This is a genomic window from Sphingopyxis sp. USTB-05 (assembly GCF_023822045.1).
Classification (GTDB): domain Bacteria; phylum Pseudomonadota; class Alphaproteobacteria; order Sphingomonadales; family Sphingomonadaceae; genus Sphingopyxis.
On sequence record NZ_CP084712.1, the window covers coordinates 1,766,976 to 1,823,979 of the forward strand.

Genomic DNA, 57,004 nt, shown 5'->3' on the forward strand with positions numbered 1-57,004 from the left:
GCGCCGCGGCGACCGGGCGCGGCGCGACAGGCGCAGCGGGGCGTGATGCGGCAACCGGTGCTACTGGTTTCGGTGCGGCGGGTGCAGCGGGCTTCGCCGGCTTTGCGACCTTTTCGGTTGCCTTCACGGGTGAAGGACGCGATTTCAGGCCAAGACGATGCGCCTTGCCGATTACTGCGTTGCGGCTGACCCCGCCAAGTTCGTCGGCGATCTGGCTGGCGGTCAGACCTTTTTCCCACATGCTGCGCAGCTGTTCGATGCGCTCGTCAGTCCATGACATGCTTTATATTCCTCATCATTCCACGCAGCAGGCAGCGATACAGTCTCTCAATCGGTCCTTGCGGAACGGTGTTTCGACGGCCCAGCTTGCGGTAAGATCGGGGAGGCGATAGGCGAGAACGCCATGAACGACCAGCCCCAAATTTCGAACCCCGACTCAGCAAATATCCGTGCGGTTCCGGCTTTCGCCGAACCCGGCGTCCCGCACATCCACACGCTGAACGTGCCGGGCATGCAGGCCCTATATGTCAAGGAGGTGCGGCGGTTTTTCAAGGTCCAGCTCCAAACAATCTGGGCTCCGGCAATCACCACCCTCCTTTTCCTCGTCATTTTCACCGTCGCACTGGGCGGCGCGGGGCGTACCGTGATCGGCGTGCCCTTCGCCGATTTCATCGCGCCGGGGCTCATAATGATGGCGATGCTGCAAAACAGCTTCGCCAATTCGAGCTTTTCGCTGCTCGTCGGCAAGATCCAGGGAACCATCGTCGACTATCTGATGCCTCCGCTCGCGGTCGGCGAACTCATCATCGCGCTCGTCGGCGCGGCGATTACCCGTGCGCTGCTCGTCGGGTTGGCGTTGTGGCTCGCGATGCTGCTCTGGCCGGGCGTGCATGTCATGCCCGACCATCTCTGGGCAGTCGCCGTCTTCGGCGTGCTCGGGGCCTCGATGCTTGCCTTCCTTGGCCTCATCACGTCGATCTGGGCCGAGAAATTCGACCATGCCGCCGCCGTAACCAATTTCGTCGTCACGCCGCTCGCCTTGCTTTCAGGCACTTTCTATTCGGTCGACAAGCTGGCGCCCTGGTTCCAGACGATCGCGCACGGCAACCCCGTCTATTATGCGATCATGGGCTTTCGGTACGGCTTTATCGGTACGGTCGATTCGACGATCGCGAATCCGGTACTGACCGCTGCGCTGTTCCTTGTGGCCGTGAATGTCGTGCTCGGGCTGATAACCTATCGCTTGCTGCGGTCGGGCTGGAAGCTGAAAGCCTGACCTGCGTTTAGTGGCGATGGATGGCGCGGACGCGGTAGCGTCCGTGGTCGAGCCCTTCGAACATAGCGTCGATCTGCGGATGGTCGATCGGTCCAGCGTCGCCGTCAGCGACCAGATTCTGCTGGCTGACATAAGCGATGTAGGACGAATCGCCGTTTTCGGCGAGCAGATGATAATAGGGCTGCTCCTTCGCCGGACGAATATCCTCGGGGATCGCTTCATACCATTCGTCGCTGTTCGCGAAGACGGGATCGATGTCAAAGACGACGCCGCGAAAGTCGAACATGCGATGGCGCACGATATCGCCCGGCGCAAAACGTGCGCGGCCGATGAGCGGCGCAGTAACGGCCGCGGGAAGTTCGGATGAAGAGTCGGGGGTCATATGGTCAATCTATGGCAGTTTACGCGCGTTTCAAGTCCGTTACATTCCTATCCGGCTGTGGTTTGCCGATTCGGGCTGTGATCAGCGTTACAGATGCATTGGCGATGCGGGCTAAATAGGCCCTCCGGCTTTTGCATATCCCGTTCGGGTTGTGGGCCGCACGATCAGGGGAGACGCATTATGACGGACCTACCACCCAATATCTCCGGCCCGGCTTCGGGCATCATCCAGCGCGCCAAGGACATCCTTCTCAAGCCGAAGGAGACATGGCCCATCATCGCGGCCGAGCCGGCGACGGTGCAATCGATCTATCTGCCCTATGTGTTGATACTGGCGGTGATCGGCCCGATCGCCGGACTGGTCGGTGGGCAGGTTTTCGGGTTCACCATGTTCGGCGTAACATATCACCCGCCGCTGGTGGGTGCGCTGGTCTCGGCGATCGTGTCCTACGGCCTTTCGCTGGCAACGATCTTCATCCTCGCATTGGTCATCGATGCCCTCGCGCCGAATTTCGGCGGACAAAAAGATCAGGTCCAGGCCCTGAAGGTCGCGGCCTATTCGGCGACCGCCGGATGGGTGGGCGCGATTTTCGGGATCATCCCCGCGCTTTCGGTCATCGGCCTTCTGTTCGCGCTTTACGGGCTTTATCTTTTGTACCTGGGCCTTCCGGTGCTGATGAAGGCGCCGCAGGACAAGGCGCTTGGTTACACGGTGGTCGTGATCGTCGTTTATATCGTGCTGTTCCTGGTCGTTGGCGCGATTGTCGGAGCGCTCGCCGCACCATCGCTCGTCACCATAAGGTGACGGCACCCGCGGGTAGCCCCGGTCGTGCGCCGGGGCCGCTTGCTGTGGTCAAATTATAGAAAAATGGAGGAGAGTGAGGGATTCGAACCCTCGGTACCGTTGCCGGCACTTCGCATTTCGAGTGCGACGCTTTCGACCACTCAGCCAACTCTCCTCGCTGAGAGTGGACGCCCCTAGCGGCGGTCCGGACGTCTTGCAACCCTCTCGTCACAAAATTACGGCCCGCCGCTCGATCTGGACGCGGGTTCAGGGCTTGTCGGCTTCCCACCAATAAGGATTGCGTTTGCGGTTGCCCGTCTCGGCCTCGTTCATCGTCAGCGGATCATAGAGCCGTCCGCCGAGCATCACGCGGTGGATCTGTTCGGTACTGCGGATGTTCTCGGTGGGATCTGCATCGAGAATCAGCAGGTCGGCAAGTTTGCCGGCCTCAAGCGACCCGATATCCTTGGCATAGCCGAGCGAGGTTGCAGGCATGATCGTCGCGGCGCGGAGCGCATCGATGTTGCTCCAGCCGCCGCGTACGAACGACCAGATTTCCCAATGCGCGCCAAGACCCGATTGCTGGCCGTGCGCGCCGATCGACACCATACGGCCCGTCGCTGCGATCTTACCAGCCTCGCGCGCCGAATCATCGTCTACATAATCGCTTTCAGGCGCGATCACGCGGCGTTTGTTGTTCGCGGCGAGCTCGGTCGGCGGGGCGTGGCGCGACAGGATCGGATGTTCCCACACATTGGTGTGCGCGCGCCAATAGGGGTCGCCCGCCGGGCCGCCATAGGTCACGACAAGCGTCGGGGTGTAATCGACCTGGGTCTGCCCCCACAGTTGCACCAGATCCTTGTAAAAGACATGGAGCGGAACATTATGTTCGACGGTCGAATTGCCGTCCTGGATCAGCGTCACGTCCTGCGTGAACAGCGAGCCGCCCTCCGGCACGACGGTCATCCCTTCGACCTGTGCTGCTTTCACCACCATCTGGCGCTGGTCGCGGCGCGGCTGGTTATAGTTTTTGACGCTATGCGCACCCTGTGCCTTCAGGCGGCGAACATGCGCAAGCGCGTCGTCATAGCCGTCAATCTCGGCATAGATGCCCGCCGCTTTCGCCCCATAAATGACCTCGCCGGTCGAGAAAATGCGCGGCGCGAGGATCAGACCGGCGCGCTGCATTTCGGAGGAGACAAAGATTTCCGACGCACGCGACGAGGGATTGTGACTGGTGGTCGTCCCCATCGCGAGATTGACGATCTCCGACCAGTTCTGCTGCGGCACCAGTTCGTCGTCGCCGTGCGAGCCGTGCGCGTGGGCGTCGACGAAGCCGGGAACGATCGTCTTGCCGGTCGCATCGACGGTCACCGCGCCAGCAGGAACCGTGATCGCGCCCGCCGCGCCGACCGCGGTGATGCGGTCGCCGTCGATGACGATCGCGCCATTCTCGATGACGCCTCCGTCCTTGTCGGCCATCGTCACGATCTTGGCGCCCGTGATGACGACGACGCCCTTATGCTTTGACGCCGCCTGCGTCATCGACAGCGATACGCCATCGGTCGGCGGGGTGAACTTCGGCGCCTTGTCATCGGCGGGAGCATTGGTGAAGAGGCTGGCGAGGTCGGCGCTGAACAGCGTCGCGCCGCGGCTCCAGTGCAGGCGGCGGCCGCCGTCGGACCAGTGCATATATTCGGCGCCGCTGCCGCTGACGCGCGTGACGGGCAGCGCACCGCTCTTGGTCCCGAGCGACACATCCTGACCGCCGGGCATAAGCGGAGTGACGTAGGCGTCGTAGTTCTGCCGGAACGCCAGTGTCCGGCCATCGGGCGAGATTTCATAGTCGCTGACAAGTTCGCCATTGGCATGGACACGTTTGTCCTGCCCGTGGAGGTCAGTGCTGACGAGCTGGCTTTTGCCGTCGGCGGCGGTGACCATGAAGACGCGGTCGCTGGTGGACGCGAACTGCGGCTTGGCGCCGTCGTTGCTGATCCGTTCGGCGTTGCCGCCGCTCGCGGCGATGCGGTACACGCCGGGGTCTTCGCTCCAGCGCGCCGAGGTCAGTCCGCCGCTACCGCGCCGTTCGAACACGATCGTCTTGCCGTCGGGCGAGAAGCGCGGCTCGGCATAATGGCCGGGTGTCGCGGTGAGCTTGCGCGAGCTGCCGCCGCCCGCACCGATGACGTGGATTTCACCCATGCCGCCATCGGTCCAGCGCACGAAGACGAGCGACTTGCCATCCCGCGACCAGCTTGGCCACAATTCCATTGCGTCGTCCTTCGCGCCGGTCAGTCGCCGCGCGCTGCCGCCGGTAGCGGGTTTGACCCACAGCTTGCCGAGCGTCTCGAACACGACGCTCCGCCCATCGGGCGAAACTTCGGCCCAGCGCGGCATCTTCGTCGCAAAGCTGTCGGGCGCGACCTCGACTACCGGATGCGTCGCATCGACGATGGTGCGGTCGTCGCTGACGCTGAACGGGACGATGCGTGCCTCGCCGCCAGCGCCGCTTACGCGGCGCAGTTTGCCGCCTGCCCAGAAGACGATGTCGCTGCTATCGGGCGTCCATGCCATGTTCGGATAGACGCCCGTCACCGCCCAGGTTTCCTGCACGTCCTGGTCGAGCGCGTCATAGACCTTCTTTTCGGCGCCGGAGGCCAGGTCCTTCACATAAAGTTTCGATTGCGTCCCTTCGCGGCGGACGAAGGCAAGGCGCTTGCCATCGGGCGAGGGGGTCGGGCGGACCGCGCCGCCGGGACCCGATGCCGCGGTACTGATCTCGCCATCTTCCAGGCTGTAGCGTTCGATGTGGAAAAGGTCGGTGTTGCTGTCCTGTGCATATTCGAAGATCGGGCCCGGAGTGACGTTGCGCGTGTAGAACACGCTCTTGCCGTCGGCGGCGAAGATCGGCTCGCCAAGCTCCTTCTGGTGGCGCTCGTTCGGCTTTTTGACCAGCGGCACGCCGGCGCCGCCCGAGACATGATACATCCAAACCTCGCCGGTGCCGAGCGAGCGGCCCGTCGTGAAATGCTTCTTCGCGACGATGAACTGGCCGTCGGGCGACCAACTCGGCTGGTTGAGCAGGCGGAAATCTTCCTTCGAAATCTGCTTCTTGTCGCTGCCGTCGCGGTTCATCAGCCAGATATTGTCGCCGCCCGCGCGGTCGGAGACGAACGCGATGCGTTTGCCGTCGGGCGAGAAGCGCGGTTGATGTTCATAGGCGAGTCCCTCGGCGATGCGCGTCGGCGTCCCGCCCTCGATCGGCATCGTATAGATGTCGCCGAGCAGGTCGAACGCGATCGTGCGGCCGTCGGGCGCGACGTCGACGTTCATCCAGCTACCTTCGTCGACCGAAAGCTGGACCTTGCGGGTTGTCAGGCCTGGAGGGGCGTTGACGTCCCATTTTTCGGGCTTCGCCTCTGCTGTGGGAGCTGGCGGCGCGGTTTGCGCCCAGACCGAGGTCGAACAAGCCAAAGTCGCCGCGAGAGCGAGAGCGAAGCGCGTCATAAACATCCCCTGTTGAAACTTTCGTATACCATATGGCGCAGGCGCGAACATGCAAGCGACAGGTTTCGACGAAGAACTGGCAGCGTCGACGAGTGGCTGCTAGCCCGGACCAAAGAAATCATCGGGAGAGCAAGGCGTGCCGCTAACGGGGATCAGGGTACTCGACTTCGGACGCTATATTGCGGGCCCTTATTGTGCGGCATTGCTTGCGGACTATGGCGCCGACGTCATCCGCATCGAGGCGCCCGGCGGCAATGACGACCGCTATACTGTGCCTGTCGCCGAGGATGGTTCGGGGGCTATGTTCATGCAAATGAACCGCGCCAAGCGCTGCCTGACGCTGAAACCCGGAAGCGCCGAAGGGCGCGAGATTGTTCGCCGCCTTGTCGAAACGGCCGATGTCGTGATTGCCAACCTGCCGCACGACGCGCTGACCAAATTGGGGCTCGACCATGACAGCCTGTCCGCGATCAACCCGCGCATCATTCTGGCGACCGCGTCTGCGTTCGGCAGCGAGGGCCCGCTTGCAAGCCGCGTGGGCTTTGATGCGGTGGGGCAGGCGATGTCGGGAACGGTTCACCTCACCGGTACGCCCGATCAACCGTACCGCGCGCAGGTCAATTATGTCGATTTCGGCACGGCGCTCCACTGTGCCTTTGGTGTGATGCTCGCGCTGCGCGAGCGCGAGGTGACGGGGAAGGGGCAATGTGTCTCCGGGTCGTTGCTCGGAACCGCGCTTGCCATGTCGAATGCGCTCACGATCGACCATGCGCTGAATGGTATCGAGCGTCAGCCGATCGGGAATCGCAGCTTCAGTTCGGGACCGACCGACGTGTTCCGAACGCGCGATGGCTGGATTATCACGCAGATCGTCGGCTCGGGGATCTTCGCGCGCTGGGCCGAACTGGTCGGGCGGCCCGAACTGGTCGATGACCCGCTCTATGCCAGCGACATTTTGCGCGGAGACAATGGCGAGGAACTAAGCGCGATCATGCAGCGCTGGTGTATCGAGCGGACGAGCGAAGAGGCGATCGCCGAGCTTGCTGCAGGCCGCGTGCCCGCAGCGCCCGTGCTGCGCGCGGGCGAGGCGCTCGCGCAGCCGCAGGTTACGGCAATGGGATTGGTTGAGCCGGTCGACTATCCAGGCGCGGCGGGCGCGGTGCCGGTTATCCGTGCGCCGATCAATCTTTCGGAAAGTAGCAAAAGTGCCGCGCAGCGTGCGCCGCAAGTCGGCGAGCATAGCGACGCGATCCTTTCGGAACTCGGTTATGATGCCCAAGCCATTTCGGCTTTGCGGGGGGCAAAGATTATTTGAGCGGGGAAGGGTGGACAAACGACGATCGCCAATTAAATTACCGATCAGTATAAAAATCAGCCCAGGAGTTCTCCATGACCGACAATAACGAATATGTGCCCCCGAAAGTCTGGACCTGGGACAAGGAGAGCGGTGGGCGCTTCGCCAATATCAACCGCCCGATCGCGGGGCCGACCCATGACAAGGAGCTGCCGATCGGCAAGCATCCGCTCCAGCTTTATTCGCTCGGCACGCCCAATGGCGTGAAGGTGACGGTGATGCTCGAGGAATTGCTCGAGGCGGGGCACAGCGGCGCCGAATATGACGCCTGGCTGATCAAGATCGGCGACGGCGACCAGTTTTCGAGCGGCTTCGTCGACGCCAATCCGAACAGCAAGATTCCCGCGCTCGTTGATCGCAGCGGCGCCGAACCGATCCGCGTCTTTGAATCGGGCGCGATCCTGATCCATTTGGCTGAGAAATTTGGCGCCTTCCTGCCGACCGAGACCGCCAAGCGCGCCGAAGTCCTGTCGTGGCTTATGTGGCAGATGGGTAGCACGCCGTTCCTCGGCGGCGGCTTTGGCCATTTCTATGCCTATGCCCCGACGAAGCAGGAATATCCGATCAATCGCTATGCGATGGAAGTGAAGCGGCAACTGGACGTACTCGACCGGCGCCTTGCGGAGAGCGAATATCTGGGCGGCGGCGACTATTCGATCGCCGACATGGCGGTATGGCCCTGGTACGGCGCACTGGCGAAGGGGCTGGTCTATGAAGCGGGCGAGTTTCTCGAAGTCGAGAGCTACAAAAATGTCCAGCGCTGGACCGACCAGATCGCGACACGGCCCGCGGTAAAGCGCGGGCGAATGGTCAACCGCGTGATGGGCGATCCCGCAAGCCAACTTCACGAACGCCATGACGCATCGGATTTCGAACTGCGCACGCAGGACAAGTTGCAGGACGCCGAATAGACTGAAGTCCCGACGGAATAGACAGGACGGCGCCGGGTTTTCCCGGCGCCGTTTTCATTTGGGGCGGGCGCCGCGCGGCGCGCCCGCATAAGCTGGACAAGCCGCGCCGTTCGGCGCAATCATCGGGATAAGGCCAGTTGCAAGTCGCAACTTGCCGTTTACGTAAAGGTGAGCGCCCATTATAAGGTCGCCATTGCCCAATGGGAGATTCGTGATGGACATGGAATTCAGCCCCGAAGATCTCGCCTTCCAACAGGAAGTGCGCGACTTCATCGCCGAAAATTACCCCGCCGAACTGCGCGGGAAGCAGGATGAAGGCGAGGAGCTGTCCAAGGAAGACTTCCTCGTCTGGCACAAGATTTTGCACAAGAAGGGCTGGATCGCGCCCGCTTGGCCGGTCGAATATGGCGGCACCGGCTGGACGCCGACGCAGCGTTTCATTTGGTCCGAAGAAACCGCGCGCGCCGACTGTATCCGCTTGATGCCCTTCGGCCTCGCGATGGTCGGCCCCGTGATCTACACCTTTGGCACGCCCGAACAGAAAGCCCATTTCCTGCCCCGCATCCTGTCGGGTGAGGATTGGTGGTGTCAGGGCTATTCGGAACCCGGTTCGGGCTCCGACCTTGCGAGCCTTCGCACCGCTGCGGTGCCTGACGGCGACGACTATATCGTCAACGGGCAAAAGACCTGGACGACGTTGGCGCAGCACGCCGACTGGGGCTTTTTCCTTGTCCGCACCGACAAGGAAGCGAAGCAGCAGGAAGGCATCAGCTTTCTTCTCATCGACATGAAATCGCCCGGCATCACTGTGCGCCCGATCATCACGCTGGGTGGCGAGCATGAAGTCAACGAAGTCTGGCTCGAAGATGTCCGCGTACCGCAGTCGCAGCGCGTCTATGAGGAAAACAAGGGCTGGACCTGCGCCAAATTCCTCCTCGCGCACGAACGCACCGGCATCGCCGGTGTCGCGGCGTCGAAGCGCGGGATCGAAAAGGTGAAGGCGATCGCCCGCACCGAACTCGACGGTGACAAGCCCTTGCTCGCCAACGCCTTCTTCAAGCGCAAGGTCGCCGATCTCGAAGTCGATCTCGCCGCGCTCGAATTCACCGAATTGCGCAGCCTTGCGGGTCCGAACGCCAATCGCGGACCGGGACCGGAATCGAGCCTGCTCAAGATCAAGGGTTCGGAAATCCAGCAGCGTCTTACCGAACTCACGTTGGAAGCCGTCGGCCATTATGGCGCGCCTTACTTCCGCGGCTTTGGTGAGGGTGACAATGAGCATCCGATCGGGCCGGACTATGCGCACCGCGCCGCGCCGACCTATTTCAACACGCGCAAGACGACGATCTATGGCGGGTCGAACGAGATTCAGCGCAACATCATCGCAAAGATGGTTCTGGGGCTTTGAATGCGTCGCCCCCGCGAAAGCGGGGGCCGCAGTCGGCCGGACTCAGCTCCGCAATATAAACCTACAGCGGCCCCTGCCTATGCGGGGGCGACGGGGATAAAAAATGGATTTCACCTACACCGAAACGCAGGACATGATCCGCGACACGCTCGCCCGTTTCCTTGGCGATACCTATGATTTCGAAACGCGCCAGAAGTTCATCAACAGCGATAGCGGGCGTGACCCGGCAATCTGGACCGCGCTTGCGCAGGAACTGGGAATGCTCGGCGCATCCTTTGCCGAAGACCATGGCGGCCTTGGCGGCGGCGCGCTCGAAAATGCGATCATCATGGAAGAATTGGGCAAGGTCATCGCGATCGAGCCCTATCTTCCGACCGTCGTCATCGCGGGCGGCGCGCTCAAGGCTGTTGGCGGCGCGCAGGCCGATGCGGTCATCCCCGAGATTATCGCAGGCAACGCGATCATCGCCTTTGCCTACGCCGAACCGCAGGGCCGGTATGACCTCGCGAACCTGCGCACCACCGCAAAGAAGGACGGCGCGGGCTATGTGCTGAACGGTCACAAGGGCGTCGTCTATGCGGCACCCTGGGCGACGCATCTGCTTGTCACCGCACGCACCGGCGGCAACGCCCGCGACCGCGACGGCGTTTCGCTGTTCCTGATCGACGCCAATCTTCCCGGCATCGTGCGCCGCGACTATCCGACCGTCGACGGTAGCCGCGCGTCAGAAATCTATTTCGAGAATGTCGCGATTCCGGGCGATGCCTTACTGGGCGGCGAGGGCACCGGCCTGTCGTTGATCGAACAGGTCGTTGACGAAGCCACGGTCGCCGTTTGCGCCGAGGCCACCGGCGTGATGCAGAAGCTGCACGAAGGCACGCTGGAATATACGCAGCAGCGTAAGCAGTTCGGCGTGCCGATCGCGAAGTTCCAGGTACTGCAGCATCGCATGGTCGACATGTTCATGGAGGTCGAACAGGCGCGCTCTATGACGATCATGGGTACGTTGAAGCTGGGCCTGCCTGCGAACGAGCGGATGGCGGCGGTATCGGCAGCGAAAGCCAAGGTTGCGCGCGGCGCCAATTTCGTCGGGCAAAATGCGATCCAGACGCATGGCGGCATCGGCATCACGCAGGAATTGGCGATCGGCCATTATTTCAAGCGCGCGACGATGATCGAAAGCCAGTTCGGCACCGTCGATCACCATATGGATCGTTACGAACGGATCGCGCTGTCGGACTGACGCGGCAACCTTTCTGAAGCGGTTGCGACGAGTGTGACCGGTCGATGGAGGCTTTCGACCGGTTGCGGACCTCCCCATCATCGTCACCCCGGACTTGATCCGGGGTCCCGCTTGAAGTCGAAGTCGGTGAGCGCGTCAAAAAAGCGGGATCCCGGATCAAGTCCGGGATGACGAAAGGCGGGTGACTGAACGACAACTTCCCACGCCAAAGCAGACATGGCCTTCAAATAGGTCTTTCCTACATTATCCGGCTGTGTCAGCCTTCGTCCGGCTCTTTCATTCGGTGAACAAAAAGGGTGGTCGCTGCCTGCTTACGGGTACGACCACGATCGGACGTGCCGCGCACATCCGGCACTCCGCGACTTGCAAATCGGGGCGCTCATAGGACTGAACTTTCCTGAACTTTGGAATATTGCGCGGCCCTTGCGCCGATCCGATCCGGATCCAGCCGGGCGATGTCCAAAGAGGGTAACGGCAGCTCCCACCCAAGTGCGGACGTACGCTAATAAGCGACGTCAATCGCGATCCGGAGGGTGCGTGGGCGTAGGGGGGTGAGGAAGCCCTCATTCCCCTCGACGAAGGGCGTTCCAAGCGAGAAGCGATTCCCGCGCGAATCGAACAAATTGGTCAGCGTCAGCGATAGGCCCCGGCGTGCGTTGCCGACGCGCATCGCAAGGCCGGTGTCGATATAGTCGCCCTGGCTTTCGCCCAATATCGGCCCGATACCCAGCCGCGACGGGCCGATATAATTGGCCCACCCGTTCACACGGAAATCCTCGTCGCCGATCACCGTGGCATAGTTGACCGATCCGCGTACCGCATGGCTTGCGACATTGGGAATGCGGCCGAGGCGCGCAGGCGCAGCATCGAATACCGGCAGAATCTGGGGCGAAAAATTGTCGACGCGGCTGTGGTTATAGACCGCGCCGAGTTCGAAGGTCAGCGCCCTGGTAGGCCGCATCGCGACCGCGCCCGACAGGCTGGTGATGCGGCCGTCGCCGATATTTGCAGTGGTCGGAAAGTTGTTGCTGTCGATGAAGTCGGCCTGGATGTTGCGCCAGCGGCTGTGCGAGATCGAAATGCTGGCGTCGAGCAGGCTCTGTCCTTTATCGCCGAAACGCATGCCGGCTTCCCACGTACGAACCTGGTCGTTGAGGAAGCGGCGGACGAAATTGCCGTCGACCGCAAGCCCGCCCGGGCGAAATCCTTCCTGATAGCGCGCATAGAGCCGGACATTGCGCAGGGGCGTCGCAAGCAGCGAGAAGGACGGAAGCAGGTCTGTCTCGTTGCGCGACGCGGTCGTGGCGCGATTCGCCTGTGCCAACGCAAAGGACACGCCCTCGGCCTCGCCGCCCAGCCGCGCGTGCGACAGGCGAAGGCCGCCCGACGCGATCAGGTCGGGCATGACTTGCACTGTCGCTTCGGCATAGCCCGTGAATTCGGTGACCCTGTTGGTGACACCGGGGACGGCCGTGCGGAGCGGGCCATAGGCAAATTCGCGATCCTGCCGCGCGCGATTGTCGATAAAGCTCGCGCCGACGACCCAGCCAAGCCCTTCATTGTAAGGCCGCGAGAGACGGTTTTCGCTGACGAACATGCGTGTCGCATTATGCTGGTCGAGCACGCGCGGCACATTATTGAGCGGGATGACCTGAATCGGCGCGAACAGGCGTTCGACATCGACCGTACCGACCGATGGAGGGGCGGGCACGCCCCCGTGCGACGCGTCGGTTCCTTGCCGTGCCTCGGGGAGGCTGGCGTCAAAGCGTTCGAACAACCGGTGGTTGATATAGGCGTTCGACGACTGGAAATGCAGGTCGTCCCAATCCTTCATAACGACGATCGTGCCCATGCCGTACCGCGCGGTCGCATTTTGCTCGACCATCGAGGCGCGTGTCAGCGGCGGGCCATTCTTGTCGGCATATTGGGCATCGTCGGATGTGATCGCCTGATAGACGCCCCCCAGATCGATCGTCCAATCGTCGCCCGCTTCGATACGAAAGGTGCCGCGCCCGCCGCGTACATGGACGCGGTTGACGTCATTCTGTTCGCGAAGCGGATTGTCGATATAGCCGCCGTCGGAGATCATATAGCCGACGAGGCGCAGGGCATGGCCATTCTCGCTGACTGGGATATTGGCGATCGCGGCGATGTCGCCGCCGGGGTCGCCGTGCTGGGTGATCGATACGCCTGCAATCGCCTGCACCGTCATCTCGCGCGGATCGGGTGCCTTTGGCACGACGCGGATGATGCCGCCGAGCGATCCGGCGCCATAGAGCGTGCCCTGCGGTCCTTCGAGGATCTCGACATTGTCGATGTCGTAAAGGCGAAGATCCGGATCGGGTGCGTTATAACTGAGGCGGATGTCTCCGAGATACTGGCCGACGGTCGACTGCGTCGGTCCGGTGAAGCTCGAATCGGCGATGCCGCGAATGAACAGCTTGTTGCGCCCCGAACCCAAATGGGTCGAAGAGACGGTTGCGGTGCGCGAGAGGATCGAATCCATCCCGCGTTCGCCGCCAAACGCCAAATCGCCGCCATCCAATTTGGTGACAACGCCGGCGAAATGCGTAAGGGGCAGGTCGGTCTTTGACGCGGTGACGATGATTTCGTCCCGCGCCGCCGCAACCACGTCTTGAGAGGGCTCGCGCGCCCGCGGCTGCAGCGCTTGTCGCGGTGCCGGAGCAACCCTCGCGGTGCGGGTCGGGGCCGGGCGCCGTTCGATGCGCCAACTTGTCGCGCTGACCCGAACGGCGCGCGCATCGGAGCCGTCGAGCAGGCGCTGGATCGCCTTTTCGACGCTCATCCGCCCGCGCACCGGCTTGACGCGCGCCTGCCAGAGCTTCGCATCCACGACGCTGATGCTGACCCCGGCCTGCCGGCTGATCACCGGAAGGACGGTCGACAAGCTTCCCTTGGGGACGTCGAACGCGCGCTCCTCCGCCCCCAGCGCCTGCGCGGGCAGGCACAGCGCAATCGCTGCTGCGGCAAGGGAAAGGCGCGGATGCATGGTCAGCGGGTCAATATCCAGCCTTCGCCCTGCCGCTCGGCCCGTGTACCTGACAAAGCGGCGAGGTCGGCGATCGTGCGGCTCCGGTTCTTGTCGATGATCAGCGCGCCGCGGAACGACAGGTCGGCCGCCTCGGGTGCGATGCTCACCCGCATGCCGGCGGTGCGTTTCAGATCTTCGGCGACGACCGCGAGCGGGGTGCCATTGTAAACGAGCAGCCCGCTGCGCCAACCGCCGATGCTGGCGACATCGACATCCTGAACAACCGGCGGCTGGCGGTCGCCGTCGCGCGCCTCGATACCCTTGCCAGCGACCAGCCGGACCTTGTCGCGATCGGGGTTATAGAGGACGATGCCTTCGGACACCGCGACCGATGTCTGACGATCGCGCCGCACGACGTTGAAGGCGGTCCCGAGGTCGACGATCCGGGCATCACCCGTTTCGACCACGAACGGATCATTGTCGCGGTGGACCACATGGAACATGGCTTCGCCCGATTCCAGCCGGGCAAAGCGCGGGCGATCCTTGTCGATCTCGACCACCGATGCGCCATTGATCTCGATCTTTGAACCGTCGTCTAGTGCGATCGTGCGATGTTCGCCCGCCGCAGTCTCGATCCGGTTCTCATTCCCGAACGGATTGAGGCTCGACAGGCTGACCGCGCCGACGAGTGCTGCCGCCATCGCGCCGCCGAACCAGGCACGCCGCGACGGACGACGCGGCGCGTCGGGTACGATCACGACCGAAGCCGGGGGCGCAGCGGGCAGGGCGTCGAGATCGCGGTCGAGGCTTGCGATGCTATCGTAGATCGCATTGTGCGCGGGATTTTCGGCAAGCCAGTCGGCAAAGCCGTCCCAGTCATCGAACAGGGGGTCGCGTTGGCGGATCAGCCATTCGATCGCGCGTGCTTCGGCGTTCGTGTCAGCTTGCATCGAACTGCCTCCGTATTACGGCAAGCGCCGCATAGACCTTACGCAGATCGGCTTCGACGGTGCTCAGGCTGACCCCCATTTCACTGGCGATGTCGCGTTGATTATGGCCGTCGACGCGGAAACGGCGGAAGATGCGGGCGGGGCGATCGCCGGTGGCGGTGATGGCCGCCTCGACGAGCGTGAGCTGCTCGCGCGAGATCAGCGACGCCTCGGTCGAGGGACTTTGCACGGCGGAAGCCTCTCCCCAGGCCTTGTCGCGCAGGTCGCTCTGACGCGCCGAGCGATATCGGTCGAGCATCAGATTGTTCGCGGCGCGCATGACATAGGGCAGGGGGTCGGCGATGGGCCCGGTTTTCCGGTCGGTGAGCCGCATCCACAGATCCTGAAACAGGTCCTCGGCGCCGTCACCGGCACCGCGAAGTTCCAGAAAGCGGACGATCCTGTCCCGGTTGGCGAGCAATACGCCTTCGATGCCCTGGACGGCGTCGGTTCGGTCACGCGGCTCGGTCATTTCGGATTGCTTGCTTTGGAACGCCATCTTCTGTCGGTAAGCGCCATTCTGCCCTGCGCCATACGTCCCCCTGATGACCGTGTCATATAGCGTCCATGATCCGCCGCGCAACTGCGGTGCCTGGAAAGAGAGGGCGGATTGTACAAGCATCTGTTTCTTTGTTTCTTTTTCCCATGGCAAGGGGGAAGCGTGGGTAGGGGTTACGCTTCCCCCTTGCGGGCGGGGCCGGCCGGGGGGCTAGAGGCCGACCCGCAGACTCGCACGGAACGCCCAGCCGATATGGCTTTGCTGTTCTTCCGCGGACACTTCGCCAGCGACCTGAAAGGCCGAATTGCCGGCGATGCCACGGAACCGGCCGACCCAGCCGCTCGTGCGATCATCAGGAGTGAGTGTGAAGGGCGTGCCGTCCTTGAACGACGCCGTCGTCGCGCCCAGCGTGCCGCTGACGATCTGGCGGCGGCCGCCTTCGAGTTCGAAGCGCGTCCAGCCGTCATATTCGTCCGCCCCGCCGAAATCGAGACCGATGGCGACCGTACCCGACACAGCGAGTTCGTCGCTGTCGCGGCCCAAAACCTTAAGGTCGAGCGCGTCGCCGCCGCCGGTTTCCTGATAGCCGTCTTCCTTCAGCTTGAAGTAGTCGACGGCGACCATCGGGCGGAAGCTCAGGCCACCGACGCGGGTGTCATAGGCGACAGAGCCCGAGGCGGACCACAGGGTGGCGTCCCACTTGCCCTTCATCGTCTTTTCGATGTCCTCGGCGCCGGCTTCGGCGCGGAAGATGCGCGTACCTTTCAGGCTGACCGGCGCACCCGAAACGCGGGCGTTCGCCATGAAGCCGTCCGAGCGCAGGCGCCAATGCAGCGCGCCTTCGAACTGGCTGGTGCTGACTTCGTTGGCGTTGCTGCCGTTGCCGTCCTTGCCATTGAGAAACGCGATCGAGCCACCGAAGTTACCCAGATTGGTCTTGATTTCGGCGCCGCCCGAGATGCCCCAGCCGCTGACGTCATAGCTTGCGGTGTTGCCGACGCCCTTCGACGTGCCCCACACCGCCTGGTTGACCCAATAGCCCCATTTGCCTTCGTCCTGGTACGGCGCATTGGGGTCCTGCAGATAGCGCGACAGTGCGCGCGAGCCCGAGGTGACGGTTTCGAAGACGCCGCCTTCATGTTCGGGAAGCATCTGGCCGAGCTGGTTGTGGAACTGCTCACCGTCGGTGATGCCGAGGAAGACGCCTTCGACCTTCTTATCGGCGACCACGGCGTCAAGAACCGCGTCGAACGCGCCGGCTTCGGAGCGATTGAGCCCGAGTTCGGTCGTGCTCTTGCGCGACACGTCGACGATCAACTGCGTGGCGTTCGAGGTCAGCGTACCCTTGTAGAGGAAAGGCATCAGCGTTTGCGATGCGGTCAGATTGCTCGCCCCGGTCAGCGAACCGGCGGTGAGAACAATATGCTGGCCCTCCGCCTTTTCGATGCTCGACAGCTTGAGCGCGAGCTTCGATTCCGCGCCGAAGCTGGCGTTGCCGCTGACCTGAAGGTTGGTGCCTGTCGTACCGGTGTCGAGCATGACGCCGAGCGTACCCTTGTCGGTAATGGCGAGCGACGAAATCGTCGCGGCGCCGCCGACGTCGAAGGTGCCGCCCGCGACCAAAACCGCAAGCCCCTGCGAATTGGCGAGCGTACCGGAGAACATCGAGGTGCCGCCGATTGTGAGCGTATCGGTGCCGCCGCCAAAGTCTGCGAGGCCCGTGAACTTCGAGGTCCCTGCGAGCGTCATCGTATCGTTGCCGGCGCCAAAGCGGGCGTTGCCGGCGTAGGTAGCATCACCCGACAGCGCGAGCTTGTTGTTGCCGGCTCCGAAGAAGCTGTTGCCCTTCACCGAACCGTCGGCGATGTCGAAAACGTCGTTGCCGCTGCCGAAGCGAACGTCGCCAACGATGCTGGGTGCGGCGATACCTGCGGCAACCGCGGTCTGCTTGACGGTCGCGCCATTGTTGTTCGCCGAAAGATCGATTGCGATGTTGCGATCCGACGTGGCGAGCGCACCCGTCGCGCTGATCGTGCCGCTGTTTTCGACCGTGCCAACCTTGCCCGACAGATCGACGATGGCGCGTGCCGTGCCATTGTCGCCGCCGGTCTTCGCCGTGATCGAACCGCTATTTCGGATCAGCGGAACGTCGCCGCCGGCCTCGACCAGAACTGCGGTTGCGACCGCGCCCGCCGCATTGCCGCCGGTCGTGGCTTCGATCTTGCCCGCGTTGCGGATTTCGGGCGTCGTCGCGCCGCTACCGATGCGGATCGCGGTTGCAGCGGTGTCCTTCGACAGCGCGGTGACGCTGCCGGTGGAGCCGATACCGATGCCGCCCGCGATCGTCACCGCGCCGCCGAGGCCGCCGATCTGGATCGCGTTGCCGTCCTTGCCGGCATAGAGACCGTTACCGAGTACTGCGCCGTCGATGATAAAGCCGAGGCCGGTGCCGGTTCCGGGGACCGCGCCGATCGTGACCGCGCGGTCGGCCGAACCGATACGAATTGCGGCGGCCGAGCCGAAGGAGCGCACAACGGCGTTGCCTTCCTTGTCGTCGTCGATGCCGTCCTTGTCCTCGTCCTTGTCGTCCGGCTTTGTGTCCTTCGGTGCGACGGCGAGAATGATGCCGCCCGTCACATTGCCTTCGACCGACAGCGCGTTACCGCCGACGAGCAAATCGTCGGCGTCGAGCTTCGAAGGGTCGGCGGGCGGCGTCGTGAAGCGATAACCGGTCGAGGTAAGATTGCCCTGGACGACCAGCGAGCCGGTGACATTGCCGGCAAGCCGGGCGCCGATCGCGTCGACGCCCTGTACGCCGATCGTGCCGGCGAGGCGGACATTGCCGGTAACGTCTTGCAGGCCCACGCCAAGCGCGCGGTCGCCGACAACGGCGATCGTGCCGTCGTTGATGAAATTGCCCGTCAGCGGACCGCCTAGGCGAATACCGGCGGAATTATTGCCCTCGATCGAGATGGCGCCGGAGTTGACGATATTGCCCGAAAAGGCACCGGCGGTCGCGATGCCGACGCGGTTGCTGCCGATCGCGAAAGCACCGTCAAGGTCGCCGTCATTGTCGATGTCGGTCGGGGCATAGGTCTCGCCGATGGTGATCTTGCCGCTCGCGCTGTTGGTGATGCCGCCCGTCGTACCGGCGTTCGCCAGAATGCCCGTGGCGCCATCGACGTTGCTGAACTCGATCGTGCCTTCGTTGACGACCTTGTGGTTGCTGTCGATGGTGACAGCGGGACCGGTAACCGTCGGCTTGATCGAGCCTGCCGCGACGATCTTGATGTCGTCGGCCGCACCCGACTTGATCGTCGACGTCCGCACCGGTGCCGTGGTGGCGGTGCTGATCGTCGTTTCGGCATGGGCGGCGGTCGAAAGAAGGGTGGCCAGGCAGGTGGAGGCCAGCAGGGTCTTGCGCATCGGGTTCCTCTTGTGATCGGGGGCCGGAATGTCTTCCCGGCGACAACCACAAGACGGAACGGTGTCGGCGCAGCCTTGGAAAAAAATGCTCTGACGGCTGGCCTTCAGTTATGCGCGGTCACGATCCACGCGGCGCCATCGATTTGAACCGATGTTTCGCCAGGACGTTTGGCGAAGGCCGCGCGGACGGCATCCGCCGCGCGGGCGCGAATGTCGTCGGGCTGATCGGCCAGCGCGCGCAACAACGGACCGACCTGAAACGCCATGTCGAGCGCATCGTCGATCGCGCCCTCGCGCGTCGCGCCGCGGCCATAGGCAAGGGTTGTGTCGAATGGCGCAACATCGATCGCGGCAAAGCCTGCCGCTGCCAGGATATCGGCGACCCTCTGCCGGTCGCCAAAGGCAAAGGGACCGGGGGCATTCGGGTCGGTCGGCGCGGGTTCCACGATGTCGCGGATCGCCGCCATCGGCAGGCGCACCCAGTCATTCTCCTGCGCACCGCGCCAGCAGACGAAGGCGAGCCTTCCGCCCGGTTTCAGCGCGCCTCGCATATGTGTGAACGCTGCGACAGGATCGTCGAAGAACATCACGCCGAAGCGCGAGAAGAGGAGGTCGAAACCTGCTGCGGGCAACGGCGCGGTGGCGGCGTCGGCGCAGCGAAATTCGACGGGTGCTCCCGCAGGAGACGCGGCGCGTGCTATCTCGACAAGCCGCTGCGAGATGTCGACGCCGAGGACATGCCCGTCGGTTCCTGCTTTTTCCGCCAGCGGAAAGGTCGATGTGCCCGAACCGCAGCCGATGTCGAGAATATGTTCGCCGGGTTGCGCATTCGCAGCAGCAAGCGCGGCATTGCCGAAATCTTCCAGCATCAGATCGAGGCGCGCCAGATTTGCGGCCCAGCGCATTCCGCTATCGCCGTTCCAGTCGTGCGTCGGGACGGGCAGGGTGTCGGGCATCGGAAGACCTCTTTATTGCGAATGAATCGCAACTGCACGCGCGAAGCGGAAAGGGCAAGGGCGCGCGCATAGCTATGCCTTGTTGCATCGCTCCCGCCCATGCGACATTCCAAGGTGTGGACCGGCATGCTGGACCGGCAAGGGAGAGTCATGAGCGAACAGATCGTCACGGTAGACATCGGCGGCACGCATGCGCGCTTTGCGATTGCCGAGATCGAAGGCGGCCGTGTCCTGTCGCTTGGAGAGGCCACGACGCTGCACACCAAGGATCATGCGAGCTTTCAGACCGCCTGGCAGGATTTCGGGCGTCAGCAGGGCGGCGTTCTGCCGCGCGCGGTGGCCATCGCAATTGCCGGGCCGACGCGCGGCGACATCATACGCTTCACCAACAACCCGTGGATCATCCGCCCCGCGCTGGTGAACGAGAAGCTGGACGTCGATCGCTACGTCTTGGTCAATGATTTCGAGGCGGTGGGGCATGCGGTCGCACAAGCCGATGCGCGCTATTTTGAACGCCTGACGGGCCCCGACGAACCCTTGCCCGATAGCGGCACGATCAGCGTCATCGGCCCAGGGACTGGCCTAGGCGTCGCACACATCTGGCGTGATGGCGCGAGTTACCGGGTTCAGGCCACCGAGGGCGGGCATATCGACTTCGCGCCGCTCGACAGCATCGAGGACGCGATCCTTGCGCGGCTGCGCAAACGCCATCGCCGCGTGTCGATCGAGCGGATCGTGTCGGGGCCCGGCATCGTCGATATCTATGAAACGCTCGCCGCGCTCGAAGGCCGCGCGATCCCGCGGCTCGACGACAAAGCGATCTGGACCAATGCGCTGAGCGGCGATGATAGCCTTGCCGCCGCGGCGGTCGATCGTTTCTGCCTGTCGCTGGGCAGCGTATCGGGCGATCTTGCGTTGGCACAGGGCGCGAGCGGCGTCGTTATCGCGGGCGGCCTTGGCCTGCGCATTCGCGACAGCCTGGTGCGTTCGGGTTTTCCGGAACGCTTTATCGAAAAGGGGCGGTTTGAGGGCTTTATGTCGGCGCTGCCGGTCAAGTTGATCACGCATCCGCAGCCCGGTCTGTTCGGCGCGGCTGCGGCTTTTGCCCGTCAGCACGGCTGACGCAAATATCGCTGGCATCCAGCCGAGAAAATCGGCAGCAAGGAATCATCGCTTCCTGAAGGATTCCGCGCCAAGTGTCCGCCCGTCCCGTCCTCGGCATCATTGCCTGCAACCGGCAGGTCGGCGCCGAATATGCGCAGGCGGTAATGAACCGCTATGCCAAGGCGGCGATGCGCCATGCCGACTGCGCCGCGCTGCTGATCCCTTCGCTGCCCGATTATATGCGCGCCGATGAAATCGTCGGGCGGCTGGACGGCGTTTTGCTCACCGGGTCGCCTTCGAACGTCGAACCGGCGCGTTATGGCGAGGAGGATGCGGGCGAAGGGCCGTTCGATCCTGATCGCGACCGCATGATGCGTGATCTGGTCGAAGCGGTCATCGCGGCACAGCGCCCGCTGTTCGGCATCTGCCGCGGGTTTCAGGATATCAATGTCGCGCTCGGCGGGACGCTGCGCCGCGACACGGCGACGAACGGCGAATTGCTGCGGCATCATACGCCCGACGGCACGCTGTTCGACGCGATGTTCGATCATCGCCATCATGTCGACCTTGTCGAGGGCGGAATGCTCGCGTCGGCCTATGGTGCGGCGTCGCTCGACGTGAATTCGGTGCACTATCAGGGCGTCGGTCGCCTCGCGGACGGTCTGTCCATCGAGGCGCGCGCGCCTGACGGCCTGGTCGAGGCGTTCAGCGCGCGGCCGAACGGCGCGCCCCTGCTTGCCGTTCAATGGCATCCCGAATGGGCGGTCGACGGCAATGAACAAAGCCAGACCTATTTTCGCCTGCTCGGTCAGGCATTGCGGGGCGCGCTGTGAACCGCCGCGTCACCCGTTACGACCGCTATCTCGCGCGGCTCTGCTTTTCGCCCTGATTCTCCGGATCCGGTTTCGTTCCGTTTCCAGACAATCAGGAGTTTCATAATGCCCCGCAATCACGACATCGCCGAACTGCGCCGCCTCGACGTCGCGCACCATTTGCCCGCTCAGGCCGACTGGGCCGAAATTGAAAAGCTTGGTGGCAGCCGCATCATCACCCATGCCGAGGGCTGCTATATCCACGACGGCGACGGCCACCGCATCCTTGACGGCATGGCGGGCCTCTGGTGCGTCAACATAGGCTATGGCCGCGAGGAACTCGTCGAGGCAGCGGCAGCGCAGATGCGCGAGCTGCCTTTTTACAACACCTTCTTCAAGACCGCGACGCCGCCGACGGTGACTCTCGCGGCGAAGATCGCCTCGCTCACCGGCAACCGTCTGCCGCATATCTTCTTCAACGCGTCTGGCAGTGAAGCCAATGATACGGTGTTCCGCATGGTGCGCCACTATTGGAAGCTGAAGGGCGAACCCAATCGTACCGTCTTCATCAGCCGCTGGAATGCCTATCATGGCTCGACCGTCGCGGGCGTGTCGCTTGGGGGCATGAAGGCGATGCACGCGCAGGGTGATTTGCCGATCCCCGGCGTCGAACATGTGCGCCAGCCCTATAGCTTCGGCGAAGGGCAGGGGATGACCGAGGAGGAGTTCTGCGACGCCTGCGTTCAGGCGATCGAGGACAAGATCCTTGAGGTCGGGCCGGAAAATTGTGCCGCCTTTATCGGCGAGCCGGTTCAGGGTGCTGGAGGTGTCATCATCCCGCCCAAGGGCTATTGGCCCAAGGTTGAGGCGGTTGCGCGGAAATATGGCCTGCTCGTTGTCGCCGACGAGGTGATTTGCGGGTTCGGGCGCACCGGCAAGATGTGGGGCCACGAGACAATGGGCTTCACTCCCGACCTAATGCCGATGGCGAAGGGGCTGTCGTCGGGTTATCTCCCGATTTCGGCGACCGCGGTTGCGGCGCATGTCGTGGAAGTGCTCAAGACCGGCGGCGATTTCGTCCATGGCTTCACCTATTCGGGCCACCCCGTCGCGGCTGCGGTCGCGCTCAAGAATATCGAGATCATCGAACGCGAAGGGCTGGTCGAACGCACCGGCAGCATCACCGGCCCGCATCTCGCCAAGGCTTTGGCGACGCTGAACGATCATCCGCTCGTCGGTGAGACGCGCTCGGTCGGACTGCTCGGCGCGGTCGAGATCGTCGCTGACAAGGAAACGCGTGCACGCTTCGGCGGTGCGGAAGGGACGGCAGGACCGATGGCGCGTGATGCGTGCATCGCGAACGGCCTGATGGTGCGTGGCATCCGCGATAGCCTGGTTATGTGCCCGCCGCTAATCATCACCACCGAACAGATTGACGAGATGGTTGCCATCATCCGCAAATCGCTCGATGAGGTGATGCCAAAGCTCCAAGCGCTCTAAACAGGAAAGACCAAACCCCTATGCCCTCCGGCCTTTTTGCCCTGCTCGACGATATTGCGACGATCGCCAAGGTCGCCGCCGCGAGCATCGACGATATCGGCGCCGCAGCGTCGAAGGCCGGGGTCAAGGCGGCGGGGGTCGTCGTCGACGATACCGCCGTGACGCCGCGCTATGTCACCGGCTTTACCCCGGATCGCGAATTGCCGATCATCTGGCGGATCACCAAGGGGTCGATCTTCAACAAGCTGGTGCTGATTCTGCCCGCTCTTTTGCTGCTATCGGCGGTTGCACAATGGGCGATCACACCGCTGCTGATGATCGGCGGCGCCTATCTTTGCTTCGAGGGCGCCGAGAAGGTGCTGCATTCGCTGCAGAAGGACAAGACGAGCCTTGAGGAAGATGCCGAGATCGTCGCGGACAAGGATCATGAAGAGGCGATGGTGAAGGGAGCGGTGCGCACCGACTTCATCTTGTCCGCCGAAATCATGGTGATCGCGCTCAACGAAGTGCTCGACGAGCATTTTGCGATGCGCGCCGCGACGCTCGCGGTCGTCGCCGTCGCGATCACCATTGCGGTTTACGGCGTCGTCGGACTGATCGTGAAGATGGACGACATCGGGCTGCACATGGCGAAGGAGGGCAACAGCGCCCGCCGCGCGGTCGGACGCGGACTGGTTGCGTTCATGCCAAAGCTGTTGTCGGCGCTGGCACTGATCGGGACCGCTGCGATGCTGTGGGTCGGCGGACAGATTTTCCTTCACGGGCTCGACGAATATCATATCGGCAATATCGGGCACGGACTGCATGATTTCGCGCATAGCGTCGCTGGCGGCCTGCCGGGCGCGGGTGTGTGGGAGTGGCTGATCAATGCCGGCGGCGCGGGCGTGTTCGGATTGTTGCTCGGCGGCGTGATCGTCGGTGTGCTGCACCTGCTGCCGGGGAAGAAGGCGGCCCATTAATCTCGTCATTGCGAGCGAAGCGAAGCAATCCAGAGCGGCGTAATCCGTACTGGATTGCTTCGCTTCGCTCGCAATGCCTGCTTGGGGAGGTTACCCCAGCAGCACCACCGGGCTATCGGCGCGCCAGTGCATGCTGACCTTGTCGTCCCAGGTGAAATCTTCCTGATCGTGGCGCGACAGATTGGGGCGCGAGACGCGGATGCGAGCGCCGGTTTCCAGCTCGATCTCGAACAGGGTGATATCGCCGAGATAGGACATGCCCTTGATCTTGCCGCGCGCAAAATTGTATCCGTCGGGGGCATCCTGCGCCGCCGCCTTGACCGCCTTGCCTTCGCCCGGGACGTGAAGATAGATTTTCTCGGGGCGCAGCGCGACCCAGACATCGGCGCCATGTGGGCCGGTGACGCCGTGGTTGAGATATACCTTGCCAAGGCCCGGGCAATCGACCGCCGCCTTGTCGGGCTGATCGAGGGTTAGTTTGCCTTCGAAGATATTTACCGATCCCACGAAATCGGCGACGAAGCGGTTTGCAGGATATTCGTAGAGGTCGGACGGCGTCGCGAGTTGCGACACCTCACCCTTGTTGATCACCGCGATGCGGCACGCCATCGATAGCGCCTCGTCCTGATCGTGCGTCACCGTGACAAAGGTGATGCCAACCTTTTCCTGCAATTCGCTGAGCTCGAACTGCATCTGTGCGCGCAGCTTTGCGTCGAGGGCCGACAGCGGTTCGTCGAGCAGCAATACCTTGGGCCGCATCACAAGGCTGCGCGCGAGCGCGACACGTTGCCTTTGTCCGCCCGACATCTGGTCAGGCATGCGCGTCTCAAAGCCGCCGAGCTTGACCAGTTCGAGCGCCTCAGCGACGCGGTCCTTGATCTCGCCGCCCTTTACCCCCGCGATCTTGAGACCATAAGCAACGTTGTCGGCAACACTCATGTGCGGAAAGACGGCGTAGCTCTGGAACACCATGTTCACCGGGCGCTTGTTCGGTGGGATGCCCGCCATGTCCTGTCCATCGATCAGGATGCGCCCTTCGGTCGGCAGCTCGAACCCGGCGATCATGCGGAGCAGCGTCGTCTTGCCGCAGCCCGAAGGGCCGAGGAGTACGAAAAATTCGCCCGCATTGATGTCTAGACTGACATTGTCGACCGCGGTCACCTTGCCGAAGCGTTTCGAGACATTCTGGATCTGAATGATGGGGCGTGCGGTTTCGGTCATGGTCAGTGGGTTTCCGCAATGGCTTTCACGCCCTGGAGCTTGAGCGCGATGAATGTCAGGGCGACGGTCAGGATGATGAGCAGGGTCGAGGCCGCGTTGACCTCTGGCGTCACCGAGAAGCGGACCATCGAATAGACTTTCACCGGGAAGGTGATCGTGTCGGGACCGCTGGTGAAATAGGTGATGACGAAATCGTCGAGGCTGAGCGTGAAGGAGAGGAGCGCGCCCGCGACAAGTGCGGGTTTGATGTGCGGGATCAGCACGTCGCGGAACACTTGCCACTCGCTGGCGCCCAGATCCTTCGCCGCTTCCTCCTGCTCACGGTTGAAGGTTGCGAGGCGCGAGCGCACGACCATCGTCACGAAGGGAAAGCAGAAGGTGATATGTGCGATCGTGATCGCGCCGAGGTTGAACGGCCAGATCAAGTCCGTCGGCCAGTTGACCGCGGCGAAGAACATCAGGAAAGCGACGCCGAGGCAGATTTCGGGAACGATGATCGGGAGCGAGATCGTGCCGTCGATCGCGCCTTTCAACGGGAAACGGAAGCGCCAAAGCATAACCGCTGCGACCGCGCCGAGCACAAGGCTGACGATCGTAGCGAGCGCCGCGATCGTCAGCGAATTGACCAGCGCCTCGACCAGTTGGTCGTTGCCAAGCGCTTTCTCATAATATTTGGTGGTAAAACCACGCCACACGACGTTGCGCTTGCTGTCGTTGAAGCTGAAGATCATCAGCACGACGAGCGGCGCGTAAAGGAAGACCATTACCGCGCCGACCCACAAGCGCATCCAGAGGGTCCGGCTATATTCGAGCGGCGCTATGGGCGTGCGGGCAAAAAGAGCCATCAGCGGACCTCCGGCACTTTTCTGCGCATCGACTGGATCGCGATCAGCGCGAACATCGCATAGATGAGCAGGAAGGAGAGGGCGGCGCCGAAGGGCCAGTCATTCGCTTTCTTGAACTGCCGCTCGATGACATTGGCGATCATCTGGCTGTCGGTCCCGCCCATGAGGTCGGGGGTGAGATAGGCGCCGAGCGCGGGGATCAGCGTGATCATTACCCCGGCGATGATGCCCGGTGCCGCGAGCGGAACGACGATGCGCATGATCGTGCGAAAATGCCCGGCACCAAGATCGAGGCTCGCCTCGATCAGGCTGCGGTCGAGGCGGTCGAGCGCCGCGTAAAGCGGGAGCACCATGAAAGGCAGGTGGACATAGACGAGTCCGAAGACGACCGCGAAATTATTGAAGAGCAGTTGCACCGGTTCCCATGTCGGGAGCGGTTGCAGCCCGACGAGCGTCTTGATCCAGCTCGTTCCCTCCCACAGCGCGCCGAGGCCCTTGTTCGCGAAGCCCTGAGTGCCGAGCAGCATCATCAGCGCATAGGTGCGGATGAGGAGGTTGGTCCAGAAGGGCAGCATGATGCCGAGCAGCAGCCACGGTCGCCATTTCTCGCTGGCAAAGGTGATCGCCATCGCGACGGGGAAGCCGATGATCAGGCAGATCAACGTGACGAGCGCCGCGACGGCGAAGCTTTTGCCGAAAATGGTGAGGTAGAGCCATTCGGTCGCGCGCTTGTAATTTTCGAGCGTGCCCGAAAATTCAATCTCGGTGAGGCCCTTGTTCTCGCCGAAGCTGTAAAGCCAGACGATCGCCATGGGGACCAGGAAGAAGACGATGACCCAGAAGAGCGTCGGCAGCGATACCGCTGCAAAAACCCTCTTGTTCGTTTTCCAATCCTGTTCGGCCACCCCCCGATGCCCCCTTCAGACCCTTAGGCCGCCCGCACCCGTGTGAAGGCTTCTTCGTACAGCGGCTGCAACTCGGGATTGAAGCGCGCATATTCGCATTTCGCCAGCACCTCGGCGGGCGGGAAGATGACCGGGTTATTCTTGTAGCTGTCCGGCATCAGCGCCTTCGCCGCCGCGTTGGGCGTCGGATAGAGAATCGTCTCGGTGATTTCCTTGTCGACGTTGGCATCGAGGATATAGTTGATGAAGGCGTGGGCATTTTTCGGGTGCGGTGCGCCCTTGGGGATGCACAGATTATCCGAATTGAGCTGGCTGCCTTCCTTCGGCACGACGAAGTCGATGTCGTTGTCCTCGGTCATCGCCTGCGCGATGTCGCCATTATATTCGAGCACCACGTCGACGTCGCCCTTCAGCAACAGGTCCTGCCCGTCATCCTCGTGGAATTTCTTCACATTGGGCTTTTGCTTGATCATCATCTTTTCGATCGTCGCGATGTCCGCGGGGGTCAGCGCGTTGACCGATTTGCCCAGATATTTGCCGTAAAGGCGGAACATGTCGCCGGCCTCCGACAGCCAGGCGATGCGGCCCGCATATTCGGGGCTGTCGAACAGGACTTTCCAACTATCGGGCCGCGCCGACACTTTCGATTTGCGAAAGCCGATGCCGAGCGCGAGCCAGGTATAGGGCATCGAAAACTTGCGCTGCAGGTCATATTCGACGTTGATATAGGCCGGGTCGATATTCTTCTTGTTCGGAATTTGCGCATGGTCGAGCGGCATCAACATGCCGGCCTTGCTCATCCGCTCGACAAAGTCGTTCGACGGCACAATCACGTCGTAGCCGGGATTGCCGGCCTTGAACTTCGCAAACAGCACGTCGTTGCTGTCGAACAGGTCCATCGTAACGTCGACGCCCGTCGTTTCCTTGAAATTGTCGAGCGTATTCTCGCCGATATAGGTGTCCCAATTGTAGAAGTTCAGCTTGGCTTCCTCGCCGTTCGCGAGCTTCTTGCCTTCGCCCTTGCTGCATGCGGCGAGCCCGCCGAAACTGATCCCGATGGCCGCGACCCCCATCGCCTGGAGCAGCGAACGGCGTCCCCGGGTTTGCTTGATCAGTTCAATCGGATCCATGTGCAGCCTCCCTGTTTGTGACGTCAAGCTGACTCAATAAAGTCGGCTTGGAAAGAGCTTTTTTGCGCTGCACCAGGAATATTTGAAACTTTCATGCGTTGCGCAGGTACCAGTCGTAATCAAGCGTCGGAACGACGCTGAAATAATTGTCCTGTTCGACCCGCTTGACGATGCTGAACATGTCGACGAAGCGGTCGCCGAGATAGGCGCGCATCAGCTTCGATGCGTGGAAGCGGTCGACCGCAGCGAACCAGTTGGAGGGCGGCTTGTCGTCGCCCGAATTGTCGCGATCATAACCGTTGCCGACGACCGCCGCGCCCGGATCGGTCTTGTTCGTCATGCCATGATGCATGCCCGCTAGGACGGCGGCGACCGCAAGATAGGGATTGGCGTCGGCACCGCACGCGCGATGCTCGACATGCCGGCTCGGCGGCGGCCCGGCGGGGATGCGGAACGAGACCGTGCGGTTGTTCACGCCCCAGGTCGGTGCGACGGGGGCATAGCTGTTCGCCTTGAAACGGCGATAGCTGTTCGCATGCGGTGCAAATAGCGCGAAACCATCGCCGACGCTGCCGATCATCCCGCCGATCGCGTGGCGTAATGTGGGGGTGCCCTCGGGATCTTCGCTCGCAAAGATGTTTGCGCCCCTGTCGTCGTTGACCGAGACGTGAATGTGCATGCCGCTGCCCGCCTGATCGGCGAAGGGCTTGGCCATGAAGGTCGCCTCTAGTCCCTGCTGCTGCGCGATCGCCTTGACGAGGCGCTTGTACATGATTGCGTCGTCGCAGGCGCGCAGCGCATCGGGCTTGTGGCGCAACGTTAGTTCGAACTGGCCGGGCGCGAATTCGGATATGGCGCTTTCGAGCGGCAGGTCCTGAATGTCGGTCGCGGCATAAAGTGCGTCGAAGAAAGGCCGGAAATCGTCGAGTTCGCGGAGACCATAAACCTCGACATTGCGCGGCGTGTCGCGGCTGTAGGCCGGGCGGGCAGGGCGAACCTTGCCGTCGCGCGCGCGGCGCGGGTCGACGAGATAAAATTCGAGCTCGACCGCAAGAACCGGAGTCAGCCCGTCGGCGGTGAAACGGTCGATCACACCGCCCAGCACATGGCGCGGGTCGAGATCGTGCGGCGTCCCATCGAGTTCGTAGAAATCGACGAGGAATTGCGCGGCATGGTCGCCGCCCCACGGCGTGCGGACGAGCGTGCCGGGGATCGGCTTCATCGATCGGTCGGCGTCGCCATCTTCCCAGACGAGGCCCGTTTCGACCGTGTCCTGACCGGTAATGTCGACGACGGTAATCGAGCCGGGGAACATGCGGCCGCTTTCATAGACGGCCAGCACCTCATGCTGGCGGAGCCGCTTGCCGCGAGGCACGCCGCCGAAGTCGGTGTAGATCATCTCGATCGAATCAACGTCGGGATGGGCCTTGAAAAAGGCTTCGGCTTCCGACCGTGGCGCGATCACGCCCGATGACTTCGACATCGCCCCGTTACTCCTTCAATGCTCGCACACAGTCGGCGAAGGCGCCGACCAACCGGTCGATCTGATCGTCGCCGGTAACCGGGCTCACCAACATCATATTGTGAAACGGCGCCAGCAAAATCCCGCGATTGGCGAGAAAGAGGTGGGTCGCCGCCTCCAACTCGGGATGCATGGCCGTCTTTGCTTCGCTGCCATTGTGGGGTGGGGTGAGGCAGGTCAGGAATTCGACGCGGGCGCCGACCTGTGTGACATGCCAGTCAAGGTCAGCGGCGGCGATTTCCTGTTCGAGCCCGGCGACGAGGCGTGCGGCGCCACGCAGCATCTGGTCGTAGGCGGTGGGCGTGATGACGTCCGACAGCATCGCATCCATCGCGGTAATGGCGAGCGCGTTGGCGGATAGGGTGGTGCCGATACCGCTGTGCCCGGCGGGTCTCGCGGCGTTGAGCGCCGCCATGCGTTCGGCGACCTCAGCCGAAAATCCATAGACCGCGCACGGCACGCCGCCGCCGATCGACTTGCCGACGACCATCAAGTCGGGTTTTGGACCATGCACGGTGCCATGGCCACCATAGCCCGACGAAATCGTGTGCGTTTCGTCGAATATGAGCAACGTGCCCGTTTCATCGCACAATTTACGCAGAGTTGAGAGAAAGCCCGGCGCGTCGCGCACCATGCCCACATTGGTCATCACCGGTTCGGCGAGGACACAGGCGATGTCTCCGCCGCGAAGAGCCGACGCAAGCGCTTGTTCGTCGTTGAATTCGATCACGGTCGTCGTGTCGCGAAGGTCGTGGACCTGTCCGATCAGGCTGGCACGCATCATCGGCGTTCCGGCCTTCAGATCGACGAAGGCATCGTCAACCGCGCCATGATAGGCCCCGTTGAAGGTCAGGATCTTGCGCCGCCCGCTGATCCCGCGGCACCAGCGGATCACCGCACGGTTTGCTTCGCTGGCGGTCGTAGTGACCTGCCATTGCGGTAGACCGAACATCGCGGCGAGCTTTTCGGACAGTGCTGCCCCCCGCTCCGTCGGGAGCATGTAGCTTAGCCCTTCGGTAGCCTGCCTGATCAGTGCGGCCGCGAGAGCAGGCGGTGAATGACCGAAAAGGCTGGCCGTGTCGCCGAGGCAGAAGTCGTCGTAGTCCTGTCCGTCGATGCTGGTGAGCGTAGCATGTTTTGCCGATGCGGCGACGATCGGCACCGGACTCGGCCAATCCTTCATCCAGTGGAAGGGAACCGATTGGAACCATCCCGTGGCCGCGGCATGGTGCGCGAAAGTGCGCGGGTTGGCAGCGCGGAAGCGTTCGGCCTCGATTGCCGCGACGCGGGCTATGGCCGCGTCGGCGATCACCCGAGCTTGTCCTTCATGGCGTAATAGAGCAGCCCGAGCGTCGCGAGCGGGCGGCGCAGCCACTTGCCGCCGGGAAAGGGCTGCGATGGCAGATTTGCGAGAATGTCGAAGCGTTCGGCGGTGCCTGCCACAGCCTCGGCAACCAGCTCGCCCGCGATGGTTGTCACCAATGCTCCATGACCCGAAAAGCCGTGCGCGTGGAAGATGTTCCCGCGCCGTCCGATATGCGGCAGCCGGTTCAGCGTCACCGCGACGACGCCGCCCCAGCCATAGTCGATCTTCGCGTCGGCGATCTGTGGGAACACCTTTGCCATATAAGGTCTTACGAACGCCGCGATGTCGCGCGGCGGCACCTGCGAATAGCTTTCACCGCCGCCAAAGATCAGGCGTTTGTCGGCCGAGAGGCGGAAATAATTGAGCACGAAGCGGCTGTCGGCGACCGCGGCGTCGGTCGGGAGCAGTTCGTCGGCGTTCGGCAGCGGCGCGGTCGCGACGTTATAATTCATGATCGGCACGGTGTAGCGGCCGAGGTCGCGCTCGACTTCGCCGATCCAACTATCGGTCGCATCGATGACGTAGCGCGCGCCGACATGCGCGCGGTCGGTCATCACGCCCGGCCCTTCGGGATTGTCGGTGATCTGGCGAACGCGCTCACCCTCCCAGATGCGGACCCCGGCGGCTTCGGCGGCGCGGGCTAGGCCGATGGCGTAGTTCAGCGGGTGGAAATGACCGCCCTGCGGATCGTGGATGCCGCCATGATAGAGCGGGCTGGCGATATGGTCGCTCATGGCGTGCTTCTCGACGACCGCGCTCCGATAGTCGAAGCGGTTGGCGAGATATTCGGCTTCACGCCGCATCGTAGCGAAATCCTTCGGCGTCCACGCCGCCTCCAGATGACCGGCCTTCAGATCGCAGTCGATGCCATGTTTCGCGATCCGCGATTTTACACGGTTTTCGCGCCAGCACAGGTCGAACAGGGCGTCGGCGCGCTCGCGTCCGAACTCGTCTTCCAGTTCGGAGGCGGTCCAGCGAAGCCCCGGAATGAGCTGCCCGCCGTTACGGCCCGACGCGCCGAAGCCGATATGCTCGCGTTCGATCAGGATCACCGAAAAGCCTCGCTCGGCGCAGGCGAGCGCCGCCGATAGGCCGGTAAAGCCGCCGCCGATCACCGCCACATCGAACGACATATCCCCATCAATTTCATAGGAGGATCGCCACGGATGGACGGTCGCGGCATAATAGCTGTTTGCAAGCGGATCGGTCATGGTCGCAGCGCGGGTCAGACCCGCATCAACAGATGTTCGCGTTCCCAGCTCGATACCACCGACTGATAGTTGAACAGCTCATGATCCTTCACCGCGAAGAAGATTTCGAAGAAATCATCGCCGAGCAAATTGCGCACCTTCTTGCACGAGGCGAAACGGTCGAGCGCAGCCTCCAGCGTGCGGGGAAGGGTGCGTGCGCGGTTGTACGCGCTGCCGGTGATCGGCTTTGCGGGGACCATCCGGTCGACCATCCCGATATAGCCGCAGATCAGCGAGGCAGCGATCGCGAGATAGGGATTGCTGTCGGCGCCCGGCAGGCGGTTTTCGACGCGGCGGTTGTTCTTGTCCGAGATCGGCACGCGGAACCCGCACGACCTGTTGTCCTCGCCCCACTGAACGTTGATCGGCGCTGCGCTGTCGGGGCGCATGCGGCGGAAGCTGTTCACATTGGGTGCCCATAGCGGCGAGATTTGCGGCATATAGCGCACAAGCCCCGCGATATAGCTGCGGAACATCGCGCTATCGCGGCCGTTGGCGGTCGAAAACAGATTCTTGCCCGACCCCGCATCGACCACCGACTGATGAATGTGCATCGCGCTGCCCGGCTGACCCGCCATCGGGTTCGCCATGAAGGTCGCGTAGACGCTGTGCTGTTTCGCAACATTGCGCACGACGCGCTTGAAAAGGAACACTTCGTCGGCGAGCCGCAGCGGGTCGCCATGCTCGAAATTCACCTCGAGTTGCGCGGCGCCCATTTCATGGATCATCGTATCGATATCGAGCCCCATCAGCTCGCAATCGTCATAGATATGATCGATGATATCCTCATATTCGTTCATCGCCTCCAGCCCATAGGGCTGGCTTGCTGTCTCGCTGCGTCCCGACTGGCCGACGGGCGGGGTCAGCGGAAAGTCGGGGTCGGCGTTCTGCGAGACGAGGTAGAATTCGACCTCGGGCGCGATGATCGGTTTCCAGCCCTTTTCGGCATAAAGCCCGAGGACCTTCTTAAGGATCGTCCGCGGCGCGATGTCGACCTCGCTGCCGTCTCCGTTGAACGCGTCGGCGATCACGAAGGCGGTCGGCGAGGTGAAGCCGGGTGCGACGCAGATCGTGCTGGGGTCGGCGATCAATATCTTGTCGGGATCCTTGTCCCAGATATCGTCGATATCCTCGGGATAATGGCCGTCGATCGTGCATATGAAGACACTGCCCGGAATGCGCAGCGACTTGTCCTTGACGGAGGAGAGGAACTTCTTGGCCGGCAGCACCTTGCCGCGCTGAACCCCGTTGATGTCGGGAACGATACATTCGACTTCGTCGATTTTATGGTCGCTGATCCATTGTTCCAGATTGACTGACATGAGCCCCCGATTGGGCCGAGGAGTCGGCCCGTTGTGGAGAGGGTAGCGTATCGCAAGCTTTCCACGAGCGCCAGTGGGGGCAGCTATTCGGCCATTTCCGGCATGATTATATGCCCGATTCTTTGCTTGCGCGAAATGGGCAGGCGGCCATCCTGGTATCACGGGCTTGACCCGGCGTCGGCCTTTTCTCCAAGTAGGACGACGCGCCGACGCTATCCCGTGTGCGCAACAAGGAGACGATGGTGATGAGGGGCGACAATGACCGGCTGGCTTCCTTCTGGATGCCCTTTACCGCCAATCGTTCGTACAAGGCGCACCCGCGCCAGCTCGTCTCTGCGAGCGGGATGTATTACCAGTCGTCGGACGGGCGCGATGTGCTCGACGGAACTTCAGGCCTTTGGTGCAGCAACGCAGGCCATTGCCGACCCGAGATTACCGAGGCGATCGCCAACGCCGCGGCGACCCTCGATTTTGCGCCAACCTTCCAGCTCGGGCATCCGCTTCCGTTCGAACTGGCGGAGCGGCTCGCCGCCCTGATGCCAGCGGGGCTCGACCGCATCTTTTTCACCAACAGCGGGTCGGAGTCGGTCGATACCGCGCTCAAGATTGCGCTCAATATCCAGCGCGCGAAGGGGGAGGGCACGCGGACGCGGCTGATAGGGCGTGAGCGCGGCTATCATGGCACCGGCTTTGGTGGGATCAGCGTTGGCGGCCTCGTGAACAATCGCCGCGCCTTTGGCGGGGGATTGCCCGGCGTCGATCATATCCGCCATACGCACGACATCGAACGCAACGCCTTCACCCGCGGGTTCCCGCACCATGGAGCCGAACTCGCCGACGATCTCCAGCGCCTCGTCGACCTGCACGGCGCCGATACGATCGCGGCAGTGATCGTCGAGCCGATGGCGGGCTCGACCGGCGTGCTCGTCCCGCCCGTCGGCTATCTCCAGCGCCTGCGCGACATTTGTGACCGGCATGGCATCATCCTGATCTTCGACGAGGTGATCACCGCTTTCGGCCGCGTCGGCGGAGCAACGGCGGCAGGACAATGGGGCGTGACTCCCGATATCATCACGATGGCCAAGGGCCTTACCAATGCGGCGGTGCCGATGGGTGCGGTGGCGGTGAAGCGCGAACTTCATGATGCGGTGATCGACAACGTGCCGGGCGGGATCGAGCTGTTTCACGGCTATACCTATTCGGGGCACCCGCTGGCGAGCGCCGCTGGTCTTGCAACGCTCGACCTCTATGCCCGGGACGGGCTGTTCGACCGTGCGGGCGAACTGTCAGGCTATTGGGAAGATGCCGCGCACAACCTGAAGGGTGCGCGCCATGTCATCGACATTCGCACGATCGGTCTTGTCGCCGGGATCGAACTCGAGCCGCGCCCGGGGGCTCCCACCGCACGCGCGATGGAATTGTTCCATGCGTGTTTCGACAATGGCCTGCTGGTACGCGCGACCGGCGACATCATTGCGCTGTCGCCGCCGCTGATCGTCGAAAAAAGCCAGATCGACGAGATGTTCGGGAGGCTGGGCGAGCTGTTGGATGGGATCGCCTAGGATAGTCGATCCGGGGTTAGGTTATTGCGCTGCCAAACAATGCACCGCGCAGCCAGTGATGCAGGCACGCGCTATTGCGATAGACGGCCGACCATCTACGCCTGACCCGCCAGCGGAAATGCCACCGAAACGCGCGTTCCCTTGCCAAGCTCGCTCGCGATATCAAGCTGCCCCTGATGACGCTCGCTGATGTGCTTGACGATCGCGAGGCCGAGGCCGGTGCCGCCGACCGAGCGGCTGCGCGCTTCGTCGACACGATAGAAGCGTTCGGTCAGGCGCGGCAGATGATCAGGCGCGATGCCGTCGCCCTCGTCGCTGACAGACAGCCGGACCCGACGGCCTTCGCGCGCCAGTTCGACCGTCACGGGCGTTCCAGCGTGGCCATATTTCATCGCGTTCGAAATGATATTGTGCGCGAGCTGCCCCAACTGCGCTTCGTCGCCGAACATTGGTTGCGGTTCGTTGCCCAGGCTTGCGACGATGTCTTTCGCGCGCGCCTGTTCGCTGTCGCGCAACTGCGCGATGGTCGTCTTGACGATTGCGGCAAGATCGACCTGTGCGGTGGGGCGGCGAAAACGGTCGGCCTCGACGCGCGAGATCGAGAGCAGGTCGATCACCAATTGTTGCATCCGTCCGGCCTCGCGGTGGATGATCGAAAGGAAGCGGCTTCGGGTCGGCGCATCGGTGTCGCCGTTCATGTCCTGCAAGGTTTCGACATAGCCCAAGATTGCCGCCAGCGGGGTCCTGAGTTCGTGGCTGGCATTGGCGACAAAATCGGATCGCATCCGGTCGGCAGCGTCGATGGCCGAACGGTCGGACAGGAAGATGATATTCTCGCTACCCGACAATGCAGCGATCCGCATCGTCCAGCGTTGGCCGGGGCGCGGAAAGTCGATCAGATTGACAGTTTCGAGCGGAAGGTTCGCGTCGATTTGCGAAAGCCAGTCGGTTGCCGCGGGATGGCGGATCGCGGTGCGGACATCCGCCCCGACAATATGCCGGCCAAGCAACCGGATCGCCGCGTCGTTGGCGATGGTCACAATATTGTCGGCGGTTCCGATCAGGGGCTCTTTTTCCTGATCGACCCAATGGGCAAAATCGGGGTGGCGGAGCAACGAGATCGGCGGGGCGACGGCAGCTACGGCGCCGACGTCCTTCGTGGCTGGCAAGGACATGGGTAGCGCGCTGTAGACCGTCGCCGCGGCGAGAAAACCCGCAAGCACCATGATCGCAATCGACAGCGGATCGCCCCCGGCCAGCGTGGCAAAGATCGCCGCGATGGCGACCAGCGTCAAAGCGATGACCAGGCTGGAAAGGCGATCGAACATCGTCGCTGCGCCTCGCACGAAGCGGGGATCGAGCGCAAGGATGTTTACGGTAATTAACGTCCCTTCGGCGAATGTCCCAAAGCGGGAAGGGCGAGGGGGCGGGCCGTCTTTTGCTTTTCCTTGACGGCTCATTAGGTTATGCGCGCGGCATGGAAAACGGCGACATTCCCGACGAAAATCCCGCAGGGGCGGACGAGGCTATTCCTTCGCGGCGAAGAATGCTGGCGCTCGGCGCGATGGGTGTGTCGGCCGCACTGACGATCCGCCCCGCCTTTGCGCAGACTGCGGTGTCGGTAATGAACTGTGAGATCCCCGTTCCGGGACCGACCGGCGCCGGCAAATATATCGATACGGCGGGCAAGCTGGTTCCGCCGGGCACCAAGGGCGCCTTTCCGGGCTCGCCTCGCCCGTTTACAGGCGAGGAAGTGAAGCGCGCCTTCCGTGGGCAGACGCTGCCGGGCACGACCTACAACCAGTCGCAGGCCTATCTTCAATATATCCGGCGCTTGCAGGCGGGGCAGAGCGGCTTTACCTGTTTCGCATCGATCACGACGACGCGCTGATTTTCGTTCCTTTGAGGCGATGTCGGTTCAGCCGCGCCGCCAGCCAAAGGAATTTCTGTGAAACTAGCTTCGCTCAAACAGGGTCGCGACGGTCGCTTGGTCGTCGTTTCGGACGATCTCGCCTGGTATGCCGATGCGGGCCAGATCGTGCCGACGATGCAGGCGGCGCTGGACAATTGGGCCTATGCCGCACCCCGGCTTGCGGCGCTGGCCGAGGATCTCAACCATGATGCGATCCCGAAGGACCGGTTTCATGAGCATGACGCCGCATCGCCGCTGCCGCGCGCCTATCAATGGGCGGACGGCAGCGCTTATGTGAACCATGTCGCGCTGGTGCGGCAGGCGCGCGGGGCCGAAATGCCCGACAGCTTCTGGCAAGATCCGCTGATGTATCAGGGCGGAAGCGACGCGTTCCTGGGACCTCGCGACCCGATCCCGCTCGGCGATCCGGCCTGGGGCTGCGACATGGAGGCCGAGGTCGTCGTCGTCACCGGCGACGTTCCCAAAGGCATTGACGCGATTGCGGCGCGCGACACGATACTGCTCGTCGGGCTGACCAACGACGTATCGCTCCGTGGGCTGATCCCGGCGGAGCTCGCCAAGGGTTTCGGCTTTTTCCAGTCGAAGCCGTCGAGCGCGATGTCGCCGGTGTTCGTTACGCCTGACGCGCTTGGTGAACGCTGGAAGGATGGCAAGCTGCACGGCACGCTGTCGGTCGACCTCAACGGCCAGCCGCTGGGGCGCGCCGATGCGGGGGTCGACATGACTTTCGATTTTGGGGCGCTCATCGCCCATGCGGCGAAGACACGTGATCTGGGCGCCGGCACGATCATCGGATCGGGCACGGTGTCGAATCGCGACGCCGATGGCGGGCCGGGCAGGCCGATCGCCGCGGGCGGCCTGGGCTATAGCTGCCTGGCCGAAGTGCGGACGGTGGAAACGATCCAGCAGGGCGAGCCGAAGACGCCGTTCATGCAGCAGGGCGACACGGTTCGCATCTGGATGGACGACGACCGCCATCACAGCATCTTCGGCGCGATCGAGCAGCGCGTCGGCTGATAGCAAGAGAGGGCGGAATTGCTTCCGCCCTCTCCCGATCTTACTCGCGCTACCGCTTGTTTAGCCGAAGCTGCCGCCGGACATCGCGTCGCTCAGCGAACATGCTGCTGGGCCGAGAATGACGATGAACAGCACCGGCAGGATGAACAGAATGAGCGGCACGGTCATGATTGCGGGCAAACGAGCTGCCTTTTCCTCAGCGCGCATCATGCGTTCATTCCGGAATTCGGCCGACAGAACGCGAAGCGCGCTCGCAAGCGGCGTGCCGTATTTTTCGGTCTGGATCATCGTCGTGACCACGCCCTTCACCGACTCCAGATTCACGCGGTAAGCGAAGTTTTCGAAGGCCTGACGGCGCTCGGTCAAGAAGCCGAGTTCGATCGACGTCAGAGCGAATTCTTCGCCGAGTTCGGGATAAGCGCGGCCCAGTTCCTTCGAGACGCGGGCGAAGGCGGAGTCGACGGTCAAGCCGGCCTCGGCGCAGATGACGAGTAGATCGAGCGCATCGGGAAGACCTTTACGGATCGCGTCGGTGCGCTTCTGGCGCATATTGTTGACGAACAGATCGGGCGCCTTGTAGCCTATGATCAATGCACCCATGGTGGACATTGAGCGTTTGAACGGCGTCAGATCGGGCCACATGTCGACCCAGTAGATCAGCAAGACGGCGAGCCCACCGAACAGGATCGGGAGGACCATGCGGCCAAAAATTACCGCCACGGCGAGATCCTTTGACCGGATACCGGCCTGCGCCAGCTTTTGCTGGACCTCTTTTATCTGCCCATCCTGCAACACCTGAAGCCTGTCGAGGAAGGTACGCATCCGGTCGGCCGTCTGGTTCTTGCGAACCAGGCGAGCACGACGCTTCGCGGTCGAGGCGGTGATACCCGCCTTCAACTGTTCGCGACGATCGTTGAGGGCCTTGACCCGCTTAGTCATCGGATTGCGAACGGTTAGCGCGTTGTAAATCGCGAAAAGGACCGCAAATACGCCGACGGCCGCGAGCATGGTACCCGCCCATACGACGTCGATGCCCAGAATTTTCGGACCCGCCTGCGCGCCTGAAAAGGCCGAACTAAGTAGGAGGCTGCTGTTCATTTCTATGCCCCCTCAGATTTCAAAGTTGACCATTTTGGCCATGATGCCGGCGCCGATGCTCATCCAGATGAGACCACCCAACCCGGCGATGATGAGGCGCTCTTCGTAGAAGAAGCCTCCCAGATAGCTGGGGTTCATCGACCAGACGACGCCGAAGACGAAGAAGGGCAACGAGCCGACGATATAGGCGGAAGCCTTCGCTTCCGACGACATCGCACGAATTTTGAGCTTCATCTGAGCGCGCTTGCGCAGAACGTCCGACAGATTGGCCAGCGTTTCGGCCAGATTGCCGCCGGTTTCGCGCTGAATCTGGATCGTGATGCAAAAGAACTGGAATTCGGGAGTGCCGAGCATATCGGCCGATTCCTGCAATGCCGCTTCCATCGTGTTGCCGATGCGGATGCGTTCAATGATGCCCTTGAACTCCTCGCCGACGGGGCCGGGTAGCTCGTGGCTGACGACCTGGAAGGTTTCGGTGACCGGCAAACCCGACTTCAGACCGCGTACCAGAAGGTCGATCGCATCAGGAAAGCGGGCGTTGAATTTGGCGATGCGCCGCTTGATCGCCGATCCGACAACAAAATAGGGCAAGCCGAGCGCGAGGAACAAGCCGACCAGCCCGGCCATCAGAATTGGCGCGCGAACGATGAGCATGGCGCCGGTTACCACGACGAACACGATCATCGACGCGAACATATATTGCGTGAGGGTCCAGCTCTTGCCGGTCCTGCGTATCCGCTTCTCCAACTCGTCGCGACGGGGAAGCAGCGCGGTCAGCGATGAATCACCCTTGCGTCCTGACTGAATCGTTTTGCGCATCTGGGCCGCAACTACGGCTTCGGTCGAGTTCGCGTGACGGTCCTTGACCATCGCCAGCCGCCGCGTCTTCGCCTTTCCGGACGACGGTCCGCCGAGCAGGAACATGAGGAGGGCAAAAGCCAGGAAGGCCCCTGCGATGATAAGGATGACTGGCAGATTCATGGTCAGCTGATGCCCGCTTCTATCGCTGGACGTGGCGACGGCCCGGGGGCCGCCATCACGCCGCTTGTTTCACGCCCTTTTTCGTCAGCCCGAGCTTGCCGAGCAGCGAACCGCCCGATTTGCCCTTCGCCGCGACAATCTGCGCTTCCTCGGCTTCGACATCAGCGCCTTCGAGGATGATGCGCATCAGATTATTCCATACCTGCGCCGCCTTCGTGCCTTTGCAGGTTTCAGCATAGGATTTGCCGAGCTTTGCCGACTGGGCGACCAGCTTGGGGTCGAATGGAATGACGATGTCGATCGGACGTTCGATCGAAGATTCAAATTCCTTGCGCGACAGTTCGCCGATGGCGTTCTGAAACTTGTTCGCGACCAAGACGACACGCGCGCCCGGAATATTCTGCTTGAACCAGGACAAGAGCCGGATCGTGTCGCGCGCCGCGGCAAGCGTAACGTCGCTAACGAGCAGGATCGTGCCGGCTTCAGACACAAGGTGCGGGAAGGGGATCAGTACCTGTCGCGGAATGTCGACGATCGTCATCTCGAATGCCGAGCGAAGTTCCTCTTCCAGCTGGAAAAAGGCAGAGCCATCGGTCATCACCGGCTGATGGATCGGCGCTTCCGCCGACAACAGGCTGAGCTTGTCCGATGCGCGCACCATCGCGCGCTCGATGAAAAGCCCGTCGATACGGCTGGGGTTGTCGATCGCATCGATCAGGCCGCGGCCCGGTTCGAGATCGAGCGTCAGTGCGCCCGTGCCGAAATGAACGTCGAGATCGAGCAGCGCGGTCTGACGGCCAGCCTGCTCGCTGATCGCCCACGCAAGCGAAGTCGCGACGAGCGACGCGCCGACACCGCCGCGAACGCCGACAACACCCATCATGTGATGCGGCTTGTCGTCGTGCATATCGGCATGTTTCGGCGCCGACAGCATGGCTTGCGCCATCGTGAGCGATTCGCGGACCTGTTCGAGCGAAAGCGGCTTCAGGAGATAATCCTGGATGCCGCTGGACAGCAGATCGCGGTACAGCCGAACGTCGTTGACCTGACCCGCGGCAATCACGACGGTGCCCGGCTCGCAGACCTCCGCCAGCGCATTGATGTCGTTGATCGGGTCGCCTGATTCAGACATGTCGACAAACAGGATGTTCGGGCTGGCCGACACCGACAGCGATTGCACCGCATTGCGCAGGCCGCCCTTGTTACACTTTTCGATCGGCCAGCCCATGTCGTTGGCCGCGGCGCGGATCAGCTCGAGCGTATCGTCATCGCAGACGAAGGCATTAAACGGATCGCGCAATCCTGCTGATTTGAAAGGAGCGTTCACTGGCTGCCTCCGCTGGTGGGTGCCTTGGTCAGTTCGCCGGCACCGGTCTGGGGTTTGGTACGATAGGTCTGGATCGCGCGCGTTGCCGCGGCCGGGTCGCTGCCGGTATTGCTGGCGCCCTTGATCAGGTCGTTCGGATCGGCGACCATCGCAGCAAGATTGCTGTTCGTCGCGCAGCCATAGTTCGACGATGTCGAATTGGTCGGATTGATCGACGACTTGCTCTCCCAGTTGGGACAGCCAGGTACCGATGCCGATGCCCGCGTCACGACGATGCGCATGTGGCCGTCGGGCACGGCTCCGGTCGTGACCGGAACGTCGGTGCTGAGCAGCAATCCGCGGCGCTCGACCATCGCACGGACCGTCGCCTGTGCAGCGCTTGAACCATAGAGCGACGGGTCCTCAAGTGCGACGCGGTCGCCGTAGCGAACTCCCATCGCGTCGAGCCAGCCCTGCAGGCGACCCTGTTCGCTCGGAGGCAGTTCGCCGTTGGCCGCCGCAACATCAAACTGATAGATGCTGTTGCGCACGACCGGCTGGTGCACCGAGTCCAGACTGTGGTTGCTATTGGCGGCACCGGTACAGCCGGCGAGCGACGTGGCCACAGCCAGAACCGTCCAAGTTGCGATTTTTTTCATCACTTTGCTCCTGAAATCCGGCGCGTCACTTGATGCTGAAACCGGGCGACGCGTCGCCGCTGCCCCGCGGACGATCGGCATCGCCGACGCTGGTATCGAGCCGCGGTTTGGGGCGGTCGCCGCCAGTTACGCCATTGCTGGTCTGGTTGAGCAGGAGGCGCTGAAGATCGTTCGGGTCCTGATAGGCATCGGTGGGAAGCTTGATGTCATTTGCGGACACCGGCTGGACCAGATACGGCGTCACGACGATGACGAGTTCGGTTTCGCCACGGCGGAAGCTGTCCGATTTGAACAGCATGCCGAGCACCGGGACATCGCCGAGGCCGGGAAGCTTGTCGATGGCACCGATAGACCGGTTGTTTAGCAGCCCCGCGATCATGAAACTCTCGCCCGAGCCCAGCTCGACCGTAGTTTCGGCGCGGCGGATCGTGAGAGCCGGAACCTGAAAGCCCTGCATTTCGATCGCGCCCTCGGTCGACAGTTCCGACACTTCGGGGCGGACACGCAGGCTGATCCGGCCGTTGGACAACACCGTCGGCGTATAAGCCAGGCTGACACCATATTTGCGATATTCGATTGTCGTCCCGGCGAAATTGCCCGGGATCGGCACGGGAAACTCGCCGCCTGCCAGGAAGTCAGCGGTTTCGCCCGAAATGGCGGTCAAATTTGGCTGCGCCAGCGTAGCGACCAGACCCGAGCGTTCGCCGATATCGAGCGAAGCGATCAGATCGAGACCGAACAGGCGGCCAGCGCCCGCGAGGCTGCGCGTACCCGTCGGCGTCGTGACCTGATATTGAGTGCCAAGGTACGGCGAATTGATCGGCTGGCCTGTGACGGGATCGTACGGGCGGGGCACGGGGCTACCGGGGAACACCGCCGTCGGCGCAGGGACCGGCGTAATCGTGCCGGGGTTCCGGCCACCGAAGACTCCGGCCAAGAAGCCGCCCGTCGAATCGCGGGTCAGGACGTTGCCGCTGATTTCCTTGACCAGCGAGCGGTTTACTTCGGCGATCCGGACCTGCAGATTGACTTGCAGCGGTGTCGCCGTGCGAAGACGCGATAGAACCTTGGTCTCTTCGCCGACAAAAGCCTGTACCAGCCGTTCGGCTTCGGCGGCATCGTCAGGCGATTTCACCGTTCCCGTGAGCAGCACGAAGCCGTTCATCGGGTTCGCCGAAATACTGGCGTCCGGCATCGCGAGCGAAAGCATCTGATCGATCGTCTCGATGTTGTTGCCGACGCGGGCGACGGTCGAGAAAACGACGCGGCCGCTGGCATCGGTGGCATAGATGCTGGTTTCTCCGGGCTTTTTGCCAAAGATGTAGAGCTGGCGACCCGAACGCACCTGGACGTCGGCGACTTCGTCATTGGCGACAAAGACGTCGGACATCGAGGCGGGAAGGCTGACCAGCCGGCCGCGGCCCACCGATAGTTCGATGCTGCTGCTCGCGTTCTGGACGGCCTGTGCGATAACGGGCGCCGAAGGAGCTGCTGCCAGAGTGGCTGCGACGAGGCCTATCGCCAGGGTGCGGGCCATGGCCGCCGCCTTGAGTTTGGCTGTGCTGTTCATCTTACTTACCCCCGACCGGAACTTCGGTCATCTTGTCGCCGCGGGTCACGCGCACGACCGGACCGGTCGGAACGGACACGGGGCGCCCCCCATAGGATTGCGTGGAACCGCTGTTGTTCGTTGACGCCTGCGGTGCCCGCGGTGCCGTCACACGGCCGCGTACCGGGATCCAGAAGCGCGAGACGTCGCCACCGGTCGTCGCCGACGAGCGGCTCGAGGTCGGACGTGCAGCGGCTTCGGCCAGCATCTTCCGTTCAGCATTAGCGCCGCCAGTGGCCGGAACATTGACTTCGCCCGACGCGATTGCCGCGTCGAGTTCGCCGGCGCTTTCGGCCAGTGGACGCAGCGCGAGCGAAAGTTTGCCCATGTCCTGCGCGACGGCGATCTTTTCGGCGATTTCGGGTGTTGCTTCGAGAGTCACCGAACCGAAGGTGCGGACCGGGGTCTTCCCCGTTTCGTCTTCGGCATCAAAGCGCTGGTCAGTCGCCAGAATACGGACGTTACGGACGATCGTTTCGGCGGTGAACAATTCCTTGTCTGGATAGCTCGAGTTCTCCGAATCGACCGAGATGCGCTGCGCGAGAACCACGTCGACGCGGTCACCCGGAAAAACGAACCCGGCGACGCCTTGTTCCTGGCTGACCTTGACCGTGACGGCACGCATGCCCGGGCCAAGCGCCGCAGCGAGGAAGCCGCGGTCGTCGGGATGGACCAGAGCGCCCTGTGTCAGGGGCTGGCCCGCCGTGATTGGATAGCGCACGACGGTCCCGACCAGCGTATTCACGTCGGTCTTGTCCTTCATGAAATAGGCCTTTTCGACCAGTTCCTTCGGCCAGGGCTGAAAGCGGAAGCTGTCCGGGCCAACGATCGTACCGACGGGCAACTGCCGTGTCGCAACGAGGATCATCGGACCGGTAATCTCCGGTGCCGCGGCCGCGCGGGCCTGTGGCGCCGCCGCTCCGCGCATAATCTGGTTGACCCCGAACGCCGCGCCGATGGCAATCACCAGCGCGCCGACGATCAGCATAATCTTTCGCGTATCCATGACGATTTGTCGCCCTCCTGCACCCACCAGAGACGGTCGTGCTTTTCCCTCAGGTCATCCGATAACCTGAAACTGGTTAAGATATTGTTGGTGAAGCGCCCAAAGGCCTGCTGCGGCGATGGCGACCCCATAGGGGACCTCGACCGGCTTGTCCGAAGGACGCAATTTCATATGGATAAGCATCACTGCCGACAGGATGCCGCCGGCGACCGCCATGATCGTCAGCATTGGGACGAATAGGGGTAGCGGGATCCAAAGCATCACCGCGCCGATCATTTTGACATCGCCGCCACCCATCGCGCCGACAGCGAACAGTCCGGCAAAGATCAGGAAGATGGCGAATGCCGCGCCGAACTGGATCGGAACGTCGGGCCAAAAGGCCAGGCCGGTCGCGATCCAGAAAGGGATTGCAAGCAGCGCTATCGCTGCGTTGAGTTGGTTCGAAATGCTGCGCGACCGCAGGTCGCTGATCGCTGCTGCGATCATCAGCGCGCCGAGCAGGACCATCAGCCCCAGGGAGATCATGCCGCTTTCCATCGGCTTTCTCATAGGCAACATGGCTTACCAAAGAGTAACCATGCTGCTGGCACGCGCTGCTTGCATTCCGCGGTTCAACCGATATGCGGCGGGCATGACCGCCGCGCCGCCTTCCACTACCGATGTGCTGATCGTCGGCGCAGGGATCGCCGGCGCGAGCCTAGCGGCAGCGCTCGCGCCCTCTCGCCGAGTCATGCTGGTAGAGGCCGAGGAGGCCCCCGGTTACCACGCGACGGGCAGGTCGGCCGCTTTCTGGCACGAAAGTTATGGCGGAGTGGCGGTGCAGCCGCTGACCCACGCGTCCTTCGAAGCACTGAACAATCCCGACCCCGAATTTTCGGATATGGGCTTCCTGTCGCCGCGCGGAGCCTTGACCCTGGGCCGGCAGTCCGACGCGGCGGCCGTCGACGCGTTCGTCGCCGAGTTCGCAGCACAAGGCGTGGATGTGGTACGGATGTCGGGTGCCGAGGTCTCCGGCAGAATTCCGGGCCTTCGCCCCGAATGGAGCGAAGCCGCCTATGAATCCGCCTGCCGCGATATCGATGTCGCCCGCCTCCATGCCGCCTATCTGCGCGCGGCGAAGCGGGCCGGCGCGAGGCTGGTCACGCGCGCGCCCTTGAGGCGCGCGCGCCGCGTTAGCGCCGGCTGGGAGGTCGAACTGGGCGGCGCTCGGGTCCATGCGGCGCTGATCGTCAACGCCGCCGGGGCATGGGCAGACGAGGTTGCTGTGGCATGTGGGATCGCGCCAGTCGGCATCCAGCCCTATCGCCGGACGGTGATGCAAATCCGGCTGGGAGTTCCGGTTCCCGCCGACTTCCCGTTGGTGGTCCACGTTGGCGGCGAATTCTATTTCAAGGGTCAGAGCGAGGGGCGCGTCTGGCTGACTCCCCATGACGAGACGCCGACGGCTCCGCACGATGCTGCGCCTGAAGAACTCGATGTAGCGCTGGCGATCGACCGGATGCAGTCGGTGGTCGATTGGCCGGTCGCGGCCGTCGAACGTAAATGGGCAGGCTTGCGCAGCTTCGCACCCGACCGCGTCCCCGTGTTCGGCGCCGATCGACATGAAAGCACTTTTATCTGGTGCGCAGGGCAGGGCGGTGTCGGCATCCAGACCTCTCCAGCGATTGCCGCGCTCCTCGCGGCGGAGTTGGGCGCGCCGCTGCCCGGCGGTGCGATCGGCAGCGTCGATCCTGCGCCTTTTGCAGCATCGCGCTTTCGCTGAGCGATCTGACCGCTTGCGCGACGAAACGACTGGATTACCATAGGCTTGGCTGCGCCACCCCGGGCGCCGCCGACATGTGGAGGATGGTATGGCCCATTATTTCGAGATCAAGAAGAACAAGGCCGGCGAATTTGTCGCCTATTTCAAATATAATAGCGAACCCATCTTCTGGACCGAGGGCTATAGCAGCAAGGCTTCCGCGAAGAACGCAATCGAGTCGATCCTGAAGAATGGGCCGACCGCAGAAGTGCGCGAAACCGAATAAGACCGAAGCGCGCGGGCGCTTAGCGTGCCCGCGCCACTTTCAAGGCTGCATCGCTCGCGAGTTGGTCGGCGAGTTCATTGTCGCCGTGGCCTGCATGGCCCTTCACCCAAATCCATTCTACCTTGTGCCGGGCATTTTCCTTGACGAGGCGCTGCCACAGATCGGCGTTGGCGACCGGCTTTTTCGCCGCCGTCTTCCAGCCATTCCTCTGCCAGCCGAAAACCCATTTGGTGATGCCGTCGCGAACATAGACGCTGTCGGTCGACAATTCGACGTTGCAACTGCGCTTGAGAGCGGCAAGTGCCTCGATCGCCGCCAGCAATTCCATGCGATTGTTCGTTGTGTCGGGCTCACCGCCGGAGAGGGTCTTCACTACATCCCCCCACCGTAGCACTGCGCCCCATCCGCCGGGCCCCGGGTTGCCCTTGCACGCACCGTCGGTGGCGACGATCACGGTCTTGCCGATGCTCTCGCTCATCCGACTGCGAACAAGCCGGCGGCGTCGGCGGCGCTATAACGTTGCAGCCGGGCGAGGAACGGAGAGGGATCCTTGCGCGTGACAAGGGCGTCGGCGGGGGTATGAACCCAATCATGCGCGCGCGTCAGCAGGAAGCGTAGCGACGCGCCGCGCGCGAGCAGCGGCAGCGCGGCGACCTCGGCATTAGATAAAGTGATCTCGCGGGTATAGCCGCGCATCAGCGCTTCGGCGCGGGCAGGGTCACAATATTTCCCGTCGGTGGAAAAGGCCCAGGACGCGTGCGTAATGACCAAGTCATAGGCGCGAAAGTCGCTCGCCGCGAAATAGAAGTCGATCAGCCCGGTGACCCGGTCGCCGAGCATCAACACATTGTCGGGAAACAGGTCGGCGTGAATGACATGCATGGGCAGGTCATGCGGCCAATGCGCATCGAGATAGGCGAGCTCTTCATCGACGATCGACTGGAGGCCGAGCAACACCACGTCGAGGTCGCCGGTCGCCTCGGCAACGCTTCGCCAATGGCTATGGCCCATGCTGTTCTCGCGCGCACCCGAATAATCCTCGAGGGCGCGGTGCATCGCGCCGAGCGCTTTACCCGCCGCTTCGCACTGAGAAGGGGTCGGCTGGGTCAGCGAAATACCGGGTAGGAACTGGATCACGCACGCGGCGCGGCCCGATATCTGCTGGATTGCGGCACCGCTCCGATCGCGGATCATCGCCGGGACCGGGCAGTTCTGGGTGGCAAGATGGCTCAGCAGATCGACAAAGAAGGGGAGGTCGCCCTCGCTGACCCGCTTTTCATAAAGCGTCAGAATGAAGCGGCCACCTGTCGTTTCGAGCAGGAAGTTGCTGTTCTCCACACCCTCGGCAATGCCTTTGCACGAAACGACCGTGCCGATGTCATACCGGGCCACCAGCGTTGCAAGATCGTCGGGCTCGACGTGCGTGTAGACAGCCATCAGGCAGCTTCGAGCCCGCGCGGCAGTTTGAAGACCATATTTTCTTCGGCGGTGACCACGACATCCTCGACGACCGAGCGGACAGCGGCGACGGCGTCGATGACTTCGCGAACCAGCGTTTCGGGCGCGCTCGCGCCCGCGGTAATGCCAAGCGTGCCGATGCCCTCAAGCCATGCCGGATCGACGTCAGTACCGCGCTGGACGAGATGCGCCGGGGTTCCGAGCCGTTCGGCAACCTCGACGAGGCGCAGGCTGTTCGAGCTGTTGGGAGCGCCGATCACGATCATGCGATCGCACTGTCCCGCGATGGCCTTCACTGCGTCCTGTCGGTTCGACGTCGCGTAGCAGATGTCCTCGCCGCGCGGCCCGGCGATTGCAGGAAAACGGTGCTGGAGTGCAGCGATGATATCGCGCGTATCGTCGACTGACAGAGTCGTTTGCGTCAGAAAGGACAACATCTCGGGATCGCCGGGTGACAGGGCGGCGACGTCATCGACCGATTCGACCAATGTCATCGCGCCTTTGGGAAGCTGGCCGAGCGTCCCAATGACTTCCGGATGGCCGGCGTGGCCCACAAAAATGATATGCCGTCCGGCCTCGTAAACGCGCTCGGCCTGACGGTGGACTTTCGATACAAGCGGGCAGGTGGCGTCGATATAGTCGAGCCCCCGCATCTCGGCCTTTGCGGGGACCGCTTTGGGCACGCCGTGCGCGCTGAACACGACGGGCACGCCATCGGGAACCTGATCGAGCGATTCGACGAAAATCGCACCCATGGCCTTCAACGAGTCCACGACATAACGATTGTGGACGATCTCGTGCCGGACATAGACCGGCGCGCCATATTTCAGGAGCGCGAGTTCGACGATACGGATCGCGCGGTCAACGCCGGCGCAAAAACCTCGCGGCGCGGCGATCAAAACCTTGAGTTCTGCCGCTTCACTGCCTTCTGCGTGCGTCATCGGATGGGGAGCGTTCATGATGCGCGGGCTCTAGCGCAGCAAGCCATCCGGGGTAAAGCCGCTTCGTCCCCGCCCGCATTCTTGTTCTCTTTGTTGCGCCGCGTTCATCGCACCGATAAGAAGCGGCGCGCATGAAGCGGGATCAATTGTCCCGACGCCTGTCAAAGCGCCTGTTTGGAAAGCCCGTTTATCATGATGTCCATTTCGTTTCCGTCCCGTAAGTTTCTGACCGTGCTGTGCGGCACGGCAGCCATGGCGACGGTGGCGGGATGCGCGAAGGATAATGAAATCGATCTCGCGGGCGGCGTCGGCATCACTGCAACGCGGAGTGCTTGCCCGGCAGTGGCGATCCCGCTCCACACAGGCGATATCACGCTGTTCGACCCTGCGACGAGCCGCGATGCCAGCGCCGTCGATGTGGTTGCCGCGATTACCAACATCACCCCGCAGTGCAACGACACGGGCGAAAAAGTCTATCAGCTTGCCAGCTTCGACGTCGTCGCTACGCGCCGCGATGCCGGACCGGCGCGCGCGGTTACCTTGCCCTATTATGCGACCGTCCTGCAGGGCGGCACCGCTGTCGTTGCGAAGCGGCTCGGTAACGTCACCGTGAATTTCGCCGAAGGACAGGTGCGCGGCACCGGGCGGGGGCAGGCGTCGGCCTATGTCGACCGTGCGGCGTCGACATTGCCCGCCGACATACAGGAACGCATCACTCGCAAGCGCAAGGCGGGCGATCAGGACGCAGCAGTCGATCCGCTCAGCCTTCCCGAGGTCCGCGCGGCCGTGCAGCGTTCGAGCTTCGAATTGCTCGTCGGCTTCCAACTGACGCAGGATCAGCTCGAATATAACGTCCGACGATAAGCTCGCGGCGGCGTTCCGGCGCCGTTCGCATTTTCACGCCCCGCGCGCCGCCGTGCGACGCGGGGCTTTTCGCGCCCGCCCACCTGTTATAGGGCGCGCGCAAGTCCTTCCGATCGAAGATAGGCCAAGCCCCGTGACTCTGTTCAGCCGCTTTTCCGACCATATCGGCACCGCGCTCGATGCGCTGGTCGCCCGCGACGCACTCCCTTCGGGGCTCGACCGTTCGGCCATAAGCGTCGAGCCTCCGCGTGATCCCGCACATGGCGACGTCGCCACGAACGCCGCGATGGTACTCGCGAAGCCCGCAGGTATGAACCCGCGCGCGCTCGCGGATCTCCTCGTCGCCGAACTTGGCACGCTGGACGAAGTGACAGAGGCGAGTGTCGCCGGCCCCGGCTTCATCAACTTGCGCGTTGCCAGCGACAGCTGGCGCGACGAACTCGCGCTGATTTTCAGCGAGGGCGGCGATTATGGCCGCTCGGCGATGGGGCAGGGGCGTCGCGTCAATGTCGAATATGTCTCGGCGAACCCAACTGGCCCGATGCACGTCGGCCACTGCCGCGGCGCCGTCGTCGGCGACGCGCTCGCCGCGCTGCTAGAATATGCCGGGCACGAAGTGATCCGCGAATATTATGTCAACGATGCAGGCGCGCAGGTCGATGTCCTCGCCCGGTCGGTCCACATGCGTTACCGCGAGGCGCTTGGCGAAGACATCGGCGCCATCCCCGAGGGGCTCTATCCCGGCGACTATCTGATGCCCGTCGGCGACAAACTTGCCGCCGAATATGGCGACCGGTTCGTCGATGCGCCCGAAAGCGCCTGGCTCGGACTATTCCGCTCCGAAGCGGTCAGTGCGATGATGGACATGATCCGCGCGGACCTCGCGAAGCTTGGCATTCATCACGATCTTTTCTCGTCCGAAGCCGAGCTGCAGGCCGAGGGCAAGCCGGCCGCCGCAGAGAAATGGCTGCGCGACCATGACCTCGTCTATGACGGCCAGCTTGAAGCGCCGAAGGGCGAGACGCCCGAAGATTGGGAGCCGGTCGAACTGCCGCTGTTCCGTTCGACACAATTCGGCGACGATCAGGACCGCCCGATCAAGAAGTCGGACGGTAGCTGGACCTATTTCGGCGCCGACCTCGCTTATCATTTCCAGAAAAGCCAGAACGCCGACGAACTGATCGATATCTGGGGCGCAGACCATGCGGGGACCGTCAAGCGGATCAAGGCCGCGGTGGCAGCGCTCACGGGCGGCAAAACGCGTTTCGACGTCAAACTTGTGCAGATGGTGCGGCTGCTAAAAAATGGCGAACCGTTCAAGATGTCGAAGCGCGCGGGCAATTTCGTGACGCTGGCCGATGTCGTCGACGAGGTTGGCAAAGACGCGGTCCGCTTCACGATGTTGACGCGGAAAGCCGATGCCCAAATGGATTTCGACTTTGCCAAGGTAGTCGAGGCATCGCGCGACAATCCCGTGTGGTATCTGCAATATGCCAACGCCCGTATCGCGCGACTGCGCAAGAAAGCCGCCGACGCCGGGATCGAGCTGCCTACCCCGGCACCTGGGCGGCTTAACGAGCATGAACTGGGGCTGATCAAACTGCTCGCGCAATTTCCGCGGACCGTCGAAGCCGCGGCATCGGCGCGTGAACCGCACCGGATTGCTTTCTACCTTGCCGACGTCGCCGCGGCCTTCCATGCTTGGTACAACCTCGGCAACGACGACGCGGGCCTTCGGATCGTTCTGGACAATGACCCGGAATTGACCGCGACGCGCCTTTATTTGGCCGATGGAATCGGGCAGGTTATCCGCAACGGGCTGTCCCTGATGGGGGTAGAGGCGATCGAGGAGATGAACTGATGGCCGGGGACAAGAATGCGGAGCAGGGCGACGCTGGGCTCGGCCTTGAGGACGAGGATCGGCTGCCCTGGCTTGAAGCCGCTGACGGGTTCGAAGAAGATGGCGAAGTTTCGCCCGCGCGCTTGCTCGTGATGGTGCTCGGAGGCTTGCTGCTAATCGGCGTGGTTCTCGGCGGCCTGTGGTGGGTTCAAAATGGCGGCGCGCGCGGCAAGGGTGAACTGATCGCGGCGCAGCAGGGAGACTATAAGGTCGCGCCCAAGACCGATGGCGCCAAGACGTTCGAAGGCGAGGGCGATGCGAGCTTCTCGGCCAGCGAAGGCGCCGAGCCTGCCGGCAAGGTCGACCCGACGCGCATGCCTGAAGAACCCGCGGTGACGCCCGAGGAACGCGAGGCTGCGGCCAAGAAGGTCGCCGCAGATAAGGCTGCCGCTGCCAAGGCGAGCGCTGCAAAGGCTGGCCCGGCGGACAAGGCGAAAGTGGCGGCAGCGGCGCCAAAAACGCCCGATGGCGAAGCCAAACCTGTGGCGACCGGTGGAGCGGTGATCCAGCTTGGGGCGTTTAGCAGCGACGCTGCGGCAGCGAAGGCGTGGACGAACCTTTCGAAGCGCTTTGCCTATCTAGCGGAACTCAACAAATCGGTTTCGCCTGCTAAAATCGGCGATGGCACGGTCTATCGCCTGCGCGTTTCGGCAGGAACCGCAGCCAACGCTTCGAATTTGTGCGGAAAATTGCGCGTTGCCGGTGAAAATTGCGTCGTCGTTCGCTGATTCGGCCCGTTTGGCCGCAGACTCTGTTGGTGCAAATCCGTCGCCATGGCATGATCGCAGCTTGGTCATCGTCTGAGGGGGCGGCGATCGATGGAGTTTGATGCACGATGATACCGGCAATTTTCGGCCTTTCGGGCCTGACCCTCACCGATGATGAACGCGCCTTCTTTCGCGACAGCGAACCCACGGGCTACATATTGTTCGGGCGCAATATCGAAAATCGTGAGCAGTTACGGCGCCTGACCGACGAGCTTCGCGATATTGACGGACGGGCCAATCTGCCGATCCTTATCGACCAAGAGGGTGGGCGCGTGGCGCGCATGCGAACGCCGGAATGGCCACTTTTCCCAAGCGGCGCAGCGTTCGACGCCCTCTATGACCGGGCACCCGCGAGCGCGATCGAGGCTGCGCGGCTGAACGCAATGGCGCTTGCTGCCATGTTGTCGGAGGTCGGCATCACCGTCGACTGCCTGCCCCTGCTCGACGTACGCCAGCCCGGCGCGAGCGATGTGATCGGCGACCGAGCACTTGGCAGCGAGCCGATGCGTGTTGCCGCGCTTGGCCGAGCGATCCTTGGCGGATTGCAGGCGGGCGGTGTAGTAGGCATCGTGAAGCATATCCCCGGCCATGGCCGCGCGCTGCTCGATACGCACGAAGCTTTGCCGACGGTCACCGCGGCCGACCGCGATCTGCAGACCGATCTGGCACCTTTTGCGGCGCTGCGCGATGCGGCAATGGCGATGACCTGTCATGTCATCTTCGAGGCCTGGGATCCCGATCGACCCGCGACGCTGTCGCCGGTGGTTATCGATAGCGTCATTCGCCAGCGGATCGGATTTCACGGGCTGTTGATGACCGACGATCTCGACATGAAGGCGCTATCGGGCGACGTTCCCTCTCGCGCCGCAAATGCGATCGCCGCGGGTTGCGACATCGCGCTCAACTGCTGGGCGAAAATGGACGATATGGTGGGGATCGCGAATGCGCTCGACCCGATCAGCACCGTGTCGCGCGCGCGCCTCGAAGGCGCGATGGACCGGATTTCGGGTGACAGCGACGGCCGCGAGTTCGCGACGCTCGTCGATCAGCGCGACGCGCTGCTGGCGACGGCCTGATCGCCGATGGACGAACTGCCGCTCGATTTCGAGATCGTACCGGCAGCGCCCGAGCGTGAAGACGCGCTCCAGCTTTCGTTCGAAAGCTGGGAAGGACCGCTCGATCTGCTGCTGACGCTCGCGCGCGGTCAGAAGGTCGATCTCAAGCAGATTTCGATCCTCGCACTCGTCGAGCAATATCTGACCTTCATCGCAGAGGCGCGTGAGCTGAAGCTTGAGGTTGCGGCCGATTATCTCGTGATGGCTGCCTGGCTCGCCTATCTTAAATCGGCGCTGTTGCTCCCCAAGGACCCGCTAGAGGACCCATCGCCCGATGAACTCGCACTGCGTCTTCAACTGCGCCTGCAACGGCTCGCGGCGATGCGCGATGCGGCGGCGCGGCTGCTTGCGCGCGACCGGATAGGCCGCGACGTTTTCCTGCGCTCGAAGCCAGAGGGACTGCGCGACATCAGGGTGCGACGCTGGGACGCCAGCCTTTATGATCTTCTTTCGGCCTATGGACAGGTCAAGCTGCGCTCCGAACCCGTCGTGCATATGGTCTCGCGGCGCCCGGTCGTCACGCTCGACGCCGCGCTCCATCATCTTCAGCGCCTGCTCGGCGTAAAGCTCGACTGGGCCGAGCTCTCCGATTTTCTGCCAGCGGATTATGACGGGCCGCTCCGCCGCTCGGCGATCGCGTCCAGCTTCGTCGCCGCACTCGAACTGGCACGTCAGGGCCGCGTCGACCTCAGGCAGGACGGTGCATTCGAACCCCTCTATCTGAAGGCCGCATCTTCATGACTCCAATCGACGATCTGGAACGTGCCATAGAGGCGATGCTGTTCGCTAGCGACGAACCGCTCCACGCACGCCAGGTCGCGGGGCGGCTCGGCGACGAAATGACCCCGGGCGAGGTTCGCGCGATCATTCAGACGATCGCTGCGCGTCATGCCGGAAGCGGGATCGAACTCGTCGAGCGGGGCGGCCACTGGCATTTCCAGACGCCGGCCGATCTGGCGCATCTGCTTCGCCGCGAACGCGACGACCCGCGCAAACTGTCGCGCGCCGCCGCCGAAGTGTTGGCCATCGTCGCCTATCACGAGCCCGTCAGCCGGGCCGAAATCGAAGCGATCCGCGGCGTGCAAACGTCGAAGGGTACGCTCGACGTGCTGATGGAAGCCGAATGGATCGCGCCGGCAGGGCGCCGAGAGGTTCCCGGGCGGCCGCTGATATACAAGACGACCGACGCGTTCCTGCAACATTTCGGCCTCACGAGCCGCAAGGACCTGCCGGGAATCGAGGATTTGCGCGCGGCGGGACTGCTCGACCCAGTCGATCTCGCTTTCGAGGAAGCGATGGGCGAACTGGACCTAGTAAAAGACGGCGAAGAGGCCTAGATGGGCCCTTCAAGGAGAATTTGAGATGGGTAGCTTCAGCATCTGGCACTGGCTCGTGGTCGGGATTCTCGTCCTGCTGCTGTTCGGCAAGGGCCGTTTTTCGGACATGATGGGCGATGTCGCCAAGGGCATCAAAAGCTTCAAGAAGGGCATGTCGGAAGACGACGCGCCGACCCCTGCACCCAAGCATATCGAGGGTCAACGCGCACCCGACGCCACGCCGATGCCGACGCCGACGGCCGAGCACGACAAGCTCTGATCGCCAGTCGCCGGCGGGGAATTTAAGCGATGTTCGATGTTGCGCCCACCGAGCTGCTGCTCGTCGTGGTGGTGGCCCTGGTGGTTATCGGCCCGAAGGATTTGCCCAAGGCGATGCGCTTTGTCGGCAAATGGATGGGGAAGGCGCGCGGCATGGCGCGGCATTTCCGTTCGGGCCTCGATACGATGATGCGCGAAGCCGAACTTGAAGAGCTTGAAAAGCAGTGGCGCGAACAGAATGAGGCGATCATGCGCGAATTTCCGCGGATCGACGACATAAACGCGTCACCGGCAACTCCTTCGACGACGCCAACCGAACCGGCGAACAGCGAAGCGCCGACCGAATCCGCGATCGATGAGGCCGCAGCCGCCAATCCGCCAGAAACCCATATAGTACCGCCAAAGGACGGCCCGCTACCGTGACTGGGGAGACTGGGTCCGACGAGGATGGCGCCGGCGGCAAGATGCCGCTGCTCGATCATCTGATCGAACTGCGTTCGCGCTTGCTGAAGTCGCTGCTCGCGATCGGCCTGGCCTTTGGCGTGTGCCTCTATTACGCCAAGCCGATTTTCGGCATCCTCGTCCAGCCGCTCGTCCGCGCGGGGCAGGGCAAGCTGATCTATACGCAGCTATTCGAGGCATTTTTCGTCGAGATCAAGGTCGCGCTATTTGCGGCGATGATGATCGCCTTCCCGGTGATCGCGAACCAGCTATGGAAATTCGTCGCGCCGGGGCTGTTCAAACAGGAAAAGCGCGCGCTGCTCCCCTTCCTGCTCGCGACCCCGATCCTGTTCGCGATCGGTGCCAGCTTTGCTTATTTCATCACCATCCCGATCGCGCTCAAATTCCTGCTTGGATATCAGGGCAACGTCGGCGGCATCACACAGGAAGCCCTGCCGTCGGTCGGCAATTATCTAAGCTTCACGATGCAGTTCATCATGGCGTTCGGCATCGCCTTCCTGCTGCCGATCCTTCTCATGCTGCTCGAGCGGTCGGGGCTGGTAACGCGCGAACAGCTCGTTTCGGCGCGCCGTTATATGATTGTCGCCGCCTTCGCGATCGCCGCGGTCTTTACGCCGCCCGATATCCTGAGCCAGCTATTGCTCGCCGTGCCCTTGGTGTTTCTGTACGAAATGTCGCTGTTGGCGATCTGGTTCACCCAGCGCCGACGCAAAACAGGCGCCGAAGAGGCGCCTGTCGAGCCTCTCGAAGAGGCTTAGGGTAAATTACTAAGATCAGTTGATGGCGTCGCTGCCAGCCTGACCGACCGACTCGATGTCGCGGCCAGCACCCTTCACCGTGTTGCAACCAGTGACCAGAAAGCTTGCCATCAGGGCGAGAAGGATTGCACGGAAGCTCGTCATTTTTCTACCTCTCAGGATTTTTGTGCAAAATGGCCCGGCACGCTTCGAGGGGGGGGAGGGAATGCGGGCCGGGCCAATGTTGCTGAGCAGCGCTGCGGGGGGGCGATGACCGCTGCTCGAAGGGGAAACGACCGATGCAT

52 protein-coding genes and 1 tRNA gene (1 of these 53 running past the window's edge) are annotated in these 57,004 nt (G+C 62.8%); 24 read left to right on the top strand and 29 right to left on the bottom strand.

Translation table 11 applies throughout. The features are described 5' to 3' along the window. Positions 1 to 280: the 5' end (the start) of a GcrA family cell cycle regulator gene (locus KEC45_RS07955; protein ID WP_062181006.1), read on the bottom strand. The gene continues 410 nt to the left of window position 1, outside the view; the window shows 280 of its 690 coding nt (coding positions 1-280); it begins with the start codon at positions 278 to 280; its stop codon lies beyond the left edge, outside the window. Positions 281 to 403: 123 nt separating this feature from the next. Between KEC45_RS07955 and KEC45_RS07960 the strand changes: the two genes are divergently transcribed. After that, positions 404 to 1,276 (top strand): ABC transporter permease, encoded by an 873-nt coding sequence (locus KEC45_RS07960; RefSeq protein ID WP_062181003.1) that lies wholly within the window; start codon positions 404 to 406, stop codon positions 1,274 to 1,276. Positions 1,277 to 1,283: 7 nt separating this feature from the next. Here KEC45_RS07960 and hspQ read toward each other — a convergent pair whose 3' ends face one another. After that, on the bottom strand, positions 1,284 to 1,658 hold the full coding sequence (gene hspQ / locus KEC45_RS07965) for a heat shock protein HspQ (RefSeq protein WP_252171900.1): 375 nt from the start codon (positions 1,656 to 1,658) through the stop codon (positions 1,284 to 1,286). A 180-nt stretch (positions 1,659 to 1,838) separates the two neighbouring features. Here hspQ and KEC45_RS07970 point away from each other — a divergent pair, with 180 nt between their 5' ends. After that, complete coding sequence (locus KEC45_RS07970; RefSeq protein ID WP_252171901.1) at positions 1,839 to 2,462, top strand: Yip1 family protein; 624 nt, start codon at positions 1,839 to 1,841, stop codon at positions 2,460 to 2,462. A gap of 64 nt (positions 2,463 to 2,526) precedes the next feature. On the opposite strand, the gene KEC45_RS07975 is transcribed toward KEC45_RS07970, so the two are convergent. Together KEC45_RS07975 and KEC45_RS07980 are read right to left on the bottom strand one after the other, a co-directional pair. Continuing rightward, positions 2,527 to 2,616: transfer RNA gene (locus KEC45_RS07975), tRNA-Ser, on the bottom strand. Positions 2,617 to 2,708: 92 nt separating this feature from the next. Beyond that, on the bottom strand, positions 2,709 to 5,948 hold the full coding sequence (locus tag KEC45_RS07980) for an amidohydrolase family protein (RefSeq protein ID WP_252171902.1): 3,240 nt from the start codon (positions 5,946 to 5,948) through the stop codon (positions 2,709 to 2,711). A gap of 136 nt (positions 5,949 to 6,084) precedes the next feature. On the opposite strand from KEC45_RS07980, the gene KEC45_RS07985 reads away from it, so the two are divergent. The 4 genes from KEC45_RS07985 to KEC45_RS08000 all read left to right on the top strand — a co-directional run bounded on the left by KEC45_RS07985 (position 6,085) and on the right by KEC45_RS08000 (position 10,864). Continuing rightward, positions 6,085 to 7,263: a CaiB/BaiF CoA-transferase family protein gene (locus KEC45_RS07985; RefSeq protein ID WP_252171903.1), complete on the top strand. Its 1,179-nt coding sequence runs from the start codon at positions 6,085 to 6,087 to the stop codon at positions 7,261 to 7,263. A 74-nt stretch (positions 7,264 to 7,337) separates the two neighbouring features. Then, the gene (yghU, locus tag KEC45_RS07990) at positions 7,338 to 8,213 is read left to right on the top strand and encodes a glutathione-dependent disulfide-bond oxidoreductase (RefSeq protein ID WP_062180992.1); all 876 of its coding nucleotides are present in this window, start codon (positions 7,338 to 7,340) and stop codon (positions 8,211 to 8,213) included. A gap of 214 nt (positions 8,214 to 8,427) precedes the next feature. Continuing rightward, the gene (locus KEC45_RS07995) at positions 8,428 to 9,621 is read left to right on the top strand and encodes an acyl-CoA dehydrogenase family protein (RefSeq protein ID WP_062180989.1); all 1,194 of its coding nucleotides are present in this window, start codon (positions 8,428 to 8,430) and stop codon (positions 9,619 to 9,621) included. A 103-nt stretch (positions 9,622 to 9,724) separates the two neighbouring features. Continuing rightward, positions 9,725 to 10,864 carry an acyl-CoA dehydrogenase family protein gene (locus tag KEC45_RS08000; protein WP_252171904.1) on the top strand — a complete coding sequence of 380 codons (1,140 nt, stop codon included), beginning with the start codon at positions 9,725 to 9,727 and terminating at the stop codon, positions 10,862 to 10,864. Positions 10,865 to 11,366: 502 nt separating this feature from the next. Here KEC45_RS08000 and KEC45_RS08005 read toward each other — a convergent pair. The 5 genes from KEC45_RS08005 to KEC45_RS08025 form a co-directional block, all read right to left on the bottom strand. Further along, the gene (locus KEC45_RS08005) at positions 11,367 to 13,874 is read right to left on the bottom strand and encodes a TonB-dependent receptor (protein ID WP_252171905.1); all 2,508 of its coding nucleotides are present in this window, start codon (positions 13,872 to 13,874) and stop codon (positions 11,367 to 11,369) included. A 2-nt stretch (positions 13,875 to 13,876) separates the two neighbouring features. After that, positions 13,877 to 14,806 carry a FecR domain-containing protein gene (locus tag KEC45_RS08010; RefSeq protein WP_252171906.1) on the bottom strand — a complete coding sequence of 310 codons (930 nt, stop codon included), beginning with the start codon at positions 14,804 to 14,806 and terminating at the stop codon, positions 13,877 to 13,879. Continuing rightward, positions 14,796 to 15,317, bottom strand: coding sequence for an RNA polymerase sigma factor (locus KEC45_RS08015; RefSeq protein ID WP_062183922.1), 522 nt, complete (start codon positions 15,315 to 15,317; stop codon positions 14,796 to 14,798). Before KEC45_RS08015 ends, KEC45_RS08010 begins: the two co-directional genes overlap by 11 nt. A gap of 237 nt (positions 15,318 to 15,554) precedes the next feature. Then, positions 15,555 to 18,770 carry an autotransporter outer membrane beta-barrel domain-containing protein gene (locus KEC45_RS08020; protein ID WP_252171907.1) on the bottom strand — a complete coding sequence of 1,072 codons (3,216 nt, stop codon included), beginning with the start codon at positions 18,768 to 18,770 and terminating at the stop codon, positions 15,555 to 15,557. Between the two features lie 104 nt (positions 18,771 to 18,874). Next, positions 18,875 to 19,726, bottom strand: a complete 852-nt coding sequence (locus KEC45_RS08025; protein ID WP_252171908.1) for a class I SAM-dependent methyltransferase — start codon at positions 19,724 to 19,726, stop codon at positions 18,875 to 18,877. A 150-nt stretch (positions 19,727 to 19,876) separates the two neighbouring features. Here KEC45_RS08025 and KEC45_RS08030 point away from each other — a divergent pair, with 150 nt between their 5' ends. From KEC45_RS08030 to KEC45_RS08045, 4 genes are all read left to right on the top strand, one after another. After that, positions 19,877 to 20,848 (top strand): glucokinase, encoded by a 972-nt coding sequence (locus KEC45_RS08030; protein ID WP_252171909.1) that lies wholly within the window; start codon positions 19,877 to 19,879, stop codon positions 20,846 to 20,848. 74 nt (positions 20,849 to 20,922) lie between these two features. Continuing rightward, positions 20,923 to 21,663 (top strand): gamma-glutamyl-gamma-aminobutyrate hydrolase family protein, encoded by a 741-nt coding sequence (locus KEC45_RS08035; RefSeq protein ID WP_062180967.1) that lies wholly within the window; start codon positions 20,923 to 20,925, stop codon positions 21,661 to 21,663. 105 nt (positions 21,664 to 21,768) lie between these two features. After that, positions 21,769 to 23,142 (top strand): aspartate aminotransferase family protein, encoded by a 1,374-nt coding sequence (locus KEC45_RS08040; RefSeq protein WP_252171910.1) that lies wholly within the window; start codon positions 21,769 to 21,771, stop codon positions 23,140 to 23,142. Positions 23,143 to 23,162: 20 nt separating this feature from the next. After that, entirely contained in the window at positions 23,163 to 24,101 is a 939-nt protein-coding gene (locus KEC45_RS08045) for a DUF808 domain-containing protein (protein WP_252171911.1), read from the top strand. A 90-nt stretch (positions 24,102 to 24,191) separates the two neighbouring features. Here the strand turns inward: KEC45_RS08045 and KEC45_RS08050 are convergent, their stop codons facing one another. The 8 genes from KEC45_RS08050 to KEC45_RS08085 form a co-directional block, all read right to left on the bottom strand. Further along, positions 24,192 to 25,322 (bottom strand): ABC transporter ATP-binding protein, encoded by a 1,131-nt coding sequence (locus tag KEC45_RS08050; protein WP_062180958.1) that lies wholly within the window; start codon positions 25,320 to 25,322, stop codon positions 24,192 to 24,194. 2 nt (positions 25,323 to 25,324) lie between these two features. Next, entirely contained in the window at positions 25,325 to 26,167 is an 843-nt protein-coding gene (locus KEC45_RS08055; protein WP_252171912.1) for an ABC transporter permease, read from the bottom strand. Next, complete coding sequence (locus KEC45_RS08060) at positions 26,167 to 27,072, bottom strand: ABC transporter permease (protein WP_252171913.1); 906 nt, start codon at positions 27,070 to 27,072, stop codon at positions 26,167 to 26,169. Before KEC45_RS08060 ends, KEC45_RS08055 begins: the two co-directional genes overlap by 1 nt. Positions 27,073 to 27,095: 23 nt before the next feature. Continuing rightward, positions 27,096 to 28,202: a PotD/PotF family extracellular solute-binding protein gene (locus tag KEC45_RS08065; protein WP_062180951.1), complete on the bottom strand. Its 1,107-nt coding sequence runs from the start codon at positions 28,200 to 28,202 to the stop codon at positions 27,096 to 27,098. Positions 28,203 to 28,293: 91 nt separating this feature from the next. After that, positions 28,294 to 29,685 carry a glutamine synthetase family protein gene (locus KEC45_RS08070; RefSeq protein ID WP_252171914.1) on the bottom strand — a complete coding sequence of 464 codons (1,392 nt, stop codon included), beginning with the start codon at positions 29,683 to 29,685 and terminating at the stop codon, positions 28,294 to 28,296. Positions 29,686 to 29,692: 7 nt separating this feature from the next. Further along, positions 29,693 to 31,036: an aspartate aminotransferase family protein gene (locus KEC45_RS08075; RefSeq protein WP_252171915.1), complete on the bottom strand. Its 1,344-nt coding sequence runs from the start codon at positions 31,034 to 31,036 to the stop codon at positions 29,693 to 29,695. Further along, positions 31,033 to 32,301: an FAD-binding oxidoreductase gene (locus KEC45_RS08080; protein WP_252171916.1), complete on the bottom strand. Its 1,269-nt coding sequence runs from the start codon at positions 32,299 to 32,301 to the stop codon at positions 31,033 to 31,035. Before KEC45_RS08080 ends, KEC45_RS08075 begins: the two co-directional genes overlap by 4 nt. A 14-nt stretch (positions 32,302 to 32,315) precedes the next feature. Beyond that, a complete protein-coding gene (locus tag KEC45_RS08085) occupies positions 32,316 to 33,662 on the bottom strand; it encodes a glutamine synthetase family protein (protein WP_062180934.1) in 1,347 nt (448 codons plus the stop codon). 245 nt (positions 33,663 to 33,907) lie between these two features. On the opposite strand from KEC45_RS08085, the gene KEC45_RS08090 reads away from it, so the two are divergent. Then, positions 33,908 to 35,224: an aspartate aminotransferase family protein gene (locus KEC45_RS08090; RefSeq protein ID WP_302851626.1), complete on the top strand. Its 1,317-nt coding sequence runs from the start codon at positions 33,908 to 33,910 to the stop codon at positions 35,222 to 35,224. Between the two features lie 95 nt (positions 35,225 to 35,319). On the opposite strand, the gene KEC45_RS08095 is transcribed toward KEC45_RS08090, so the two are convergent. Next, on the bottom strand, positions 35,320 to 36,552 hold the full coding sequence (locus tag KEC45_RS08095) for a cell wall metabolism sensor histidine kinase WalK (RefSeq protein ID WP_252171918.1): 1,233 nt from the start codon (positions 36,550 to 36,552) through the stop codon (positions 35,320 to 35,322). Between the two features lie 149 nt (positions 36,553 to 36,701). On the opposite strand from KEC45_RS08095, the gene KEC45_RS08100 reads away from it, so the two are divergent. Beyond that, positions 36,702 to 37,115 carry a hypothetical protein gene (locus KEC45_RS08100; protein ID WP_062180928.1) on the top strand — a complete coding sequence of 138 codons (414 nt, stop codon included), beginning with the start codon at positions 36,702 to 36,704 and terminating at the stop codon, positions 37,113 to 37,115. Positions 37,116 to 37,172: 57 nt separating this feature from the next. Further along, positions 37,173 to 38,174: a fumarylacetoacetate hydrolase family protein gene (locus tag KEC45_RS08105; protein WP_252171919.1), complete on the top strand. Its 1,002-nt coding sequence runs from the start codon at positions 37,173 to 37,175 to the stop codon at positions 38,172 to 38,174. A gap of 60 nt (positions 38,175 to 38,234) precedes the next feature. Here the strand turns inward: KEC45_RS08105 and KEC45_RS08110 are convergent, their stop codons facing one another. From KEC45_RS08110 to KEC45_RS08140, 7 genes are read right to left on the bottom strand one after another with little or no spacing between them, the layout of a single operon-like run. Then, complete coding sequence (locus KEC45_RS08110) at positions 38,235 to 39,272, bottom strand: type II secretion system F family protein (protein ID WP_062180921.1); 1,038 nt, start codon at positions 39,270 to 39,272, stop codon at positions 38,235 to 38,237. A 12-nt stretch (positions 39,273 to 39,284) separates the two neighbouring features. After that, positions 39,285 to 40,253 (bottom strand): type II secretion system F family protein, encoded by a 969-nt coding sequence (locus KEC45_RS08115; RefSeq protein ID WP_252171920.1) that lies wholly within the window; start codon positions 40,251 to 40,253, stop codon positions 39,285 to 39,287. A gap of 55 nt (positions 40,254 to 40,308) precedes the next feature. After that, the gene (locus KEC45_RS08120; protein ID WP_062180915.1) at positions 40,309 to 41,580 is read right to left on the bottom strand and encodes a pilus assembly protein CpaE; all 1,272 of its coding nucleotides are present in this window, start codon (positions 41,578 to 41,580) and stop codon (positions 40,309 to 40,311) included. Next, complete coding sequence (locus KEC45_RS08125) at positions 41,577 to 42,218, bottom strand: CpaD family pilus assembly protein (RefSeq protein WP_062180912.1); 642 nt, start codon at positions 42,216 to 42,218, stop codon at positions 41,577 to 41,579. The genes KEC45_RS08120 and KEC45_RS08125 overlap by 4 nt, the downstream gene beginning before the upstream one ends. 25 nt (positions 42,219 to 42,243) lie before the next feature. Then, positions 42,244 to 43,755 carry a type II and III secretion system protein family protein gene (locus KEC45_RS08130; protein ID WP_238586649.1) on the bottom strand — a complete coding sequence of 504 codons (1,512 nt, stop codon included), beginning with the start codon at positions 43,753 to 43,755 and terminating at the stop codon, positions 42,244 to 42,246. Positions 43,756 to 43,789: 34 nt separating this feature from the next. Beyond that, positions 43,790 to 44,833 carry a Flp pilus assembly protein CpaB gene (gene cpaB / locus KEC45_RS08135; protein WP_062180905.1) on the bottom strand — a complete coding sequence of 348 codons (1,044 nt, stop codon included), beginning with the start codon at positions 44,831 to 44,833 and terminating at the stop codon, positions 43,790 to 43,792. 54 nt (positions 44,834 to 44,887) lie between these two features. Next, entirely contained in the window at positions 44,888 to 45,358 is a 471-nt protein-coding gene (locus KEC45_RS08140) for a prepilin peptidase (protein WP_238586648.1), read from the bottom strand. Between the two features lie 106 nt (positions 45,359 to 45,464). Here KEC45_RS08140 and KEC45_RS08145 point away from each other — a divergent pair, with 106 nt between their 5' ends. Both KEC45_RS08145 and KEC45_RS08150 read left to right on the top strand, forming a co-directional pair. Next, positions 45,465 to 46,595 (top strand): FAD-binding oxidoreductase, encoded by a 1,131-nt coding sequence (locus tag KEC45_RS08145; RefSeq protein ID WP_062183916.1) that lies wholly within the window; start codon positions 45,465 to 45,467, stop codon positions 46,593 to 46,595. 88 nt (positions 46,596 to 46,683) lie between these two features. After that, positions 46,684 to 46,860: a DUF1508 domain-containing protein gene (locus tag KEC45_RS08150; protein WP_083435781.1), complete on the top strand. Its 177-nt coding sequence runs from the start codon at positions 46,684 to 46,686 to the stop codon at positions 46,858 to 46,860. A gap of 19 nt (positions 46,861 to 46,879) precedes the next feature. Here the strand turns inward: KEC45_RS08150 and rnhA are convergent, their stop codons facing one another. From rnhA to ispH, 3 genes are read right to left on the bottom strand one after another with little or no spacing between them, the layout of a single operon-like run. After that, positions 46,880 to 47,338: a ribonuclease HI gene (gene rnhA, locus KEC45_RS08155; RefSeq protein WP_062180899.1), complete on the bottom strand. Its 459-nt coding sequence runs from the start codon at positions 47,336 to 47,338 to the stop codon at positions 46,880 to 46,882. Continuing rightward, positions 47,335 to 48,297, bottom strand: a complete 963-nt coding sequence (gene thrB / locus KEC45_RS08160) for a homoserine kinase (RefSeq protein ID WP_252171921.1) — start codon at positions 48,295 to 48,297, stop codon at positions 47,335 to 47,337. Before thrB ends, rnhA begins: the two co-directional genes overlap by 4 nt. Further along, positions 48,297 to 49,277 carry a 4-hydroxy-3-methylbut-2-enyl diphosphate reductase gene (gene ispH, locus KEC45_RS08165; RefSeq protein WP_252171922.1) on the bottom strand — a complete coding sequence of 327 codons (981 nt, stop codon included), beginning with the start codon at positions 49,275 to 49,277 and terminating at the stop codon, positions 48,297 to 48,299. Before ispH ends, thrB begins: the two co-directional genes overlap by 1 nt. Positions 49,278 to 49,451: 174 nt before the next feature. On the opposite strand from ispH, the gene KEC45_RS08170 reads away from it, so the two are divergent. The 9 genes from KEC45_RS08170 (at position 49,452) to tatC (ending at position 56,720) form a co-directional block, all read left to right on the top strand. Then, a complete protein-coding gene (locus KEC45_RS08170; RefSeq protein WP_062180890.1) occupies positions 49,452 to 50,123 on the top strand; it encodes a hypothetical protein in 672 nt (223 codons plus the stop codon). Between the two features lie 133 nt (positions 50,124 to 50,256). Then, positions 50,257 to 51,984, top strand: a complete 1,728-nt coding sequence (gene argS, locus KEC45_RS08175) for an arginine--tRNA ligase (RefSeq protein ID WP_252171923.1) — start codon at positions 50,257 to 50,259, stop codon at positions 51,982 to 51,984. Then, entirely contained in the window at positions 51,984 to 52,751 is a 768-nt protein-coding gene (locus tag KEC45_RS08180) for an SPOR domain-containing protein (protein ID WP_062180883.1), read from the top strand. Before argS ends, KEC45_RS08180 begins: the two co-directional genes overlap by 1 nt. A gap of 107 nt (positions 52,752 to 52,858) precedes the next feature. Next, on the top strand, positions 52,859 to 53,866 hold the full coding sequence (gene nagZ / locus KEC45_RS08185; protein WP_062180880.1) for a beta-N-acetylhexosaminidase: 1,008 nt from the start codon (positions 52,859 to 52,861) through the stop codon (positions 53,864 to 53,866). 6 nt (positions 53,867 to 53,872) lie between these two features. After that, positions 53,873 to 54,646 (top strand): ScpA family protein, encoded by a 774-nt coding sequence (locus KEC45_RS08190; RefSeq protein WP_062180877.1) that lies wholly within the window; start codon positions 53,873 to 53,875, stop codon positions 54,644 to 54,646. Further along, positions 54,643 to 55,242, top strand: coding sequence for an SMC-Scp complex subunit ScpB (gene scpB, locus KEC45_RS08195; RefSeq protein WP_252171924.1), 600 nt, complete (start codon positions 54,643 to 54,645; stop codon positions 55,240 to 55,242). The genes KEC45_RS08190 and scpB overlap by 4 nt, the downstream gene beginning before the upstream one ends. Positions 55,243 to 55,267: 25 nt before the next feature. After that, complete coding sequence (locus KEC45_RS08200; RefSeq protein WP_062180870.1) at positions 55,268 to 55,501, top strand: twin-arginine translocase TatA/TatE family subunit; 234 nt, start codon at positions 55,268 to 55,270, stop codon at positions 55,499 to 55,501. A 29-nt stretch (positions 55,502 to 55,530) separates the two neighbouring features. Then, a complete protein-coding gene (tatB, locus tag KEC45_RS21955) occupies positions 55,531 to 55,923 on the top strand; it encodes a Sec-independent protein translocase protein TatB (RefSeq protein WP_062180865.1) in 393 nt (130 codons plus the stop codon). A 41-nt stretch (positions 55,924 to 55,964) separates the two neighbouring features. Beyond that, positions 55,965 to 56,720 carry a twin-arginine translocase subunit TatC gene (gene tatC / locus KEC45_RS08210; RefSeq protein ID WP_062183913.1) on the top strand — a complete coding sequence of 252 codons (756 nt, stop codon included), beginning with the start codon at positions 55,965 to 55,967 and terminating at the stop codon, positions 56,718 to 56,720. 15 nt (positions 56,721 to 56,735) lie between these two features. Here tatC and KEC45_RS08215 read toward each other — a convergent pair whose 3' ends face one another. Further along, the gene (locus KEC45_RS08215) at positions 56,736 to 56,864 is read right to left on the bottom strand and encodes an entericidin A/B family lipoprotein (RefSeq protein WP_062180862.1); all 129 of its coding nucleotides are present in this window, start codon (positions 56,862 to 56,864) and stop codon (positions 56,736 to 56,738) included. Positions 56,865 to 57,004 lie beyond the last annotated feature (140 nt).

Bases quoted from the DNA above. Each gene is read 5' to 3' on its own strand.
- nagZ (WP_062180880.1), top strand. From the start codon at position 52,859: ATGATACCGGCAATTTTCGGCCTTTCGGGCCTGACCCTCACCGATGAT.
- KEC45_RS08080 (WP_252171916.1), bottom strand. From the start codon at position 32,301: ATGACCGATCCGCTTGCAAACAGCTATTATGCCGCGACCGTCCATCCG.
- tatC (WP_062183913.1), top strand. From the start codon at position 55,965: ATGCCGCTGCTCGATCATCTGATCGAACTGCGTTCGCGCTTGCTGAAG.
- KEC45_RS08015 (WP_062183922.1), bottom strand. From the start codon at position 15,317: ATGACCGAGCCGCGTGACCGAACCGACGCCGTCCAGGGCATCGAAGGC.
- KEC45_RS08200 (WP_062180870.1), top strand. From the start codon at position 55,268: ATGGGTAGCTTCAGCATCTGGCACTGGCTCGTGGTCGGGATTCTCGTC.
- KEC45_RS08130 (WP_238586649.1), bottom strand. From the start codon at position 43,755: ATGGCCCGCACCCTGGCGATAGGCCTCGTCGCAGCCACTCTGGCAGCA.
- KEC45_RS08095 (WP_252171918.1), bottom strand. From the start codon at position 36,552: ATGTTCGATCGCCTTTCCAGCCTGGTCATCGCTTTGACGCTGGTCGCC.
- ispH (WP_252171922.1), bottom strand. From the start codon at position 49,277: ATGAACGCTCCCCATCCGATGACGCACGCAGAAGGCAGTGAAGCGGCA.
- KEC45_RS08020 (WP_252171907.1), bottom strand. From the start codon at position 18,770: ATGCGCAAGACCCTGCTGGCCTCCACCTGCCTGGCCACCCTTCTTTCG.
- KEC45_RS08215 (WP_062180862.1), bottom strand. From the start codon at position 56,864: ATGACGAGCTTCCGTGCAATCCTTCTCGCCCTGATGGCAAGCTTTCTG.
- KEC45_RS08190 (WP_062180877.1), top strand. From the start codon at position 53,873: ATGGACGAACTGCCGCTCGATTTCGAGATCGTACCGGCAGCGCCCGAG.
- hspQ (WP_252171900.1), bottom strand. From the start codon at position 1,658: ATGACCCCCGACTCTTCATCCGAACTTCCCGCGGCCGTTACTGCGCCG.
- KEC45_RS07970 (WP_252171901.1), top strand. From the start codon at position 1,839: ATGACGGACCTACCACCCAATATCTCCGGCCCGGCTTCGGGCATCATC.
- KEC45_RS07980 (WP_252171902.1), bottom strand. From the start codon at position 5,948: ATGACGCGCTTCGCTCTCGCTCTCGCGGCGACTTTGGCTTGTTCGACC.
- cpaB (WP_062180905.1), bottom strand. From the start codon at position 44,833: ATGGATACGCGAAAGATTATGCTGATCGTCGGCGCGCTGGTGATTGCC.
- KEC45_RS08025 (WP_252171908.1), bottom strand. From the start codon at position 19,726: ATGCCCGACACCCTGCCCGTCCCGACGCACGACTGGAACGGCGATAGC.
- KEC45_RS08110 (WP_062180921.1), bottom strand. From the start codon at position 39,272: ATGAACAGCAGCCTCCTACTTAGTTCGGCCTTTTCAGGCGCGCAGGCG.
- rnhA (WP_062180899.1), bottom strand. From the start codon at position 47,338: ATGAGCGAGAGCATCGGCAAGACCGTGATCGTCGCCACCGACGGTGCG.
- KEC45_RS08090 (WP_302851626.1), top strand. From the start codon at position 33,908: ATGAGGGGCGACAATGACCGGCTGGCTTCCTTCTGGATGCCCTTTACC.
- scpB (WP_252171924.1), top strand. From the start codon at position 54,643: ATGACTCCAATCGACGATCTGGAACGTGCCATAGAGGCGATGCTGTTC.
- KEC45_RS08140 (WP_238586648.1), bottom strand. From the start codon at position 45,358: ATGATCTCCCTGGGGCTGATGGTCCTGCTCGGCGCGCTGATGATCGCA.
- KEC45_RS08070 (WP_252171914.1), bottom strand. From the start codon at position 29,685: ATGTCGAAGTCATCGGGCGTGATCGCGCCACGGTCGGAAGCCGAAGCC.
- KEC45_RS08085 (WP_062180934.1), bottom strand. From the start codon at position 33,662: ATGTCAGTCAATCTGGAACAATGGATCAGCGACCATAAAATCGACGAA.
- KEC45_RS08065 (WP_062180951.1), bottom strand. From the start codon at position 28,202: ATGGATCCGATTGAACTGATCAAGCAAACCCGGGGACGCCGTTCGCTG.
- tatB (WP_062180865.1), top strand. From the start codon at position 55,531: ATGTTCGATGTTGCGCCCACCGAGCTGCTGCTCGTCGTGGTGGTGGCC.
- KEC45_RS08045 (WP_252171911.1), top strand. From the start codon at position 23,163: ATGCCCTCCGGCCTTTTTGCCCTGCTCGACGATATTGCGACGATCGCC.
- KEC45_RS08050 (WP_062180958.1), bottom strand. From the start codon at position 25,322: ATGACCGAAACCGCACGCCCCATCATTCAGATCCAGAATGTCTCGAAA.
- KEC45_RS08125 (WP_062180912.1), bottom strand. From the start codon at position 42,218: ATGAAAAAAATCGCAACTTGGACGGTTCTGGCTGTGGCCACGTCGCTC.
- KEC45_RS08040 (WP_252171910.1), top strand. From the start codon at position 21,769: ATGCCCCGCAATCACGACATCGCCGAACTGCGCCGCCTCGACGTCGCG.
- KEC45_RS08005 (WP_252171905.1), bottom strand. From the start codon at position 13,874: ATGCATCCGCGCCTTTCCCTTGCCGCAGCAGCGATTGCGCTGTGCCTG.
- KEC45_RS08000 (WP_252171904.1), top strand. From the start codon at position 9,725: ATGGATTTCACCTACACCGAAACGCAGGACATGATCCGCGACACGCTC.
- KEC45_RS07995 (WP_062180989.1), top strand. From the start codon at position 8,428: ATGGACATGGAATTCAGCCCCGAAGATCTCGCCTTCCAACAGGAAGTG.
- KEC45_RS08150 (WP_083435781.1), top strand. From the start codon at position 46,684: ATGGCCCATTATTTCGAGATCAAGAAGAACAAGGCCGGCGAATTTGTC.
- KEC45_RS08145 (WP_062183916.1), top strand. From the start codon at position 45,465: ATGACCGCCGCGCCGCCTTCCACTACCGATGTGCTGATCGTCGGCGCA.
- KEC45_RS08100 (WP_062180928.1), top strand. From the start codon at position 36,702: ATGGAAAACGGCGACATTCCCGACGAAAATCCCGCAGGGGCGGACGAG.
- thrB (WP_252171921.1), bottom strand. From the start codon at position 48,297: ATGGCTGTCTACACGCACGTCGAGCCCGACGATCTTGCAACGCTGGTG.
- KEC45_RS08170 (WP_062180890.1), top strand. From the start codon at position 49,452: ATGATGTCCATTTCGTTTCCGTCCCGTAAGTTTCTGACCGTGCTGTGC.
- yghU (WP_062180992.1), top strand. From the start codon at position 7,338: ATGACCGACAATAACGAATATGTGCCCCCGAAAGTCTGGACCTGGGAC.
- KEC45_RS08115 (WP_252171920.1), bottom strand. From the start codon at position 40,253: ATGAATCTGCCAGTCATCCTTATCATCGCAGGGGCCTTCCTGGCTTTT.
- KEC45_RS08180 (WP_062180883.1), top strand. From the start codon at position 51,984: ATGGCCGGGGACAAGAATGCGGAGCAGGGCGACGCTGGGCTCGGCCTT.
- KEC45_RS08030 (WP_252171909.1), top strand. From the start codon at position 19,877: ATGAGCGAACAGATCGTCACGGTAGACATCGGCGGCACGCATGCGCGC.
- KEC45_RS08010 (WP_252171906.1), bottom strand. From the start codon at position 14,806: ATGCAAGCTGACACGAACGCCGAAGCACGCGCGATCGAATGGCTGATC.
- KEC45_RS08055 (WP_252171912.1), bottom strand. From the start codon at position 26,167: ATGGCTCTTTTTGCCCGCACGCCCATAGCGCCGCTCGAATATAGCCGG.
- KEC45_RS07960 (WP_062181003.1), top strand. From the start codon at position 404: ATGAACGACCAGCCCCAAATTTCGAACCCCGACTCAGCAAATATCCGT.